The organism is Pontibacter toksunensis (genome assembly GCF_042686245.1).
GTDB lineage: Bacteria > Bacteroidota > Bacteroidia > Cytophagales > Hymenobacteraceae > Pontibacter > Pontibacter toksunensis.
This window is the reverse complement of record NZ_JBHUOX010000015.1, coordinates 115,343-163,963: the sequence shown is the minus strand read 5'-3', so window position 1 is coordinate 163,963 and position 48,621 is coordinate 115,343. Positions and strand designations below refer to the sequence as shown.

General features: G+C 48.2%; 27 protein-coding genes and 1 pseudogene (1 of these 28 running past the window's edge). 7 read left to right on the top strand and 21 right to left on the bottom strand.

Going from position 1 to position 48,621, the window contains the following annotated elements; all coding sequences use genetic code 11:
• The 4 genes from ACFS7Z_RS18535 to ACFS7Z_RS18520 all read right to left on the bottom strand — a co-directional run.
• A partial coding sequence (locus ACFS7Z_RS18535; protein ID WP_449301461.1) for a transposase-like zinc-binding domain-containing protein occupies nucleotides 1-227 on the bottom strand: 227 nt, incomplete at its 3' end.
• Nucleotides 228-357: 130 nt separating this feature from the next.
• The gene (gene dnaK / locus ACFS7Z_RS18530; protein ID WP_377487727.1) at nucleotides 358-2,301 is read right to left on the bottom strand and encodes a molecular chaperone DnaK; all 1,944 of its coding nucleotides are present in this window, start codon (nucleotides 2,299-2,301) and stop codon (nucleotides 358-360) included.
• A gap of 329 nt (nucleotides 2,302-2,630) precedes the next feature.
• Nucleotides 2,631-3,572 (bottom strand): leucine-rich repeat domain-containing protein, encoded by a 942-nt coding sequence (locus tag ACFS7Z_RS18525; RefSeq protein WP_377487725.1) that lies wholly within the window; start codon nucleotides 3,570-3,572, stop codon nucleotides 2,631-2,633.
• Between the two features lie 190 nt (nucleotides 3,573-3,762).
• Complete coding sequence (locus ACFS7Z_RS18520) at nucleotides 3,763-5,427, bottom strand: alkaline phosphatase PhoX (RefSeq protein WP_377487723.1); 1,665 nt, start codon at nucleotides 5,425-5,427, stop codon at nucleotides 3,763-3,765.
• Between the two features lie 293 nt (nucleotides 5,428-5,720).
• On the opposite strand from ACFS7Z_RS18520, the gene ACFS7Z_RS18515 reads away from it, so the two are divergent.
• Nucleotides 5,721-7,676, top strand: a complete 1,956-nt coding sequence (locus ACFS7Z_RS18515; protein ID WP_377487721.1) for a cytochrome-c peroxidase — start codon at nucleotides 5,721-5,723, stop codon at nucleotides 7,674-7,676.
• A gap of 603 nt (nucleotides 7,677-8,279) precedes the next feature.
• Here the strand turns inward: ACFS7Z_RS18515 and ACFS7Z_RS18510 are convergent.
• The 16 genes and pseudogenes from ACFS7Z_RS18510 to ACFS7Z_RS18435 all read right to left on the bottom strand — a co-directional run bounded on the left by ACFS7Z_RS18510 (nucleotide 8,280) and on the right by ACFS7Z_RS18435 (nucleotide 38,576).
• Nucleotides 8,280-10,025, bottom strand: coding sequence for a glycoside hydrolase family 43 protein (locus ACFS7Z_RS18510; protein WP_377487719.1), 1,746 nt, complete (start codon nucleotides 10,023-10,025; stop codon nucleotides 8,280-8,282).
• A gap of 248 nt (nucleotides 10,026-10,273) precedes the next feature.
• Entirely contained in the window at nucleotides 10,274-13,228 is a 2,955-nt protein-coding gene (locus tag ACFS7Z_RS18505; protein ID WP_377487717.1) for a glycosyl hydrolase 115 family protein, read from the bottom strand.
• A 52-nt stretch (nucleotides 13,229-13,280) separates the two neighbouring features.
• Nucleotides 13,281-14,600 carry an MFS transporter gene (locus tag ACFS7Z_RS18500; RefSeq protein WP_377487715.1) on the bottom strand — a complete coding sequence of 440 codons (1,320 nt, stop codon included), beginning with the start codon at nucleotides 14,598-14,600 and terminating at the stop codon, nucleotides 13,281-13,283.
• A 99-nt stretch (nucleotides 14,601-14,699) separates the two neighbouring features.
• Nucleotides 14,700-15,869 (bottom strand): mannonate dehydratase, encoded by a 1,170-nt coding sequence (gene uxuA, locus ACFS7Z_RS18495; RefSeq protein WP_377487713.1) that lies wholly within the window; start codon nucleotides 15,867-15,869, stop codon nucleotides 14,700-14,702.
• Between the two features lie 121 nt (nucleotides 15,870-15,990).
• Nucleotides 15,991-17,391: a glycoside hydrolase family 30 beta sandwich domain-containing protein gene (locus ACFS7Z_RS18490; protein ID WP_377487711.1), complete on the bottom strand. Its 1,401-nt coding sequence runs from the start codon at nucleotides 17,389-17,391 to the stop codon at nucleotides 15,991-15,993.
• A gap of 153 nt (nucleotides 17,392-17,544) precedes the next feature.
• The gene (locus ACFS7Z_RS18485) at nucleotides 17,545-18,018 is read right to left on the bottom strand and encodes a VOC family protein (protein WP_377487733.1); all 474 of its coding nucleotides are present in this window, start codon (nucleotides 18,016-18,018) and stop codon (nucleotides 17,545-17,547) included.
• Nucleotides 18,019-18,045: 27 nt separating this feature from the next.
• A pseudogene (locus ACFS7Z_RS18480) lies at nucleotides 18,046-18,210 on the bottom strand (mannonate dehydratase); the annotation flags it as partial.
• 209 nt (nucleotides 18,211-18,419) lie between these two features.
• A complete protein-coding gene (locus ACFS7Z_RS18475; protein WP_377487709.1) occupies nucleotides 18,420-21,296 on the bottom strand; it encodes a glycosyl hydrolase 115 family protein in 2,877 nt (958 codons plus the stop codon).
• A gap of 245 nt (nucleotides 21,297-21,541) precedes the next feature.
• Entirely contained in the window at nucleotides 21,542-23,485 is a 1,944-nt protein-coding gene (locus ACFS7Z_RS18470; protein ID WP_377487707.1) for a RagB/SusD family nutrient uptake outer membrane protein, read from the bottom strand.
• A gap of 11 nt (nucleotides 23,486-23,496) precedes the next feature.
• Nucleotides 23,497-26,616: a SusC/RagA family TonB-linked outer membrane protein gene (locus ACFS7Z_RS18465; protein WP_377487705.1), complete on the bottom strand. Its 3,120-nt coding sequence runs from the start codon at nucleotides 26,614-26,616 to the stop codon at nucleotides 23,497-23,499.
• A 1,203-nt stretch (nucleotides 26,617-27,819) separates the two neighbouring features.
• Nucleotides 27,820-29,487, bottom strand: coding sequence for a RagB/SusD family nutrient uptake outer membrane protein (locus ACFS7Z_RS18460; protein ID WP_377487703.1), 1,668 nt, complete (start codon nucleotides 29,485-29,487; stop codon nucleotides 27,820-27,822).
• Nucleotides 29,488-29,508: 21 nt separating this feature from the next.
• On the bottom strand, nucleotides 29,509-32,568 hold the full coding sequence (locus ACFS7Z_RS18455) for a SusC/RagA family TonB-linked outer membrane protein (protein WP_377487701.1): 3,060 nt from the start codon (nucleotides 32,566-32,568) through the stop codon (nucleotides 29,509-29,511).
• A 1,027-nt stretch (nucleotides 32,569-33,595) separates the two neighbouring features.
• A complete protein-coding gene (locus ACFS7Z_RS18450) occupies nucleotides 33,596-34,774 on the bottom strand; it encodes a Gfo/Idh/MocA family protein (protein WP_377487699.1) in 1,179 nt (392 codons plus the stop codon).
• Nucleotides 34,775-34,833: 59 nt separating this feature from the next.
• Nucleotides 34,834-36,231 carry a putative oxidoreductase C-terminal domain-containing protein gene (locus ACFS7Z_RS18445; RefSeq protein ID WP_377487697.1) on the bottom strand — a complete coding sequence of 466 codons (1,398 nt, stop codon included), beginning with the start codon at nucleotides 36,229-36,231 and terminating at the stop codon, nucleotides 34,834-34,836.
• Between the two features lie 72 nt (nucleotides 36,232-36,303).
• Complete coding sequence (locus ACFS7Z_RS18440) at nucleotides 36,304-37,143, bottom strand: ThuA domain-containing protein (RefSeq protein ID WP_377487695.1); 840 nt, start codon at nucleotides 37,141-37,143, stop codon at nucleotides 36,304-36,306.
• 35 nt (nucleotides 37,144-37,178) lie between these two features.
• Nucleotides 37,179-38,576 carry a Gfo/Idh/MocA family protein gene (locus ACFS7Z_RS18435; RefSeq protein WP_377487693.1) on the bottom strand — a complete coding sequence of 466 codons (1,398 nt, stop codon included), beginning with the start codon at nucleotides 38,574-38,576 and terminating at the stop codon, nucleotides 37,179-37,181.
• A 523-nt stretch (nucleotides 38,577-39,099) separates the two neighbouring features.
• Here ACFS7Z_RS18435 and ACFS7Z_RS18430 point away from each other — a divergent pair.
• The 4 genes from ACFS7Z_RS18430 (at nucleotide 39,100) to ACFS7Z_RS18415 (ending at nucleotide 44,407) form a co-directional block, all read left to right on the top strand.
• Complete coding sequence (locus ACFS7Z_RS18430; protein ID WP_377487691.1) at nucleotides 39,100-40,128, top strand: LacI family DNA-binding transcriptional regulator; 1,029 nt, start codon at nucleotides 39,100-39,102, stop codon at nucleotides 40,126-40,128.
• Between the two features lie 91 nt (nucleotides 40,129-40,219).
• Nucleotides 40,220-42,382 carry an alpha-glucuronidase family glycosyl hydrolase gene (locus tag ACFS7Z_RS18425; protein ID WP_377487689.1) on the top strand — a complete coding sequence of 721 codons (2,163 nt, stop codon included), beginning with the start codon at nucleotides 40,220-40,222 and terminating at the stop codon, nucleotides 42,380-42,382.
• Nucleotides 42,383-42,431: 49 nt separating this feature from the next.
• Nucleotides 42,432-43,190 (top strand): SDR family NAD(P)-dependent oxidoreductase, encoded by a 759-nt coding sequence (locus tag ACFS7Z_RS18420; protein ID WP_377487686.1) that lies wholly within the window; start codon nucleotides 42,432-42,434, stop codon nucleotides 43,188-43,190.
• A 47-nt stretch (nucleotides 43,191-43,237) separates the two neighbouring features.
• Nucleotides 43,238-44,407, top strand: coding sequence for an endo-1,4-beta-xylanase (locus ACFS7Z_RS18415; protein ID WP_377487684.1), 1,170 nt, complete (start codon nucleotides 43,238-43,240; stop codon nucleotides 44,405-44,407).
• Between the two features lie 66 nt (nucleotides 44,408-44,473).
• On the opposite strand, the gene ACFS7Z_RS18410 is transcribed toward ACFS7Z_RS18415, so the two are convergent.
• Complete coding sequence (locus ACFS7Z_RS18410) at nucleotides 44,474-45,550, bottom strand: LacI family DNA-binding transcriptional regulator (protein WP_377487682.1); 1,077 nt, start codon at nucleotides 45,548-45,550, stop codon at nucleotides 44,474-44,476.
• Nucleotides 45,551-45,779: 229 nt separating this feature from the next.
• Between ACFS7Z_RS18410 and ACFS7Z_RS18405 the strand changes: the two genes are divergently transcribed.
• Together ACFS7Z_RS18405 and xylA are read left to right on the top strand one after the other, a co-directional pair.
• A complete protein-coding gene (locus ACFS7Z_RS18405; RefSeq protein ID WP_377487680.1) occupies nucleotides 45,780-47,264 on the top strand; it encodes a xylulokinase in 1,485 nt (494 codons plus the stop codon).
• A gap of 28 nt (nucleotides 47,265-47,292) precedes the next feature.
• Nucleotides 47,293-48,621, top strand: the 5' portion of a protein-coding gene (xylA, locus tag ACFS7Z_RS18400; RefSeq protein ID WP_377487678.1) for a xylose isomerase. It continues 3 nt past the right edge of the window; only the first 1,329 of its 1,332 coding nucleotides appear in the window; the start codon lies at nucleotides 47,293-47,295; the stop codon falls past the right edge of the window.

Here is a 48,621-nt window from a genome sequence, read left to right as displayed (position 1 = left end):
ACGCCCGTTACCATTTCGATGTCGCGGATGCCGGAGTTTCTGACCAGCATGCCCAGCACCAGCTGTTTAACCGCAGGCCTGCAGCCGGCCCTGGCATACTCAAACTGGAACTGCTTGCCGCAGGCACGGCACAGAAAATTCTGCCTGCCAGTGCGCTTTACACCGTTTTTGACTACCTTCATACTGTGGCAGTAGGGGCAGTTGACCTGGATAGTTATCTCGCACATAACTTCCAACAAACACCCTTGCTGCCATACTTATTCCCAAATCATACACTGAAGACCACAACCAAAAATTTAAGCATAAAAAAAACCCCGCTGAAACCAGCGAGGCTTTTTTATAATATCAGATTATAGTTTACTTATTACCGTCTACTTCTTCGTAGTCTACATCGGTTACACCACCATCGTTGGCAGCAGCACCTTGCGGACCACCCGCCTGGCCGTTGCCCTGGCTGTCACCGCCTGGGGCACCACCCGGCTGTCCACCACCCTGCGTAGCGGCATACATCTCCTGAGAGGCTGCACTCCACGCATTGTTCAGGTTCTCCAGGGCTCTGTCGATACCGGCTACGTCTTTTGAACCGTGTGCTGTTTTCAGTTCACTTAACGCATTCTCGATGTTCGACTTGTTACCAGCAGACAGCTTGTCGCCATACTCCTTCAGCTGCTTTTCAGTTTGGAAAATCATGGAGTCGGCTGAGTTCAGCTTCTCGATCTCCTCCTTCGCCTTCTTGTCGGCTTCGGCGTTGGCCTCTGCTTCCTGGCGCATCTTCTCAATTTCCTGCTCGCTCAGACCAGAAGAAGCCTCAATGCGGATTTTCTGCTCTTTGCCAGTCGCCTTATCCTTTGCCGTTACGTGCAGGATACCGTTGGCATCGATATCAAACGTTACTTCAATCTGAGGAACACCACGTGGCGCTGGCGGTATATCTGCCAGGTGGAAGCGGCCGATGGTGCGGTTGTCGCGGGCCATTGGGCGCTCACCCTGCAGTACGTGAATCTCCACAGACGGCTGGTTATCGGAAGCAGTTGAGAAGGTCTCAGACTTCTTCGTAGGAATGGTTGTGTTAGACTCAATCAATTTGGTCATTACGCCACCCATTGTTTCGATACCCAGAGAAAGCGGCGTTACGTCCAGCAGGAGTACGTCTTTTACTTCACCGGTTAATACACCACCCTGTATGGCAGCACCAATGGCAACTACCTCATCCGGGTTCACACCTTTAGAAGGCTTCTTGCCGAAGAACTTCTCCACTTCTTCCTGTACTTTCGGGATACGTGTAGAACCACCTACCAGAATCACTTCGTCGATATCAGAAGTTGACAGGCCAGCGTCCTGGAGTGCCTTCTTGCAAGGGTCCATAGAGCGACGGATCAAGTCATCAGACAGCTGCTCGAACTTCGCGCGGGTCAGCTTGCGTACCAGGTGTTTCGGCACACCGTCTACCGGCATAATGTATGGCAGGTTGATTTCTGTCTCGTTAGAAGATGAAAGTTCAATCTTCGCTTTTTCTGCAGCTTCTTTCAGGCGCTGCAGTGCCATAGGGTCTTTGCGCAGGTCAAGGCCTTCGTCTTTCTTAAATTCATCAGCCAGCCAGTTGATGATTACCTGGTCAAAGTCATCACCACCAAGGTGTGTGTCACCGTTGGTAGAAAGTACTTCAAACACACCATCACCTAACTCAAGTATGGAGATATCAAAAGTACCACCACCTAAGTCGAACACGGCAATTTTCTGGTCGATGCTTTTCTTGTCTAGTCCGTAAGCAAGCGCTGCTGCTGTTGGCTCGTTAATGATTCGCTTCACTTCAAGACCCGCAATCTGGCCGGCCTCTTTCGTGGCCTGGCGCTGTGCATCGTTAAAGTAAGCAGGCACCGTAATAACGGCCTCGGTTACAGTGGTACCCAGGTAATCTTCTGCAGTAGCCTTCATCTTCTGAAGCACCATGGCAGAAATCTCCTGTGGTGTATACTGTCTGTCTCCAATCTCCACACGCACGGTGTTGTTACCGCCCTGTACTACTTTGTAAGACACCTGTTTTGCCTCTTCGCTTACCTCATTGTAGCTGTGGCCCATGAAGCGCTTGATAGAAGCAATAGTGTTTTGCGGGTTCGTGATTGCCTGGCGTTTTGCAGGGTCACCTACCTTACGCTCGCCGTTTCCGTTGTCTAAAAAAGCAACGATAGACGGAGTTGTTCTGCGGCCTTCGCTGTTAGGAATAACCACCGGCTCGTTACCTTCCATTACGGCAACGCAGGAGTTGGTTGTACCTAAGTCAATACCAATTATCTTTCCCATTCTATAGTTTTATTATATTTTCTAAATTCTTATTTCTGAATTAAATTTTTCCTGTTGTCTTTCTTATAACAACCCTTGTGCCAAGGGGGAAATAGTACTTTGTTTCTGTCAATCTGTCACTTTCTGTGCAATGGTCTTCGCTTTTGTCCGAATCATGCCAAGTGCATACCTTAAGGACCGACAGAATTTCCTGTGCTATACTATTTAGCTGCTCCACAAGGTGGTAACAAGGTGTGGAGTGGTGCAAGCGAGAGCCTTTGCCAGCATCGGGAGGTGGCAAACAAAAAGGCCCGGCGTAAACCGGGCCTTTTGCAGTCTGTTTTCAAACTTTAGAAGATGATGCTGGCTGAAGGCAGGGCCTTCAGGATTCTCTCTTTTTCTGTTTCCGGAATCTTATTTCCAACTAATATCAAGGTTTGCAGGTTTTTCAGCTTTTCGATCGCTTCGGGCATTTGCGTCAGCTGGTTGTAGCTCAGGTCCAGCAGTTCCAGGTTCTCCAGCCGTGTTAGTTCCTCCGGCACTTTTTTTAGCAGGTTGTGCCCCAGCAAAAGCGTTTGCAGTGAATTTGCCTTGCCCACCTGGTCGGGCAGTGACGTGAGCTGATTAAAGTCCAGGGCCAGAATTTTCAGCTCCTTCAGGTTAAACAGCGCCGGAGGCACCTCCCGCAACTGGTTCTGCGACAGTGACAAATTCTTTAGCTTCCGGACCTTCCCAATGTCAGGTGGTAATGTTTCCATGTGGTTGTAGCTTAGGTTTAACGTATGGAGCGAACGCATGCGCCTCACCTGCGGCGACAGAGTTCTGATTTTGTTCTCGTTGAGGTGCAGCACCTGTAGCTGGCGCAGGTTGGCAAACCCCGCAGGCAGTTCCGTGAAATGGTTGTGGCTGAAGTCTATGTTCTGCAGTGCCTTGAGGGTATAAAAAGAAGCCGGTAGCGCGGTCAGTTCGTTTTCGCTGAAGTTTATTTCCTGCAGCAGCTGCAGGTTGCCTATCTCCGGGGCCAGAAAGCTGATTTTGTTTTTCATGGCGTTGATGAACTGCAGGTTCACCAGCCCACAAAGGTCCGGCGGGAAGCTGTAATAACTTTGCTGCCGGATGTTTAGGCGGTATACTTCTTCTTTCTGCCGCAGCGCCTCCGGAACATCATAGTATACTTTTGCGGAGGCCAGCTCCTGTGGAGGCAGCAACTTTGCCTGTGCATGGGTTTTGTGCGGTTGCCAAGCGGCCAGAAGTATAAGTCCTGTAAGTATGAATCGCTCTGTCTTCTGCATTGATTTTTGTTATGAAAGGATAAGATCTATAGGAGTAAATGTTTCTCCAGTAACCCTGGCTTCATCCTGTGTATTTTTTGCAACAACTTTTATAAAGTGATTTGCCAAGCCTGTATTTGTGGGAGCAAATGTTAAACACAGGCTATGGGTACTGAACCCATAGCCTGTGTTTAACATTTGCTCCATTCAACTATTGATTCACCTGCAGGATTCTTGTTGTTGACTTTTGGTCGTTCACCTGCGTTCTTACTAGGTAAATAGTGCTGCCTGATGTTGGAGAAGGGCTGAAGTCATAGGTATACTCTCCGGCATTGAGGTTGCCGTTGAATAAAGTTGCTACCTTGTTGCCTTGCATATCCAGTACTTCCACGCTTACGTAGCCTTGCTTCGGAACTTCTACCTTTACTTTAGTAGTGGCCTGGAAGGGGTTAGGGTAAACTCCAATCAGGTTCTCAGAGACCGAAGTAACTGCAGGTTGGTTCTCCTTACCCAGAAACTGCTTGCGTGCAAAAACAAACGTTACATCCCTGTCAAACTGTACTTCATTTCCTGCAGCATCTGTAAAGGTAGCGGTGTTGGCTCTGCTTGGGTGCTGAATCGAAATGAAGCCATACTTAAAGTCAGGGGAGAAGGTGAGGCCGGTAGATTCAGAGCCAAAAGGTGTGGTCATGAACAGCTCCAGCTTTGGGTTTTCCGGCGTGTGGTCGGGGCGTACTACCCATAGGTTGTTGCGGCCACCATCCTGCAGCGCCCACAGGTTGCCTTCTCCATCAAAAGTCAGGTTATCGATACCCGTTCCCCAGTTTTCCATCTGGCTACCTCCGTTATACTTTACCTCATACAAGTTCGGAGTTACCCATGCCTCAATTCCAGATACCGTCATACCATCGTCTTTAAAGCGCCAGATGGTTCCTGTCCCTTTAGAGGTAAAGTACATTTTGCCGTCTGGGCCAAACTCGACATCCTCCGGATTTCTCCAGTTTGTTCCACCTACCGCAGAAGCCAGGTGCCGGGTGTTGTTCCGGTCAGCTTGAGTTTTGTTTGGTACTGCAACCCATGTACCCGTAGTTGCTGTTTCGCTATCGCGCTTCAGTACATATAAGGTTCCTTCTGAAAGATTCTCCGGTTCATTGGCTACAAATTTATACACACAGCTGGAACCGCCATCTTCTGCCTGGTAAGTAGTAACCCTGTCGGTGCTTATGGCTATGTTCTCAGTGTTCTTGCGGCCCATAGCCCAAAGCTTGTCTGGTTTCCCGTCGCCGTCATAGTCACGGATTTTAGCTGTAACCGGGTCTATTTCTACCTGCCAGCCTACGTCCTGGTATCCATCGTTGTTAGCGTCACCCAAGTTGAAAGATTCTTCTGTTGTAATCACTGTTCCCCAAGGTGTGATACCACCTGAACAGTTTCTTGTTGTCTGTACTAGTGGAGAGAAATCAACTTTTCTGACTCCTTCTACTTGCCAAAGGTTCGTTGCCTCATTCAGGAGCAGGTCCAGTATAGATACGCCGCCAGGGGTGGTTTCGTGGTTAATGGAAAGATATCCTTTCTTGCTGCTGCCTGCCACCGGGATAAACGCTGTGAAGTCGTTATTGCCTGGCATGGTTCCGGTGGTACCATCTGTATAAGTGGTAAAACCTGTCTTGGCCAGCTGCTGAATAGTGTGCGTTTCTGAAGGATAAGTTATTGTCTCAGACTGCCCGTCTGGCTTTACGGAAGTAAAACTGCCAATCTTGTTTTTGTTTGGTGAGCCGCTTCCTGCAGCGGTTACTGATTGTGCAGTTGCTTGCTCAGCCGTAACAGCAGCAGAGAAGATGGCAGCAAAGAGCAGTCTTTTGTAGAACTTGTTCATAGTTGTTTAACTGGTTTATGAGATAAAATTTCCAATGCCCAAAACAACTGCATTAAGTTTACTCTAGCGTTAGTGAATGTTTAACCAATCATTATGAATGCAGGGCTGGTGTTACCCTGCTGTTATGTTTGCTCCCGTAAACACACAGGTATACAGAACAGGACCTTTTGTTAACCATAGGATAACCCTTGCATAAAGTACAGGTAACAGCAGACTGGTTACTTTGTCATCATCCTTAACTCTGTTATCTCTCCATGGCATATAAAGGCTTACCAACTGATAAAGTTAAACTGATGCCCGTGTTACTGCTGATGAGCATGTGTCTGTTTGCAAGTATTGTGCTGACTTCATTTAAAGCAGAGACCTTAAGAACGGATCAGGTGGCCGTCACCGTCAGGCAAAGCCTGGTAGAAGAGATGGCTGCATTAAAGCAGCAGTCGCAACTACTGGCGGAGACGCTGGAGTTACTGTCGCAGGAACAGGTTTCGCCTGAGCAGGCGCAGGAAGCATTTTACAGAGTGAAGCAGGCTTATAAAAGAGTCGAGTTCATGGCGGAGTACCTGGACCCGGAACTGGCTAAGAAAATCAATGGGGCGCCACTGCCGAAAGTACTGGTAGAGGAGGCAAACTACCAGACGCTCCACTTTCAGAAGCCCAGTGTCAGGACATTTCCGCCGGAGGGGCTGCAGGTACTGGAAGAGCTGCTGTTTGCGGAGGAAGTAGAGCCAGGTATGGCGAAGAAGGCAGTGGTGTTGGCGCATGGCCTGCAGGATGCGGTGTCGCTCATGGCCGGCTCCCTGTACCAGCAGCCATTGTCTGACAAGCAAGTCCTGGAGAGCCTGCGTGAGCAACTGGTGCGGGTAATGGCAATGGGTATAACAGGTTTTGACGCCCCTGCGGCCGGAAGAGAAATCGCCCATGCAGCCGTGGCCCTGCAGCCGGTATTGATTGCTGCGCAACAGTATGAGCGTGCTACAGGTGGCAAGGCCAGGACTTATAGCAGCAAAGCGGCACAACACCTGCAGCAGGCTGTTTTATACCTGCAGCAGCATCCTACATTTGGTACCTTCGACAGGCTATACTTTACAAGAGAACTGGCTGACCCCGCGTATGCGGCACTAACGGCGCTGCAGCAGGAACTGCTACCAACAGCTGCTTCCGTACACAAACCAGTAAATGACCATGCAAGCAGCCTTTTCAGTGCTGATTATCTGCAGGCGGCCTATTTTGCTAAGCAGGACCGGAAAGAACAGAAACCCGAGCTGGTAGAACTGGGCAAAGTGCTTTTCTTTGACCCGGTGCTGTCGGCTAACAACGAGCGTTCCTGTGCTAGCTGCCACGTTCCTTCCAAAGCCTTTACCGACGGGCAGGCCCGCAGCATAGCCTTTGATTTTAAAGGAACGGTACAGCGCAACTCGCCCACGCTGCTGAATTCCGTTTTCAGTAATGCCTACTTCTGGGACAGCCGTGCCGTATACCTGCAGGACCAGGTGCCGGATGTCGTGGTGAAATCAGATGAGCTGCATGGCAACTACGAGGAAGTGGTGCAGAAGCTACAGCAGAGCCCGGAATATAGGAAACTCTTTAAGCGTGCTTTCTCCAGCCCTGCAGATAACGGATTAAACACAAACACTATCAACCGGGCCATTGCGGCCTACGTGCAAAGTCTAGTAGCACTCAACTCTCCCTTTGACCAATACATGCGCCGTGAAACAGAGCAATTGGGTGCATCTGCGAAGCGTGGCTACAACCTGTTTATGGGAAAGGCTGCCTGTGGTACCTGCCATTTTGCCCCCACTTTCAACGGCACTGTACCACCACGCTACCTGGAAAGCGAAACAGAAGTATTGGGTGTAACAGCCTCAGCGGATTTCGCGCATCCTCAATTAGACGAAGACTTGGGACGTGCCGGTATTATTCCGGCGGATGCTTGGAAGCACTCCTTCAAAACACCTACTGTACGGAACGCAGCCCTTACAGCACCTTACATGCACAACGGCGCTTTTACAAGCTTAGCAGAAGTGGTAGATTTCTATGATGCAGGCGGCGGAGCCGGCCTTGGACTGGACGTTCCGAACCAGACCTTGCCCGATAGTCCGCTCAAACTGACAACGCAGGAAAAGCAGGACCTCATCGCCTTTATGGAGTCTTTGACCGATACAGCTACTGTTTTTGAGGTTCCTAAGCGGCTCCCAAGGTTTTCAAAGAATACTGGTTTGAACGGTAGGCCTGTTGGTGGCCGTTATTGAGGGGAAGATATAAGCTGACTAATATTAATATAATTCTCTAATAGAGCCTAGCCTATTCTGAAGTACCGGGTCCAACCACCCCTGCCCCTCCTTGTCCAAGGAGGGGAGCCTGCATCTGTAGGTGTTCAGGGCTTTTCCATAGTTGGTAGAATACAGCTAAAATTAGTCAGCACGAAGTGAAACTGTTTCCAGTCTTTGGATTGGGCGCCTTGTAAATGTTGCGGTGCCGAACGCAGTGAGGCAGCCTGAGCAGAGCGATGCCCAAAGACGAGGCCTCTCGGCCTAGAGAGCAAAGACAGGTAAGATGTAAAAGGTTGGCTATGAGTCGCTGGATAAGGTTATGCTACGGCAGCTTAGCAAGGAAATTTAGGAGAAGTATTATACTTTTACCAACTGAATGCTGTGCATGAAGTTATATTGTATTTTGTATACAGGTTTAACCCACCCCTAGCCCCTCCGAGGAGGGGAATCATGCTGCAGCTATACGAAATTGTATTGCGCACGAACCAGCAAAGCATTGTATCAATACTGCCTCTATTCACGGTGCATGTAAAGCAGAAGGGCTCAGCTGAATACTGAGCCCTTCCATGGTCCTTGTACTACTTACTTCTTAGTTGACAATGTGTCGTAAATAGGATCCTTCCCCTCATATTTGAACCAGTCGAAAGTCGCTTTGCTTTTCGAAGGTTTACCCTGTGAGGTGGCGTACATACCCAGTGTGGTACCCACGAAGCCGCCGGATACGCGCGTACTTAAGAAGGTGCCGTCCACGTTGTCCTGCAGTAGTTTCCAGTCACCTTCTTTGGTGCTATAATAAAAGCTGATATTGCCTTTGTCAAATTCCGTTTTCAGGTAAAGCGGTTTGCCTCTTTCACTTCTGCTGAGTACTTTCTCTGCCAGTACGGTGGTGGTGCCATTTGCAGAGCCACCTGCTGGTTTTTCTGACTTTAGCAGCTGTACTACTTCTTTGCCGTTAGACATGGTTTTGCCTAGTGCATAGTAGTTGTTCTCGCTCTGGAAAGCGGCTATTCCTGCAAACTCATTGGCCGATGTCGGTTTAAAGCTAATTTTGGTACTGGCACTGCCCGTAACATGCTGCTGTCTTCTGGCAACAAAGGAAAGGTTCTTTTTATCTGATAAGGTGGCCGACTGCAGGTTCAGGGTGAGGCTTCCGGCAGGCTCACTCAGGCTGTACCATTGGGCGCGGGGCGTGCGTAGGAGCAGCCAATAGAAGGGTAATTTTCCCTCCTTGAAATCTTCCTGTTGCACGAAGTTGCCGCTCAACGGAAACTTAGGCTTTTCTGCTGCTGGCAAGTTTGGGCGCTTGTAGGAATATTGTACCTCCTCGAAATCAGCATTGATGATTGGCCAACCATCTTTCCAGGTTACAGGCGCCAGAAAAGTTTCGCGGCCTATGTTGTAGTGGTCTTCTTTGTCGTAGGGGCGAGTGGCTAAAAAGATAGCCCACCACTCGCCGTTTTGTGTTTCCACCAAGTCGGCATGGCCTGTGGCAGATATAGGATTCTTTCTGTCGTTCGGTAAATGTCGCTGCGTGAGGATGGGGTTGTTCTCGTACGGCACGTATTCCCCCATCACATCTCTGCTCCTCAAAATCACTTCAGAATGGTTCACGCTGGTGCCGCCTTCTGCCGCCATGAGGTAATAATAGCCGTCCTTCTTATAAATGTGCGGCCCTTCAATCCAGACTGGTTTTTTCGAAATGTCCACACCACCGTTCACCAGGATCTTCGGAGAGCCCACTGTTTTCATGTTCTTGTAGTCGAATTCAATGATGCGGATGGTGCGGTGGCCATCGTAGAGCGGCTTGTTATCGGGCGCCTCGCTGTTGTATGTGATGTATGCTTTTCCGTCCTCATCAAAGAAGATGGAAGGGTCAATGCCGCTGACCTCCCGAAGCCAGGTGGGGTTAGACCATGGACCAGCCGGGTCGGTGGCTGTCACCACAAAATTTCCACCGTTGTCTATGAGGGTGGAAATCATGTAGAAGGTGCCGTCATGGTGGGAGATAGCAGGGGCAAATATTCCTCTGCTTGCGCCCAGGCCATCTAGGTCCAGTTGCTCAGGCCGGTCCAGAATGTTGCCTATCTGGGTCCAGTTTACTAGGTCTTTGCTATGGAAAATAGGCACACCCGGAAAGAAGGAAAAGGAGGAGTGAATCATGTAGTAGTCGTCTCCTACACGCGTAATGCTGGGGTCAGGGTAAAAGCCTGGCAGGATAGGGTTCTGGAAAGTATCCCCGTTCTGCGCAAAAGCAGGTGAGTTGCACAGATAAAAAAGGCAGCAAACCAATAATAAGGCTTTTTGAAGTATGTTAGTTCGTAGGTTCATATTTTAAAATAATTAGATGCCACAAGAGTTTTAACAAATAATCTGTTTTGCCCTTGTTGGTGTTTTTACCAACAAGTACCAGGTCGGCAGAAGGAAAAGCTGATATAAACGTAGAAGAACTCCTGCTGCTAAAAACCCACCCCTACCCCCTCCGAGGAGGGGAATTCCTGCAGGAGTAGAGAGACAGGAGTGGGTTCAGTTTCAACACCTACACTCCATATTAGTAGGATATAGATGCTTCAATAAATTTATTGATTTGCCTTTTCAGGCTGATAATAGCTTTCCGGTGGTCCCAGGTAGGATGGCTTTAGACCGCCTGTATCTACCACTATCTTTTGCAGCACCACACCCGGGTCTACCATCCAGAACTTAAGCACATGCTCTCCTGGTTTGTCCACTTTATGGGTGGATGTCTGGATGTTAATGTTATCGGCTACCCACTTATTCCAGGCACCTTCCGAGTTTTCCTTGTGCATGTTGATGATTTGCGGCTCCGCATCATCAATGGACACGGCGAATTTTAAGCCGTCGGAGGCGTTGAAGTTAAGGGTAGGAGACAAGTAGGCATATACCTTCACCTCACCTGTGTTTAGTAGGTGCATACGGTACTCCAGGCGCGGGCTGTCACCGCCTGGCTTTTGGGTTTCGGCTGTTACAGGAAAAGGTGTCATCGCTGACATCGTCTTACCCAGGTCCGGGATAAGCTGCCACTCGATGGTACCGCCATCTACGGCACGGGTATAATGTTCTGCTTCCATGGACACATAGCCGTTGCTTTCCACAAAACCTTTTACCATGCCCGGCTTCAAATCAGCAGGGTTATTCACGACAGCCTGTACTTTTACCGTTGTATTGTTTGGCCCGGAAATCGTGATTGGAACGCGATGAAAGCCTGTTGGCGCTTTCTGCCAGTCTACGCTTACCAGCAGCCGTTGCTCTTTTTCTACAGTGCCTTGCACGGAGGAAATATTCAGCCACGGTGCACCCGTCTGCACTTTATACGTGAAAGGCTCCTTGCCCTGATTAAACAGCTCGATGTAATGCGTTTGCTGGCCGAAAGGCGTGAATGCAGGCAGTTCTGCCTGCTGCTTCTCCAGTGGCCACCAGGTATTAGAGCCTTCTACGGCCACGCCCATTTTGGCTCCGGATGCCACATTCACAAGCTTTACAGTTGGCATCACGTCTTTCTCCGGTTGCTGCCAATAGGTATAGCTGATGTGTGTCTGGTCCATCATGTGGCTCCACTTGCCACCTGCTAGTTCCTCATTATAGTACTTCATCAGCTCCTGGTCTTTCTCGAACAGCTCACGCACCTTAGCGGCTATGTCGTTGGCGGCGGCACGGTTTTGTTTGGCATAGAGGTAGTTCTTGCCTGTGGTAATGTGCAGTTCGTTGAGGTTAGCAGAGGCTTTTACCGGGAAAAGCACCAGCTGATAATAGGCGTCTTTATACTCGGAAGGTAGCTTCTCATAAATTTGCTCTGCTTTCTCTACCAGTTGATTGTACTCCTCCACCACGCGCTCCGCTTCACGGTAGTTCGTCAGGCTGTACGTTTCTTGGGATATCAGTTCAGGCTTACGGCGGCCATTAAACTTGGAATACTTAGCCAGGATTTCCGCAATAGGTTGGGCGTACTGGCTTCCAAACTGCTCCTCTGCCCATTGTATGGTATATTCCTGCAGACGCTCTGCCGGCCACTTATCCGGGTTCCAGGCATAGTCGAGGAAGAACTCCAGCGGGAACTCCACCGGCTTGATGTCGCCCACGTTTACAATCCAGATGCGGTCGGCGCCGTACTTGTGCGCCATGTGCATCTGCTCCCATACCCTTGGAATCGGGTTTGTGTTCAGCCATTTGTAGTTTCTCGGGCCGCCTACATAATCAAAGTGGTAGTAAATGCCGTAGCCACCGGAATGCTGCTTTTCGCCCGGCTTCGGTAGCTTCCTGATATTGCCCCAGTTGTCGTCTGCCAGCAGCAGGGTCACATCATCCGGCACGCGCATGCCTTTGTCGTAGTAGTCCTGCACCTCTTTGTAAAGCGCCCATATCTGGGGCGTTTCAGATGCTGGTTTTCCGGTTACATCGGCTATGATTTGGCGCTGGTCGGCTACAATCTGCTCCAGCAGGGCAATGTTACTGCTTTCAGACATCGGCTCGTCGCCGTCACCGCGCATGCCTATGGTCACGATGCTTTCCTTGGTGCCCATGCGCTCCATGCCTTTCCGCCAGAACGCCTGCAGGTTTTCTTTGTTCGTGTTGTAGTTCCAGGCCCCTTTGCCATAGCGTCTCCACTCATCATGGGCGCGTGTTAAAGGCTCATGGTGTGAGGTGCCGAGCACCACGCCATACTCGTCTGCCAGAGGGGCACTTAGGGAATCATCGTCATAGATGGCATTTCCCCACATGGCTGGCCAGAGGTAGTTGCCTTTCATGCGCAGCAGCAGCTCAAATACTTTATCATAGAATTTATGGTTGAATCCACCAAACTTCTCCTTAGACCATCCGGATAGCGCCGGCGCTTCGTCATTAATAAAGAAGCCCCGGTATTTAATAGTCGGCTCTCCCTGCGTGTGGCGGCCCGGCAATACATATACATTCTGCTTTTTCTTTACCGGCACATCTGCCCACCAATACCAGGGCGAAACCCCTATCTCGTCTGACAAATCATACATGCCGTAGATGGTGCCGCGCTTGTCGCTGCCTGCAATCACCAGGGCCCTGTCTACCCCGCGCATCGGCTTTTCCACTACCTGAATCAGGGAGGCTTCCCAACGGCCGGCTATACCGGCTACGTCCAATTTCCTGTCACGCACGAGCTTGTCGATGAGAGGGCTTTTCCCCAGCGTTCCTACCAGCACAATTTCCTTCGCCTTTGGGGCCTTCTTTCCTACTGTGAGTTGAGGTTCTGCATTCGTTACCTGCATGATGTCTGCCTGCAGGTGCTTTGCTACCCGGGCAACGCCAGGATAATCATCAGCGCTAACATAGATAGGCGCAGACTTACCACCGGCTGAAAGCGCAAAGCGGTTCAAACCTTTTTCTGTGGCAATGTAAGAAGGAGGGACATCGGTAGCGAAAGCTGCCTGTGGACCAGCCAAAGTAAAGAAGAACAGCAGCACCAGGCAAAGAGGCTTACGCCACCAGTCTGCTGTTGCTTTGCCTCGCTGGTTTTGCGAGCGGTAAAAGGGGTATGCTATTGTCATAATATTAATGTGTTAGCGAGCCGCTTTACGCTTTAAATAGCGACTCCTGTTACTAAAGTTCTACCTGTTTCATTTTAGGTGACAGGAAGTGCATGATGAGCCACGCTACGACATAGGCGCTGCCGCAAACGGTGAAGATGATGTTATAACCGGCAAGAATGTTGCCAATGCCTTTGTAGTAGTCCAGTATAAAACCGATGAACAGCGGGAACAGTGCGCCTCCCACAGAGCCAGCCATGCCACCGATACCTACCACCGAACTCACTGCCTTTTTCGGGAACATGTCAGATACCGTTGTGAAGATGTTGGCGCTCCAGGCCTGGTGTGCTGCCGCAGCTAAGCTAATCAACCCTACTGCAATCCAGATGTCGGAGGTATAGCGGGCAGCCATAATCGGCACTACCAGTAGCGCGATAATCAACATGGCTGTTTTACGCGCTTTGTAGACTGCCCAGCCCTTCCGGATAAAATAGGAGGAGAGGTAACCGCCACCAATACTGCCAATAGTGGTAGCGGAGTACACTATCACAAGGGGCAGGCTGGGCTTGCTCAGGTCCAGATCGAAGGTGGTGCTGAAGTAGGAGGGAAGCCAGAACAGGAAGAAATACCAGATAGGATCTGTGAAAAACTTGCCAGCGATGAACACCCACGTCTGTCTTACAAACAACAGCTTGCCCCATTTTACAGGTGTCTTGTCGGCTTCAGCCCCGGCATCTTCATTGTCGCTGTGAATGTATGCATATTCGGGCTGGCTCAGACGCTTTTGCCTGGAGGGGATTTCATAAAATATCAGCCAGAAGATCAGCCACACAAAACCAATGGCTCCGGTAGCGATAAAGGCTTCCTGCCAACCATAAGCGCCCAGCATCCAGGGCACCAGGATAGGAGCCACTACAGCGCCAACGTTGGCACCGGAGTTAAACAAGCCTGTTGCCAGCGCCCGCTCCTTTTTGGGGAACCACTCTGCCACCGTTTTGATGGCGGCCGGAAAATTGCCTGCCTCCCCGATACCCAATGCAGCTCTGGCCACTCCAAACCCGAAGGTGGATCTTGCCGCGGCATGAAACATAGCCGCCACGCTCCACACCACAATAGAAATAGAATAGCCCAGCTTGGTGCCTATCTTGTCGATGATTCTACCGAAGATAAGCATGCCCAAAGCATAGGAGGCCGTGAACGCCATCACAATGCTGCCATAGTCACTTTCTGTCCAAGCAAACTCCTGCTCAAGGGCAGGCTTCAGCAAACCGATGATTTGCCTGTCGAGGTAGTTGATGGTGGTGGCAAAGAATAGCAGAGCACATATCGTCCAGCGGTACGACCCGATTTTCTCCCTCCTGGTAGTTTTTTCTGTCATCAAAGGTGCATTCATGGCAGTGGTTATTCTTCTGATTGATGAATAGTGTTGGCAAATTTCTGCAGCAGGCTTCCTGTGTTTCCCATGCAGGAAGACTGCAGCAGAAGATTCCGCTTACTTGCTGTTTAATGATCTTTCAATACCCATTTCCAGTCCGCGCAGCTCTGCCAATCCGCGCAGGCGACCGATGGCGGAGTAGCCGGGGTTTGTCACCTTGTGCAGGTCGTCGAGCATCTGGTGTCCGTGGTCCGGGCGGAACGGAATAGGTTGCTCCCGCTCTCTGTTGATGGCGACAAGTTCTTTCATCACGCCATACATGTCTACATCCCCTGTCAGGTGGTCTGACTCATAGAAGTTTCCGATGCGGTCTTTTTTTACATTGCGCAGGTGGGCGAAATAGACACGGTGGCCTACTGCCTTCAGGATCTCCACCGGGTTGTTATGCGGACCTGCGCCCAAAGATCCGGTGCAGAAGCAAATACCATTAGGAGCCCGGTCTACCCTTTCCAGAATGTACAACAGGTCTTCTTTGTTGGAGGCAATACGGGGTAACCCTAAGATGGGGTAAGGCGGATCATCCGGGTGAATCGTCATTTTGATGCCGGTCTCTTCACAAACATCCATAATGGATTCTAGGAAGTAAGCCAGGTTCTCGCGTAAACCAGCATGACCTATGTTCTTATAGATTTCGATGCTCTCCGTTAAGTGTTCCAGCGTGATAAATCCTTCCATCGGAACACCCATCCGGATGATTTCGCTTAGTTCATCTAACTGCTGCTGTGAAAAAGAAGCATATCGCTCTTTTGCCTGTTGCACTACCTCTTCTGCGTAATCCTGCTCCGCACCTTTTCTCTTCAAAATGAACAGGTCAAATACTGCCAGATCTGCCCAGTCAAAATACAAAGCTTTGGCGCCATTCCACATTTCTAATGCCAGATTGGTGCGGGTCCAGTCGAGCACGGGCATAAAGTTATAGCACACGGTGCTGATGCCGCACGCTGCCAGGTTGCGCAGCGTCTGGCGGTAATTGTCGAGGTACATTTCGCAGTCTGCGCTGCGGGTTTTGATAGCCTCGTGCACCGGCACACTCTCCACCACTACCCACTCCAGGCCAGCAGCCTCTATGATGCGCTTGCGCTCCTGTATTTCTTCCAGAGGCCACAGGGCGCCATGCGGTATATGATGCAGAGCAGAAACAATACCTGTGGCACCTGCCTGCTTTACATCCTGTAGTGTAACGGGATCGTTGGGCCCGTACCATCTCCAACTTTGAGTTAATGACATGCTTTTTATGATAGTTTTAGTTTGTCTGAATGTGCTTATAATTTAAAGGAAGCCTTCAGCAAAATATATTTCCCGAAAATAGTTTAAGTGGTTCTTTTAAGATTGTATTGAGGTGCAATTCCTAAAGATTTAAAACCAGCGTTGTGATGGAAGAAGCGGGTATGCTTACCTCATCAGATGGGGAAACATTCCCCAAGTCTTTAAAGAAATTGCCTTCCATACTTTGGTATCCTTTGAGGGTCTTCACTACCCTGTTTTCTACTTCAACCTGGTACTTCAGATCCCTGCTTTCAGGGTTGATGATAACCAATGTCAGCTGGTTCTGGTCTGGGTGCATATAACCGGTAACCTCCAGCGCAGTTGTGGTGGAGGTTACTTCCACCCGCTGATAACCTTCATCTATGAACTTAGAGAAATGCTTGATCACGTAGTAGAATGGATTAATGGTATAGTTGCCGGAGCCATCTACATAGATCATCGCCTGATCTTTTGAGTTCGGGTCTCCCCATACCAATTCCCAATAGATGTAGCCGGATGAGTGGGCGTACTTCATCGTCTGATGGATGAAGCGGGCTGTTTTAAACCACGGCATGGTGGAATACTCCGTCATGATATTGGGCTTATCTCCAAATCGGGTATGCAGTTCGGTTAACGGGGCAGTGGTCTGGCTAATTTGTGTGCTGCTATTGAAATTGTAGGGATGGTAACCATAAATAGGAGCATGCGCCTTTGTTTTTACTACAGGTGCAAAGTTCAGAAAGGCTTGAATGTTTTCCGTTTCCCCTCCAATCATGATCGGAACATCCGGCCTGTCTTTTATCTTGTCATACACTGCATCAAAAGCCTCGCTGTAGCCTGCCAGCGTGCTGGTTTCTGTTGGAGCCCATTTTGCAGTTGTCCAGCCTGGGTTTGTGTATCCTGGTTCGTTCTGAATGCTGATGTAATCGGGGGCGAAGGCTATGTTATCCAGGACGTCAGACCAATAAGTGGCAAACTCATCATACATGAAGCCGTCCGCATCTTTTTTTAAGGTTCCTTCTCTTAAGTGGTTGTTGCTTTTTAAGGCCGGGGGCGGACCCCAGGAACTGAGCAGGATGTCAATGTCGGGGTTATACTGCTTTGCCTTCTGATAAAAGGTATTGGTGGCATTGAACATGGTCTTGTCACCGGCTGTCAGCATAGTCTCCGGTGATTTGTTTTCCGGGTAGTTCAGCGGGTAGTACCAGTTCTTGAGCCGCAGGATATCCATGCCCAGATCCTCGAACATCAGCTTGTAAAGCTCGTTGCTCTTGCTGCTGCTCACTACCCGGTCGCTGTACCAGGTTAAGGCTCCCCCAAAACCAATCATCTCCTGATAGGTAGTAGCAGGGTCTACAGTAATTTTGGAAGCGGTCTTTGCAGGGACCGGCATTGGAGTAGGAGTGTCTGTCTCTTTGTCGTCGCCACAGGCAAACATAAAAGTGGTGCTTAACAGTATGAGGGACAGGACGACTTTTTTTACGCTAGCTATACTGTTGTACATAAAAGTTTTTTGAGAAAGATGCGGACAAATGCTCTCCTGCTCTCCAGAAAGAGGTATTTGCTACTGTGACCTAAGAAGATAACATTTGTATATGATGGCGAGTAACATCATATACAAATAAGAACTCAAAGTGCCTGATGGCCTTGACGTCATCTATTCCATCGGGCCTATCAGTTCGACAAAGGTTCCGTCAGGATCCTGCACCAACACAAAATGAGTATTCTGGTTTAAAGGTGTAGGAGAATTTCCTAGCAACGGCACATTTTGTTGCTTCAGCCTTTCAATCACCGGCTTTAGTGCTTTTACATTGATTGTAATGTACTGCACCCCTGTGTCATCCTGGATGAAATTTTGTTTAGGATGCGTTGCTTTTTTCCCAAAGCTCATGAGCTTCCATTCATTGGCTTCCGGACTATTCTCTAGTTTTAGGACGGTTACAGCAGTAGGAACACCGTTCGAAAGACCAGAGCGCTTTGAAAATTCTTCATTGATGGTAAAACTATAGGCTTTCACCATGCCAATTCCATTTACATAAAAATCCAGTGAGCGATCCAGATCAGACACCACCACTCCTAAGCCAATCAACTTACTGCTAAAGTTCGATTGCGCATAGGAAGCAAAAGTCATCAGCAATGCAGCAATCAGGAAAGAAAATTTTATAATGTTTTTGCGTTCCTGTATTTCCTCCAGCGGCCAGACAGCTCCATGGGGAATATGGGGAAGCGCAGACACAATGTCTGTGGCGCCAGCCTGTTTTACATCCTGTAATGTAACGGGGTCGTTTGGGCCGTACCAACGCCAGCTTTGAGTTAATGACATATGGGTAGTTTTATTGCTTAAAAAATCAACTGATAATTTCATGGTAATTTTTGGTTTAAAGAAATTCTGGGAGGTAAAGTACTATGCTTATTTGTATTTGTACAGCTTCAGGATTCCATACTCCCCTACTGGAAAGCGCAAGTGTCTTCCCTAGTGACTTAGCTCTTTCGGCGCAATGTTTTTTACCGCTTGTTGTGGAAAACTTTAAATTAGGGCTTCAAATAAACGCTTTCCGGAGGCCCTAAATAGCTAGGCCTTATTCCCCCAGCATCAATTACAAATTTTTGGAAAACAACACCTGGATCTACCATCCATACTTTCAATATGTGTTTACCTGGTTTGACATTCCTGTGAACAGAGGTTTTTTTCTTTATATGGTCAGCTACAGACTTTGTCCACCACTCGGCATATTCGTAATCTGGTTTGATTTCGCCTTCGTTAATGTTAATGATTTGCGGCTCTTCATCGTCAATGGCAACGGCATATTTCAGCCCCTCATTCTTTTTATAATTCTGAATTGGCGAGAGGTAAGTCTCTACTTTTAAATCACCCCCTTCAAAAACAGTAAATTCGTACTCAACACGTGGTGCGTTGTTACCTGGCTTTTGTCTCTCGGCATTTGCCGGCGCTACTGTAATGGAGGAATTAGTACGGCCAAGGTTAGGAACTACAATCCAGCTAATGTTTTTAGAGTTGAATCTGTTGGTAAAATTTGCTGCTTCAATGGATACAACACCATTGTTTTCGATAAAACCCGCTGCCTTGGGAAGATTATTCCGGATAGGGACATTTACGGTATATTCTTTCCCGGCCCCCTTGATTACAATTGCACCGGTAGCTTTCCCCTTGGGGGCTTTGTTCCAGTCGATGTTGACATAAACCTTTTCATCGTACCTAATATTGCCTTCCTTCTTAGACAGTTGGATCCAATCGTTTTTAGCCTCGATTGAGTAGTTTAAGATACCACCCCCTCTGTTGAATAATTCCACATAATAGCTTTGCTTGTTGATCGGGTCATACTCACTGAACCCAGGGCTAAAAAGCCCATGTCCTTCTACGCTAAATCCGCCCCATGCAGGGTTTAGGCCATGTTCCACCATGAAGCCGAGCAGGGCCGAACTATCAGCTTGAATGTAGGATATCGCAGGCATCATATTTGCGCGGGGGTGATTCCAGCTAGTGTATCCAATATGGGTTTGCGACATCATGTGGTTCCATTTGCCATCTTCTAAATCCTCATGAAACTGACGGGTAAGTTCAGCGTCTTTAAAAAACAACTCTTTTACTTTTTCGGCATAAACGTTTGCCGAGGCCCTTCCCTGTTCTCCGTAAAGTTTGTTTTTACCGGCAGCTACGTACATCTCGTTTAGATTAGCGCTCATTTCAATGGGAAAATGAACTAGCTGATAATATGTCGATTTATGACTTTTAGGAAGCTTATCAGAAATGGTCTTGCTTTTATTGAGCAACTGATCGAACTCTTCAATGATCCTATCCGCCTCCCGGTAGTTTTCATGGCTATAAGTATTCGGGCTCAACATTTCTGGAATCCGTCTCGCATTGTATTTGTTATAGAGAGACATGATTTCGGCGATTTCCCGGGCATAATCCTCCCCAAACTGCTGCTCTGCCCAGCTTACATAATAGTTCGGCAAATCGGAGGCTTTCATGTCGGTATCCCATGCATAGTCAAGGAAAAAACTGATGGGGAATTCCATTGGCTTGATATCGCCCACATTTACTAACCAAAGGTCTCTTACACCCCATTCATAGGTTAAGTTCATCTGTTCCCACACGCGTTCTATCTGAGTAACGTTTTGCCACCTATAGGATACTGGTGCGCCAACGTAGTCAAAGTGATAATACATACCATATTTCCTATTGGCGTTCTGGTCTTCTTTCTTAGGGAGAAAACGAATATTACCCCAATTATCATCGGAAAAAAGAGTAATTATGTCATCATCCACTCGCATTCCTTTGTCATAATAATCCTGTACCTCTTTATAAATGGCCCACACTTGCGGGGTTTCTTTCGCTGGTTTCCCGGTCACATCCGCAATAATATGGCGCTGGTCGGCAATGATGGTTTTCATCAGGTCAACGGCTGTCTCTTCTGACATGCCCTCATCGCCATCGCCACGCATGCCCACCGTAACGACGCTCTCGTAGTTACCCATACGCTTGATGCCACCGCGCCAAAACTCCTGCAGTTTTTCTTTATTCGTTTCATAGTTCCAAGCACCTCCATTGAATCGGGTCCATTCGTGGTGGGCTCGCATCATGGGTTCATGGTGGCTTGTAGATATAACAATGCCGTATTCATCAGCCAAGCGTGGATTTTCAGGATCGTCGGCGGAAAAGGCATTGGGGAGCCACATTGCCGGCCACAGGTAGTTGGCTTTATTCCTTAATAGAAGTTCAAACACTTTTTCGTAGAATACATGATTGAAACCTCCGAATTTCTCTTTGGCCCAATTAGTAAGAGCAGGAGCTTCGTCGTTAATAAAAATTCCACGGTATTTTATAGACGGACTATCCGAAACATACCGCCCTTTTTGGAGGTATATCTTATCGTTTTTTTTAACCGGAACATCAGCCCACCAATACCAGGGTGAAACACCCATCTTTTCTGAAAGTGTAAACACCCCATAAGCGGCTCCGCGCCTATCGCTTCCGACAATAACGAGTGCTTGTTTCACTCCTGGAAAAGGATTTTTGATAGTTTGAACGATATATCGTTCCCATTGACCTCTTATAGCATCAACATTTAGTTTCTTTTCAGCAATCAGCTTATCAACCAGGCGATTGTTTCCAATAGTAGCAACAATAATAATATTGCCCTTCAAAGAATTGTCAGAATATGCAATGTTTGGCCTCTTACCAGAAACTTTTTCAATATCGCTAGCAAGAAATTCAGCCGATCTTTTAACCAGTACATTATCTAATGTGTCGTACAAAATCGTTGCTGATGCAGTCTCATTAACTATTGTAAAGTATTTATTCTGGTTTTCACTTTTGTTACTTACCCTTATTTGCGAAAATGATACATAGGGCATTAACATTAGTAATATTAAAAAATTTCTCATGTTTTAATATTTCTTCTTAATTCTTTTTTATAGTCAATGTAACCAATGAATTTGCTTAAAAAGCCATATAATTAACAAAGATTAGTTGCTCTTACGTGCTGCGGAAAATTTCCCACAAGCAAGGGCGAACATGTATTGTAATGGTGTGTTACATCAAATACCACTAATCATAAATCATAAAGTTTAAAAGAAATGGCTGCTCAGTATGAGCAGCCATTTCTTTTAAATATAACTCATCAGGCTAATTAATATCCAGGGTTCTGGTAGAGGTCCGTGTCACCTTCCATAGCGTCTAACTGACCTTGCGGAATAGGGCGCAGGTAGTGATATGGCTGAATGTCGCGCGTAACCGTTTGAGGCGTGTGGTCTCCGTAGGTGTTTCCGGCAATTTGATATGTGCCAGCAAGTTCTTCCCATTTTTGCGTACGTGTCAAATCGAACCAGCGATAACCTTCGCCATAATATTCACGCGAACGCTCTTCCAAGATATAGTCAATGTCTATTACCTCCGGTGTAGCAGCGACTAACTCTGCGCTACGGTCTTCCACTTTGGCCTGGTTTCCGTTGTTGTCCCAGCGCCAGTTACCGGCGCGTGCACGAATAACATTAATCAATTCTCTAGCTGTGTAACCAGCCTGCGTGTTTGCGCCCATCACAGCTGCTTCGGCCGCTACAAAGTAGAGCTCCGAGAATTTGGCAATGTTGAAAGGACGGGTACTGGCGGCATTCGGTTGTCCTAATCCGTCGCCGTTGTCAGTGCGGTGAGGACCAAGCTTCCAAAGCCCCGGGTATACAATCCTGCTGATGTCGTTCGGACCTATTACAAAATCAGATCTTCCGGGTAATTCTCCTGCACCTACACCGCTTTTACCTGCTCCACTAGGGTAGTTGATGGGTGTCGCTGGTTGCTCGTCCAGGAAAGTCAGGATGGCTCCACCCGGTTCAACTGGCAAGCCGTTTGCGTTGTACACTACCGGTGCATTGATGCCTGCTTTAGGCCAATTGCCACGGTAAACGGTTGTAAAGGTACCGTCGTAGCGGGAGTCATTTGTTTTGTCGGCAAAGGTGTTTGTAATTACGCCAATTGTAGGTGCCATACGTGTCCAAGGGCGACCCAGTGCCTGCGCCGCTTCACGCTGCACAGAACTTACAGGATTAGTCCAGTTTGGATCAAGAGCGCTTCTGATGTTGGTATAGTTCCACGTCATCATCCACCCGGCAAAGTTTTCGGGCGCGCCACCACCCGAATAAGTAAGGCTTGCAGCATTATAAAATTCGCTTGTCTCCGTGCGGTCGGCATACAGCAGAATTTCTTTGTTGCGGTCATTTGTCGCTACGTTCACGTCATAGAATGTTTCTTCTAAGCCGAAAGGCCCCGGATTCTGAATGGCGTTGATGGCCACATCGTATGCCTGCTGGAAATACCACTGGGCATCATGACCATCAGGGTCAACTCGGGGAGTCTCCGGAAAAGTAGGAATGTTCTCTGGGTTTAGAAGCCACCATCCGTAGGTGAGGTAGGCTTTAGCCAGGTAAAGGCGCGCAAGCGTCTGCGTTGCACCGCCGGTTACACGTGGGTTTACAGGCAACTCTTCTACCGCTTGCCGCAGATCCGGGAATATAGCTTTGGTATAGACTTCAGGTACCGTGTTGCGCACAGAGGTTCTTGCGGTACTTGTATTGAACGCCAGTTCTCCTGCGCCTAAGTCTAGCGGCACACCGCCAAAAGTTTTTACTAATAAAAAGTAATCGAATGCGCGGAAGAACCTTGCTTCGGCAACCAGCGCATCCGGTATAGTGCCTACTGCGGCCGCATTTTCAATAACACCGTTGGCGGTGTTGATATTAGAGAATGCAGCACCCCACAATACATCGGCACGACTGTCCTGGGGAGTAATTTCTCCCCGGCCAGAAAGGTCCATTACCAGGAAGTTTTGGTCTGCACTCTGCCCGTAGGTTGCTTCGTCGGTACCGGTTTCGGTGGTGTTGTAGTAGTAGGCCTGTCCGTAGATGTAGCGCAAGTGGGCATACATCGAAGTTATTCCTCCCCGAACGCCTCGCTCGGTTTGGAAAAATTCGGGTGTATAAGTAGCGCGTGGCTGTTCATCCAGAATATCCTCGCAGGAACTCAGGGACAGCGCCACCATTAAGGCTGTTCCTATAAAAGCTTTATTTTTTATAAATTTCATCTTTATCCTATTTAAAATGTGACATTAAGACCAACCAGGTAATTGCGCGTGGAGGGTGCATTCGTGCCAATCGTCAGCAGGCGGCTCGGGGTGCCACTACTTACCACCACGTTTTGGTCGGCGTATGAGTTGGTTTCGGGGTCCATGCCTGATTCTCTGTGGTAGGGCGAGAACAGCACAAATGGGTTCTGAGTTGTGGCGTAAAGTCGCAGATTGTTAATGCCCACTTTCTCCAGCCAGTTGCTGCTTGTGAAGTTATAACCAAGTGTGATGGTGCGTATCTTCAGGTAACCTGCATCAAAGTAACCGAGTGTGCTGCCATATTTAGGGTTATCGCCACTTCTGATGCCTGCCGGATTTGGATATTTAGCGTCGGTGTTTTCCGGTGTCCAGTAGTCCACATCCACGTTATTTCTGCGTCCGTTCATCAAATTGAGGTAGCCTGCCGAACTGTAGAGCGTGCTGTTGAGAATTCCACCACGCTGAAAGGCTGCCACAGCAGTCAGGTCAAATCCTTTGAATCCTACGCGGGTATTAAAGCCTCCCTGGAAGTCAGGGTTTGCGTTCAGGATTTGCCGATCATCAGGTCCAATTTGTCTTGCTGGCGTACCATCGGCATTATAATCGCCGGTGTATCTTACTTTGATCATACCCACATTGCCGCCCGGCTCCAGGATGTCCCGGTATGGGTCTTCCTCCTGCCAAAGACCAATTCGCTCATAGTCGTAGATGACATTGACAGGGTGGCCTACAAACAACCAGTTGGACCTATCTTCCTCTGCTCCCGAAGCAAGCGATGTAATTTGGTTGCGGTTGCCGTATATGTTGACACCGGCTTCCCATGTCCAGCCGTTGAGGTCTTCCAGAATCACACCGTTGAGAGAAAGCTCTAAACCTTTATTTTGTATGGATCCTATGTTTCCCGTGTAACTGTTCACACCTGTTGAAGAAGGCAGAGCTAAGCTCAACAGAACATCTTCGGTATTTGTATTATAATACTCTATTGTACCAGACAGGCGGTTGTTCAGGATAGCGAAGTCCAATCCGTAATTCCATGTCTTAGAATACTCCCACCCTAATGCAGGGTTAGGCAGTTCTGTTACATAGTAGCCGGTTTCGTAAACATCGGGGCCAAAGTTGTAAGGCCTGGTGCTCAAGCGGCCAAGAGTAGAGTAGGGAGGAATGCCTTGGTTGGAGGTTTGTCCGTAGCCTACACGCAGTTTCAGCATGTTTATAAGGCTAACATCCTGCATAAACGATTCTCTGGCGATGTTCCATCCGGCAGACACGGCAGGATAGGTATTCCATTGATACCCAGGAGCTAGCCTGGAGGAGCCATCGGAACGTACAGTAGCGCTCAGCATATAGCGGTCGTCATAAGAATACATGGCACGTCCCATCCACGACAAGAGGCCGAATCTAGAATACCACTGGTCATTAGGGTTAACCGTGATCTCTCCGGCAGCCTGCCCTATGTTATAAAATTGGAAGGCGTCGGAGGGTATATCTCTTCCCGCCATGCGTGAGCGGTTCATGTTATTTTGTGAGGCAGAGTACAAGCCTACTACATTCACATTGTGCTTTCCTGCAAAGGTGCGGTCGTAAGTCAGCAGGTTTTCAATGGTCCAGTCGGTTGTAACCTGGTTGCTGACAGAAGCAGTGGAAGGGGTTGACTCCACGATACTGTTTATTCCTGCTGCAGTGTAAGCGCCTCCCTGGCTCTGGCGATAATTCAGGCCAAGGTTGGCACGATACTTTAAGCCCTCCACTCCCGGAATTTCTACTTCGCCGTAGAGGGTGTTGTATGTGGCAAAAGCCCTGGTTTGGCTTAGCCACAGATCGTCTAAACCACCATCTTCTAACATGTCTCTTGTATAGATCCACGTTTCATCTAACGGCATACGAACAGTTCTTTTCAAAGTACCGTCTGCATTGTACGGGTTGGCAAGAGGCGACAAGGCTAAAAGATTGTACAAGCCCACGTTGTTGCCTTCCGTCATGCTGTAGTTATTGTATGTCGTGAAGCCGACACGGAAACGCTTCCCAATTTCCTGATCAACACCGCCGCGCATAGAGTAACGGGTGTACTGCTGTGTAGGAATCACACCTTGATCCTGAAAGTAGCCTACACTAAAGTTGTAGCGGCCTTGTTCTGTGCCAGCCGAAACGCCCACATCGTGGCTTGTTGTGATACCCGTTCTGTATAACAGGTCCTGCCAATCTGTGTCTACATCCTCGGCTTCATCTTGCCCCATTTGGCCAGCAAACTGTCCGGGACCGGCTGCCTGACGCAGCGCAAAAAGCTCCGGGCCGCTCATCATGTCGTATCTGGCAAAAACATTTTTCACGCCATGGAAACCATTGTAGCTTACCTGTGGCTTTTGCCCTGCTTTCCCTGTTTTGGTTGTTACTAATATAACGCCGTTGGCGCCGCGCGATCCGTAAATGGCAGTCGCAGAGGCATCCTTCAGGATATCAATGCTCTTAATGTCGTTCGGGTTGATATCGGAAATAGCCCCGGGAAAGGGTATACCATCCAGCACCACCAGCGGGTCGTTTCCGCCGGAGATGGAGCGCGTACCGCGAATCCGGATTTGCATGGAGGCACCCGGCTGCGAGGATGATTGCGCAAACTCCACACCTGGCAAGCGGCCTTGCAAAGCCTGCGTGATGTTTCCTGATGGCACCTGCGTAATCTCTTCTGCACTAATGGAAGCAACGGAACCTGTCACAGCTTCTGCCCGCTGCGTACCATAACCTACTACCACTACCTCTTCCAGGGCCTCGGCATCTGTGCCAAGCGCCACGTCAATGGTAGAACGGTTATTGATGGGCACCTCCTGGTTCTTATAACCAATGTAGGAGAAAATAAGTGTGCCGGTACCATCCGGTACATTTATGCTGTAAGTACCGTCCGCGCCTGTTGGAGCAGCAATGTTTGTTCCTTTCAGGAGAACGGTTACCCCTGGCAGACCTATTCCTGCTTCTGCGTCTGTCACACGGCCGGTAACCGTTGTAGTCTGTGCCATGGCCTGTACACTCACCAGCAGGTAAGCAAAAAGCAGGGTGGCGGCTCGAATGACCCTTGGTACATGTACCAGCGAAGTCAATGATGTAAAATCACATTTCATAATGGAGTTTTTGAGTTGAGTAAGTAATGCGGTTCAATAGAAAAAATCATTATGCTAAGGAAGAGAAATCCACAACTAAGAAAGCCTGGCCTTCTGTCAGAAACTTCTAAATAGCAGGTAATCTAGGTTGCCTTCGTGGAGGTTTAAGAGTTGGTATTACTTTCCAAGGCTCCGGGATCTCTACCAGGACATATTTTCCTTCGTCCATATCAAAACATTCAAGTGGAACATGATAAAGTGTTTGATTTATGACATCGGTTTCAGTAATTTTTAGTGCTTTTGTACTTATATACTTCCTGTATCTTCTTCTTCTTTGATTTTTTTATTGCACTGTTGCGAAGTGTTGGACACATTGACGCATGTCTGGCCTGCTGTTTATATATGCTTATATTGTTTATTACAAGCATTTTATATTTGTTTGTCAAGCTAAATAAGTTGCACTGAACTTGTTTTGTTTCCAATAATATTAGTAAGTAACTGCTCACTGCTTTTGTAAACTTGATTAATTAAATTTAAAAATGCAACCGATTTCATAAATAGTTTCTTACAAGCCTTGTTTTGTGAGCTTAAAGAAGTGAAGAGTAGTAGTAGTGATGGCTATATGTTGAAGCAGAGCATCTTTTATTATTCCAGCGTCTGAACAATAGCTGCAAATTGTAGCTTTACATTATTTCAGGAGATGTGAGATGGGTGTTGAGGAGCAAAAGAGAGCGCTTCTGGTATCAAAGGTGTATATTGACATAATTGAAACCGATTTCAAATTGCGGATTCAATACGTTATCAAGTCAGAAGGAATTTGGTTTCGTGATTCAAAAAAGAGTAGACGCACAGATATTAATGCTGAAATTGTGAACAGACTGTTCAAAATTACCTGCTAAGAAAAGGGAACTCACATGCACCTATACATGAAGCCAAAGGAAACGGTGCCAGGTATAAACTTTGGCTTTGATGGCAGCGGAACGGTGCCATCAGAGTGCCTGGAATGAACGGTTAACTTCAGTTTGGAATGAGCCGGTATGCGGAGGGCAGAAAGGCAGATGATGAGCAAATTGGTAAGGTGGTGCAAAGTCTATATACTTAGAAGGCTGTATATCAGCAAGGTAAAAGCGGGCTTGCATATTCTTAAGCTTTCCTGGTACCTCAAAAAAAAAACACCGCCCTCTCCAAAGAAAAGGCGGTGTAGGAAGTGTATGATATCTCTGTTTAGTACCCTGGGTTCTGACCAAATGGAGTGGCACTACGGTCAATCTGCGTTTGAGGAATTGGTCTCAGCACGTGGTGAGGCTGGATGTTAGGAGCTGCCTGTGGGTTGTGTGCCTTCACCCTGTCAACTAGTATTCCCCAGCGTTTCAGATCCAGCCATCGCATCTGCTCACCAATCAGTTCTCTTTCCCGCTCCTTAATGAGGAACTCCATATCCAGTTCATCAGCGGTAATTTCCATTTCGCTTTCTTTACCAGGCCAAGCAGCCCTGCGGCGTACCATGTTGATGTTTTCAACCGCTTCAGCAATTTGGCCGGTTTTTAGCTGCGCTTCGGCTAGCATCAGGTAAGTGTCCGCCAGCCGGTAAGCAATGTAATCACGGCCTCCTTCAAACTGGGTCCGGTCCACGCGGCCAGCATCCAGGTGCTTGGTAAGCGCAGGGAATAAGCGCTCATCATACCGGCTGGGCACCAGTACCTGGTACGGCTTCTTCGCTCGTTCCTCCGCTGACATCTCATACCCCGGCAGGTATATGGCTGTGTCCCCCTGCGCAAAGGTTACTGAAGGTTTTGTCGTGTCGAAGGAGGTATTGTAAGTTCCCGGTTTGTTGCTATAATACACATCCTTAAAGGATTTCTTGTAGCGGCTGTCAATATCCCGGTTTACGAAGACTTCATTGAGCGTGTACTCAGTAGGCATATAGCGCTTGAACGGTCGGCCATTCACTACATCACGCTGCATACCAGGTTGCACATCATACTCCATCAGGAAAAACACGTGGGAGTTATTGCCCCCTGCGTTCGTTAGTGGATCGCGGGTGTACTGTATAGACCAGATGACTTCATCGTTCATCTCGTTGCCTTGCTGGTGCACCGAAGCAAAATCCGGCAAAAGTCTGAAGCTATAGTTGTTGATCACGCTTTGAAATAACGGAATGGCGTTAGCATAGTCATCGGCAGCCGCAGCCTCTGAAGTGGCTTTGGTCAGGTACACTTTCCCCAGCAAATGCTCTGCGGCAGGGCGTGTGGCGCGGCCGAACTGAGATGACTTCGACTTTGCCTCCAGGTCCGGAATAGCTTCTGTCAGGTCCTGTATGATGGCTGCGTATTGTTCTTGTACCGTAGATCTGGTGACTTCCTTAGTGGGCAGTAAGGTTTCGGTCAGGCGCAGGTCCACTCCGCCAAATAGCTGCGTCATGAGAAAGTAATGGTGCGCCCTGATAAACTTGGCTTCAGCTATCCGCTGTTTTTTAATCTCTTCCGTCATACCCGTCACACCGGGAGCACGCTCGATAATAGCGTTTGTAGTATTGATGCCCCTGTAAAACTCATCCCAGAGCTCTCTCACGTGCCCGTTTTGGGTGTCAAACTGGGTCGTATAGGTATTCATAAACTTCCATCCTCCATCTGCTCCGTTGGTATAGGTGTCTGTGCCGAAAATGGTAAAGTTGTTGCCCCGCTCCGTGCCGTACCAAGCCCGCATGGAAGCATATGCGGCGTTTACCGCGTCATCAATGCCTTTAGGCGTATTCATGTAATTGTTGCCAATCTGAGAAATTACTTCCTCGTCCAGGGTATCGTGGCAAGCCGGTGAACCTACCAGGAGAACACCCAAAAGCCCGATTCTGGCCAAGCCCAAAGCTTTGTTTTTATTTATCTTTACATTCATGGTTTCTTAGGTTTAGTCTCTTTAAAATCTTGCATTTATTCCGAAGGTCAGCACTTTGGTGGCAGGGCTTACGTTGGAGTTTACTTCTCCTCCACCTACACCCTGGTCTCCATCCACGTAAGTTTCCGGGTCAATGCCCTGGTACTTAGACCGGTATGATGCAAAGATAAAAGGCTGCTGAATGCTGGAATATACCCGAAGGCCTTTCATCTTTAATTTATTAGCAAAAGCCTCCGGTACATTATAGCCGAAGTTGATGTTCCGTACTTTCAGGAAAGAACCGTCAAAGTATGTCAGGGAGCTGCCATACTTAGGGAATTCCTGAGTTACAACCGGCTGCGGGAAATTATTCGTAGGGTTGTTTGCTGTCCAGTAATCTACCGCCAGGTTGTTGTAGCGTCCTGCCAGGAGGTTAACATCATCATGGAAGCGGCTTCTGATCATTTGCCCGTAGCGGCCAAACACAAAGAAGGAGAGGTCGAAGTTTTTATACGTAAAGCGGTTGGTGATACCCCCGGCAAACTCCGGAACGGCAGAACCCAGTATCTGGCGGTCATCCGCATTAATCTTACCGTCGTTGTTTAAGTCTTCCACTCTCACCTGACCTACTTTATCCTGGTATATAGCAGCCTCATCAGCTTGATCAGCCTGCCATATACCTATCTTTTTGTAATCGTAAAAAACTGAAAGAGGCTCTCCGATGAAACGTCTGGCGGCTACATCATCTACTTTCCCGTTGGCCAGTTCAATGATGGCTTCGCGGTTACGGTTGAAGATAAAGTCGGTGGACCAGGTGAAGCCTCCTTTGTCAACGTTAATCGTTGAAAGCGTCATCTCAATTCCTTTGTTCCGTGTATGGCCGATATTAGTGAAGTATCCACCAAAACCAATAGAGGTTGGCAGCGGCTGTGGAGCTAGCAAGTCAGTGGTGTTTGTCACGTAGTATTCTAAGCTACCGGAAACTCTGCCACTAAATAGGCTGAAGTCCATACCAGCGTTGGCCGTTTTGGATGTTTCCCACTTCAGGTCAGGGTTACCGATAGTATTGGGACGATAGCCATATGCAGGGGTATTATCCCATGCGTAAGATGTGCGTCCCAACAATGCCTGTGTTCTGTAAGGATCAATTGCTGTGTTTCCGATAGCTCCGTAGCTCACGCGCAGTTTGGCGTTATCAATCCAGCTAACCCCTGACATGAAAGGCTCCTCCGAAAGGTTCCAGCCCAGGGCTACAGAGGGGAAATAGCCAAACTTCGTGTTTTCTCCGAAACGGGAAGAACCGTCTGCCCGCATAGTCGCGGTTATCAGGTACCTGTTTTTGAAGTCGTAGTTTACCCGGCCCATGTATGATAACAGCGTCCAGGTGCGGAGGTCGGTGTTGGCACCGGTAATCTGGCTGGCATCACCTAACGCATAGTATTGCTGGTTTTCATCAGGTATTCCCAATACATTAATAGATGAGTTTTCAAAACGGTCTCTCTGAATGGACTGAAGTCCGGTTAAGCTCAGGTTATGGACCTCGTTGAACTGCTTGTTGTAGGTAAGTATATTTTCTAAAGTGTAGTTGAGTATAAACTCCTCATACACGTTTCCTGTAGCAGCACCCCCCCGGCGGGCGTTGGTTTGCGAACCTTGGAAGCGGCCACTTCTTCTAACTGTCAGGTCTGGACCAAAATTCAATCTGTACTTCAACCCGTTGGCTATGTCCCATTCACCGTAGATGCTGTTGAAAATCCGGTACCGCTTAGTTTCGTCTACCTGCGCACCATCTACAATCTCAGCCAGCGGGTTGGTTCGTAAACCATCATTCGTTGGTAAGAAGTTAAGGGTACCATCATCATTGTAAGGCTTGCCCAGCGGGTTTTCAGCAAATGCTCCCCCTAGTGGGTTAAAGTTCTCCCCATTTCGGATACTGTACACAAACAGGGAGGAGGTGCCCACTCTTAATTTATCATTGATCTTGTGGTCCAGGTTTACGCGGAAGGTATAGCGGGAGAAATCCTGCTTCTTAATCACCCCTATGTCTTCAAAGAAGTTACCGGAAATATTAAAAGTTGTTTTTTCGCTACCTCCCGATACCCCCAGCTGGTGGCTCTGAATCATGCCGGTACGTAGCATGGCATCTACGTAATCAGTGCTCCGGCCTGTACGGATACTCTCAAGTTCTACAGGTTCGAATATTTTCTCATCAGCCTCGTCTGTGGCAGGTCCGAGCGGGTACTGGCCAATTGCTCTTCTTGACTCCCTCTTATACTCTGCAAAGCCAGGGCCATCAAGCACTTCGATTCTTCCTAATATTTTATTTATCCCCACAAAAGTGTCATAGGTTACTGACGTTTGGCCTGCGACACCTCTTTTAGTGGTGATGAGCACAACACCGTTGGCCCCTCTCGAACCATAAATAGCTGTGGCAGATGCATCCTTCAGCACCTCCATAGAAGCAATATCCTGTGGGTTAATATCATCAATTCCACCGGATAGCGGAATGCCATCTACTACATAAAGCGGGTCGTTGGAAGCATTAAAAGATCTGCGACCCCTGATTCTGATTTGAGGGCCGGCTCCTGGCTTGCTCCCTGCCTGCACCACATCTACCCCGGCCGCACGTCCCTGTATGGCCTGGCGGGCGTTAGTGATAGGCATTTCACTAATCTCTTTTGATGACACCGAGGAGATTGCTCCAGTGACCTGGCTTTTCTTTTGTGTACCATAACCCACTACCTGCACTTCCTGCAGCGCTTTAGCGTCTTCGCTCAAGGACACGTTGATGGTACCTGGACCTTTGAAAGACACTTCTTTGTTAGTGGTACCAATAAAGGAAAATACTAAGGTGCCAGGAGCTTCGGGCACAGAGAGAGTATAGTTTCCGTTTGCATCAGTTGAAGCACCTACTGTTGTTCCTTTCAGTACAACGGAAACACCAGGAAGAGCTTCTCCATTTAGTGTAACCTTACCTGAAATCTGCCACGCAAAAGGAGTAGCTTCGGTGGCAAATGCTGCCGGTGAGAACATGCTCCCCGTCACGATGCAGGTTAGCAAGAGGCAAAGCCGGACTTGCCAAAAGAGTATAGAATTTTTCATGCACGGTTTGTTTAAGATGAATAATGAATTGAGAAACAGAGATAAATTTTGAATATTAAAGCGGTACTGGTAAACAAAAAAGCTCGAGTTAATGATATTTCCTCTGTTTATAATTAAAGAGTAATTATTCTGGAATCGATTGCAGTTGTAACAGCAATATTAATTTGCCTGTGCATCATGAAACTATTATTGAAGTAAATGGAATGATTGGATATGTTTCTACCTCTTTATTTTTGACTCCAACAAATTCTGTCCTTACTACTATATCTTGCTGATACATTTAAAATTATGTTGCTTTTGGCTTTTTGCTTCATCTAAGTATAAGCCTTTACAATGGCTGTTCATCTTATTGCTCTTTCAAGGGAATTAAGCTGACTATACTTTAAACTGTGAATGATATAACAGAATCACTTTTTTTCTAATCTTCCTTATGGATAATTCTTCTTTGGAATCGATTGTATAGGGTTAGGATAGTGTATATTTCTTATTTCCGTTTTACATCTCCTTAAGGTTTAAAATGAAGTTGAATCTCGGTGTGATACTTAAAGTGAGTAATCAATTATTATTTATGCACTTGAAATATAGGTAATTAATTTAAATCTCCAAAAAAAATTTCTAGTTCTTATATGTGTACCGACAATGGTGTTAAGACATGAAATTGATGTTTACGTTGCACAGAATCAGTTAATTGCAGCGAAACAGGTGAAAAGCCATATTAAAAACAGCAGAAAGCCATAAAATACAAGAACGTACTATGGTCCCGGCTTTTTTATATTGATACATTTCATATAGGATATGGTGTAGTAAGCAGCCGAATTAGGATTTTCTGATCTCCTTGCAGAAGTGGGTGGAAGAAAAACTAAACATTTCTTTTGGTGTGGACAGGGCGCATTGTGGCGTGGCTGAGATGTATAAGCCATGCAGAAGCAGGAGTTGTAATACATCCTGCTTCTATCTTTTCTTTCTTTCTTGAATAATCCTTCAGTTGCTAGTAGCTTGCTCGGCGGCACGAAAAATTGCCGGAGTGCTATGCCTTAAGAGTGATTTCCTGTGCCTGTTGCTGCGCTTTTAGTGCCAGTTCTGTAGCCAGAAAGCAATGCTCCTGCGTCATGGCTGTCTCGGTGCGGTTTATGACGTCATTCACCAACTGCTCGCCATAGGGAAGATCTACCTGGCTGCAGTCGATGTAGCGCGTCTCTTTCTGATCCGTGAGAAACAGGTGATTTCCTCCGTCGCGCCCCGCAATGTCTATGTTCTTGCGGATCTCTATAAAGCCGTCTGTGCCAAGGATCGTCAGGCGCCCATCTCCCCATGACTTCAGGCCGTCAGGTGTGAACCAATCTACCCGAATATAACCTGTTCCTCCATCGCCACGCACCATCACGTCGCCAAAGTCCTCGAACTTTGGGTACTGAGGGTGGTTGATGTTGCCTACCTGCGAGGCCACTATATCGGCTTTTGTAGTACCCGTAAAGTATAGATACTGATCGAACTGGTGTGAGCCAATATCAGTGATGATGCCACCGAAGTACTTGCGGTCAAAGAACCACTCAGGGCGCGCGTTAGCGTTCATGCGGTGTGGCCCAAGGCCAATAGTCTGAACCACTTTACCAATAGCTCCAGCCTTAACCAGTTCACCTGCTTTCACAGTAGCCCTGTTCTCAAAGCGCTCGCTGTACATAATGGAGTAGATGCGTTTTGTTTCCTTCTGCACGCGCCGTACCTCAGCCAGTTGCTCCAGCGAAGTAATACCCGGCTTATCGGCCATATAGTCTTTACCATGGCGCATCACCCGTATACCGAGCGGGGCGCGCTCGTTAGGTATAATAGAGCTGAGGACAAGGTGAACAGACTTGTCTTCCAGTATCTCTTTTTCGCTGCGGGCGAGCTTTGCATCGGGAAATCGTTTGGCAAAGGCTTCTAAAAGTTCAGGCTCCTTCGCATAATAGGACACAAGCTCCCCGCCGCCTCGCTTAACGGCCTCTACCTGGCCATAGATATGGCCGTGGTTCATCCCGATAACGGAGAAGCGAATACGAGGGGCTGTTATGTTCTCCCTGTACTTCTCCTGACTACCTGTAAAAGGCTTAGCAGACATAGCTGGTAAGGCCATCGCTTGAGGCACGGTTGAAAACATGGCCAGGCCGGCTGCTGTTGTAACAGTATCCCTGATAAACTTGCGCCGTTCAAATGGAGAGCTTTTCATGTTGCTTATGAGGTGTAGTGGACGATTTTTCAAATAAGTTTTGGTTCTTCAATAGCATTTTATCTCCTTGAAGAAGTGCTGCTTTTCTGCTTTGCTATTTCCAGCGCCTTGGTTGTGGTGTAGTATTTGGCGATCATATTCGGTACTTCCCATTCCGGCATTTTGCCAGCAGCCAAGTACTGAAGAAACTTTTCTGCTACCTGCGCAAAGTGGGCTTCATGGCCATTGTGGTACTTTTCAGGTGCAGTAACTATCCAGGCATCTCCAGCCTTTTTTACTTCTACCCCGGGATACTTCTGCTGTACTGTGGCCATGTTTGCTTTCAGCGTTTTCTCGAATGCAACTAAATCAGTGTCCTTGGCAGGCTCAATAGAGAGCTGTGGTTTGTAGCCTTGTTCCTGCCCCTGCCGAATCACCAGGTTTGCTTTCGTGCCTTTCATCACAGAGAAGTGCGTATCGCCCGCCCCCTCCGGTGCCTTGTAATTCCAGATAACAGATACCTTCGCGTTGACACCTTTTATCCGGTAGTTGATTTCACCGTTAGAATATACCGCCAATAAACTGTCCTTCCCAACGTCTCTCGTCAGGTAGGCCGGGTAGGTAGCCATGGCAGTTACCTGTTTGAACTGGGCAGGGGTTAAGTTAGTAGCCCAACGGCGGGCGGCTGTAATCTTGATGTCTTTTTCATAGTCGATGGCCTGCTCCGGGAAACATTCCCATTGTACCAGGTCTACCAGGTGCGTGGTCACGTCTACAATGCCTTCTCCTTCCTGCATAACATCAAAAAACCAGGCAGGTCGTTTCAGCGGCATACCTGACACATACTTAAAGAAATGGTGAACGCTTTCCTTTGTAATGGCCGGGTCAGTGGGAGTACCTTTCTGCAGGGTGCCGAATACCTCTGGCAGCATTGAAAACTCCTTCTGCAGCATGGTGGTAATCTCATAGCGCTCTGTCATGATGTCGTAGAGCAGCACATCATTCTTTGCGGCAGAAGCAAAAGCCTCTTTCAGCAACAGGAAGCTTTCAGTGTCTATGGCCATTGGCTTGTCGGCCAGCACATGCAACCCAGTGTCTACTGCCGTTTTAATGTACTCCGTCTTTTTCTGATTATTGCCAGCCAGTACAACTACATTTCCGGCTTTTTCAGCCAGCATTTTCTGCAGGTAATCCTCACCAGTATAAACTTCTTCTTTCCAGTGTGTCGGATCTTCCTGTCGGGTATTATAGGCTTCAATCTTTTTCAGGTGTTCCTGCACATCGTCTCCTTCCGGCGCATATACATGTACTACCGGATCTACATTGGCATACATGCTCTTTTGCAGCAACGCAGCATGAAAATGGCCCGGATCCAGGGTGATGAGTTTTATCTTGTCTGAAGAAGTCACTTCTGTCTCCGTGTTAGCTGCAATAGCTTCTTTGTTTGCCTCCTGTGTTTTAGTGGAACAGGATGCCATAGAGAGTAAAGCTGTTGCTGTAAATGTTAAAGTAGAGATTCCTTTTAGCATAGGTGAAGAAAAATGGCTGGATTATGGAAGTGGAGTGTCTCTGGCAGTGGCATAAGATTTCGTGAAATCAAGCTTTTTGCTCTGGCTCGCTACAAACTGCATTCCTTGCAGCACATGCTTCATGAACATGGGGTCTTCATAGGATTCCTTGGCATGGCCCAGTGTGGTTATCCAGACCGTACCACCGTCAAAGTTCTGATGCCATACGGCGGGATAGTAATCTGCAAATGGGACGGAGGCAGGTTTTATTTTGTCTTCTTCCTCTTTGTTCAGAGAACTCAAATCATGCGCCATCACTACCTTTATTCCCGGATACAGTTCTTTCAAAAAATAACATTCATCGGCTCTTTCCCACACTTCCGGCAAACCCTGTACCGTCGGGTGGTCCTTGTCAATCACTTTTACTTTGAGAGGCTGGAATTTGGGATGCCATAAAAAAGTGCCTCCAACCAATGCTTTAAACCACTTCCAGTTTCGCTCGGTGCCGGTAACAGAATGAAGGCCTACAAAGCCGCCTCCCGCCTCTATGTACCTGCGAAAAGCCACCCGCTGCTCGTCTGTGTCAAACACATCGTTGTTGGTGCTGGGAAATAAGAGGAAAGTATACTTGGCTAAATTCTTTTCTGTAAAGGCTGCCGGGTCATCGGTCACATCTACTTTAAATCCTTTCTCCTGGCTGAGCTTCTGTATTGCTTTTACAGCGTGCGGGATGTTGTCGTGCACATACCCTTTCCCGTTTTTGGTATACACCAGCACGTTTACCTTTTTCCAGTCAACCTGCGTGCTGGGCTGTGCCTGGGCAAAGGCTGTTGTAGAGAAAAGTAAGAAGCAAAAGAGGGCAAAGTAGGAGAGTAGCTTCATATAGTTCGTTGAATCTGAAAACTGAAAACGAACCGCTACCCGATAGCCCACGGCGAACGCTGCGGGCGTGACAGCATAGCGTTTGCTTCGTCGTCGTTTCTGAAGCGTTCTTTAATAGGATCCCAGTATACTTTTCGCTTCAGTTTCATGGCTATTTGATGGATAAGGCAGGCAGAGCAGGAGCGGTGCCCAACTTCCACTGGGGCAATGGGAGGTTGGCGGCTCTTGATGGACTCCAGCCAGTTGCCGTGGTGTTCCTTGCTCTCCATCAGGTGGATTTCATTCGGGCCGATAACAGAAGTTATTAGCTTTGGATTGCTGGCCGTAAGCGCTTTGCTGCCTTTTTTCTTAGACACCGGGTCACTGGCTGTAGCGGCATAATCCCCGCGGGTAACGAAAATCCAACCGTCTGTGCCTTCAAACTTAATCCCGTTGTCGAACTCATTATTCACAATCATCTTTACCCCGTTCGCATACAAGGCTTCTGTCTGGAACTTACCATGCACATCCCAAAGTCCCGATTCCGGATATTCTGCCCATCCTGAAACCTCAATCGGACCGGTATATTCGGTGTCCATTGCCCAATGCGCACTGTCAATATGGTGGGAGCCCCAGCCCGTGATCATGCCGGCACCAAACTGCTCACAACGCAACCAACCTGGCCTGGCCTCAATGCTGTCTTGGGGGTGTACCCTCTTTTCAGTATAATATACATAGGGCGTAGTGCCCAGCCACATGTCGTAATTCAGGTTCTCGGGGATTGGCATCGGTGGCTCCTCGTTTCCGCCCGGGTCACCTGGTAAACCAATAGATACAGTTTTAAGCTGGCCAATCCTTCCGTTCCGAACCAGCTCAGCCGCATAGCGGAACTGCGGCGAAGATCGCTGCTGGCTTCCTATCTGCAGAATCCGGCCAGTCCGGTGAACAGCATTGCTCATCTCCCTGCCTTCACTGATGGTGAGAGAAGCCGGCTTTTGCATGTAGATGTCTTTTCCTGCCTCGGCTGCTAAAATGGCAATAGGAGCATGCCAATGGTCGGGCGTGCTGATGATGACGGCATCAATGTCTTTGTTTTGCAGGAGCTCCCGGAAATCGGTGTAAAGCGATACGCCATCATACCCCTTCCCGTTCTTCTTTGTGTAATAATCGTTTACAAACTTCTTGCCGGCCTCGGCACGCTTGCTGTCAACATCACAAACTGCCATTACTCTGGCTGTGTCATATTGCATCACTCCCGGCATATCATGGCCAAAGGAAATACGGCCCGTGCCTATAGCACCCACATTGATGCGGTTACTCGGCGCATTTTTACCTAATACAGATGCCGGCACAATGGTCGGGAAGCCACTGATGCCCAGAGAAGTGGTTAGTGCTCCTGTTGCAGTAGCTTTGAGGAAGTTCCTCCTGTTGATGGCGTTTTCCATATGCTGCATTCCTTTTCTATTTAAATAACTTTAAACTTAATTAATTCTGGAAAAATTGCAAGAGAATTGTGATGTCTTTGTGTCTCAGGTAACTACTTTGTGGTTTCAACATGTTGCAACCAATCTTTCAGTTGGCCTTATGCTTTGGCTGCGGTAGCGTTTACTTTTGTTGTTTTATGAGCGCTTGCAGACAATATGCGTGTAATAATATGCTTATAAAATATTCTTTGTCAAAGGGATGAGACAGTAAGTAATTGCTTACTATTGTAAACATGAATATATTTTTTGGTTATTGCAACCGATTTCATAAATTTGTTTGTACGCGGCAGAGATACTATAGAGGAGAAAGTAACACAAGCAGATTTATTTTTTGTGGTTCATGCCGCTACTGTTGCTCCTGAATATAGATAAATACACCTTACATGCTAAGTTGAAAGGCTTCTGAGGAAGGAACAAACTTAGCAATGGGGTTAAAGCTTATATGCAGGAGAAAGTGAAACCGATTCAGAGCCCTGCTCAACATGCGCATACGATGGATAAAGACATAACTATTTATGATATAGCGAAAGGAGTAGGGGTATCGCCTACTACAGTTAGCAGAGCATTGAACGATCATCCGGCAGTCAACAAAAAGACCAAGCAGCTGATCTTCGATAAGGCGACGCAACTTGGGTATCGCTCCAACATGTTCGCCAGTAACCTGCGACGGCAGCGCACCAATACCATCGGCGTGATTGTGCCTATCCTGAACAGTAACTTTCAGTCGTCTGTGATGGCCGGTATGGAAAAGGTGGCGAATGAGGCCGGTTATAACCTGATTATCAGCCAGTCGATGGGGACGGCACAGAAAGAGATAGCCAATGCCAAAACCATGTTCAACAGCCGGGTAGATGGCTTGCTGGTTTCCCTGGCGCACGACACAGAAAACATTAACCATTTCGAGCCTTTCTTTAAAAAAGGTATTCCTGTGCTGTTTTATGACAGGGTGGCGGAGCACAAGCAAAGCACCAGTATTGTGATAGACAATGTGCAGGCTGCCTATAAATCCACTACCCATTTAATTGAGCAGGGCTGCAAGCGTATTGTGCACATCAGCGGAAACCTTAAAATCAACGTGTATGCCAACCGCCTGAAAGGATACAAGTATGCGTTGATAGACAACAGCCTGCCTTTTGACGAGTCCCTGATTATTACGAATGACCTGACAGAAGAAGCGGGAGTGAAAGCAGCTGAGCAGATCCTGGAAATGTCTCCCAGGCCGGATGGCGTTTTTGTTGCCAATGACTTCTGTGCCGTCAACTGCATGAAAGCACTGAAGCAGGCTGGAGTAGCCGTGCCGGAGGAAATTGCTCTTGTCGGCTTCAACAACGATCCAATCACGCGGGTGGTGGAGCCTGCCCTCACCACCATCAATTACCCGGGTTATGAGATGGGCGAGGTGGCCGTGAGAAGCCTTATTAACTACCTCGACGCCTTGTCTGACATCAGCATAACGAATACAGTCACGCTACGATCTGATTTGATTGTAAGGGGCTCTTCTCTTCGCAACCCAAAGGCATAGCTGCAATAGCATGTAGCCTTATCCTGATACAAGTTTATACCTAAATGCAATAGCTGAAAAGCATCAGGCTGTCAGCCATCAATTATTTGATATGAGAAATAAGTTTGCCTTTATTCTTCCCTTTCTGTTGCTCCTGTTGGTAACCAATAGCCTGTATGCAGAAGACGGATACCGCCTGTGGTTACGGTACGACCAGCTAAATGACGCCGCGAGGCTGAAAGATTATAGGAAAGCCATATCTGGGATTCTGGTAGACGGTGATTCCCCGACCTTGCTGGCCGCCGAAAAAGAACTGAAAATGGGGCTTGATGGCCTGTTGGGGAAAGCTGTTCCACTTACGGAGAAGCTAACCCGTAAAGGAGCCATTGTGGCAGGAACACCAGAAAGCTCTCCTCTGATTCGCTCCCTGAACATCAATGATAAACTGCAGGAAGTAGGGGAGGAAGGTTACCTGATCCTATCCACTACTATAAACGGTAAGAAAGTAACGGCCATTGCCGCCAACACCGCTGTGGGGGTGCTGTATGGTTCCTTTCATTTCTTAAGGCTCCTTCAGACGACCCAGGACATAAGCCGCCTTTCCATCAGCAGCAGCCCCAAGACAGAGCACCGGGTGCTGAACCACTGGGATAATCTTGATAGAACGGTAGAGCGGGGCTATGCCGGTTTCTCGCTCTGGGACTGGCATAAGTTGCCCGACTACATTGACCAGCGGTACATCGATTATGCCCGGGCAAATGCCTCTATCGGCATCAACGGCACTGTACTGACGAATGTAAATGCCAATGCCCTGGTGCTCACAGAAGAATACTTAATTAAAGTAAAGGCCCTGGCTGATGCGTTTCGCCCTTACGGCCTGAAGGTTTACCTCACCGCCCGGTTTAGTGCCCCAATAGAGATTGGCGGCCTTAAAACAGCTGATCCGGTTGACCCGCAGGTGCAGCAGTGGTGGAAAGATAAAGCCAGTGAGATATACAGCCATATTCCTGATTTTGGCGGTTTTCTGGTGAAAGCCGATTCTGAAGGGCAGCCCGGCCCTCACAATTACAAAAGAACACATGCAGAGGGCGCTAACATGCTGGCAGATGCCGTAGCGCCACATAAGGGTATTGTGATGTGGCGAGCCTTTGTATATAGCCACGAAGCGCCTGATGACAGGGCAAAACAGGCTTATAATGAGTTCAAGCCACTGGATGGTAAGTTCAGGGACAATGTACTGGTGCAGGTGAAGAACGGCGCTATCGACTTTCAGCCAAGGGAGCCTTTCCACCCGCTTTTCGGGGCTATGCCGGAAACACCGCTGATGATGGAATTCCAGATAACGCAGGAATACCTGGGGCAGGGGACGCACCTCGCCTACCTGGCCCCTATGTGGGAAGAAGTGCTTGATGCCGATACTTATGCAAAAGGCAAAGGTTCTACCGTTGCAAAAGTTGTTGACGGAAGCCTGGATAACCATTCTCTGTCTGCTATGGCTGGAGTCGCCAACATCGGAACGGACCGCAACTGGACCGGGCACCAGTTCGGGCAGGCTAACTGGTATGCGTTTGGCCGGCTGGCGTGGAATCCTTACCTCTCCTCTGAGGAAATAGCCGAAGAATGGATCAAGATGACCTTTTCAAATAAGGAAGAGGTGGTGTCGGCTATTAAAACCATGATGCTCAATTCGCATGAGGCAGTGGTGAATTATATGACCCCACTGGGCTTACACCACATTATGGGCTGGTCGCATCATTACGGGCCCGGAGCCTGGATAAAGGACAAGCACCGCGCCGACTGGACCTCTGTGTACTACCATAAGGCAGATGAAAACGGTGTGGGATTTGACCGTACCAAAACCGGGAGCAATGCGGTAGCCCAGTATTTCCCTCCTGTGGAAGAAGAGTTCAGCAACCCGGAGAAGACCCCGGAGAAATACCTGCTTTGGTTCCACCACCTGCCATGGGATTACAAAGTAGAATCCGGCAGAACGCTATGGGATGAACTGGCGCTCAGGTACCAGAGCGGGGTGGATACTGTCCGGCAAATGCAGCGCACTTGGGATGCATTGGAAGGAAAGGTAGATCCGGAACGGTTCAGGCACGTAAAGACTTTCCTGGAGATTCAGGAGAAGGACGCTGAATGGTGGCGCGATGCTACACTGCTTTACTTCCAGACTTTCTCCAAAAGACCATTGCCAGAAGGAGTGGAGAAACCGACAAAGTCTTTGGACTACTTCATGAAGCTGGATCCTAAATTTGTGCCCGGCATATAGCATTATAGAGATTCAGCTTTCAAAGGGAAGACATATAATACAAGAGAACATGAACGAAAACACCACATCAGGACAAAAGGTAGCCATTGTAACCGGGGGAGCCTCGGGGCTTGGCTATGCTGTTGTTGAAAAGTTTGTACAGAACGGCATCCGCACCATTGTTATTGGCCGCAATCAGGAAAAGCTGGATGCTGCCAAAGAGGCCTTCGGAGACTTATGCTCTACCATTTCATTTGATTTAAGTAACCTGCAGGGGATACCGGAACTGGTGCGAAGTATAGCCAATGAATTTGGCCGGATTGACATATTGGTGAACAATGCCGGCATCAACATGAAAAAGCCTTTCACAGAGGTAACGGACGAAGACTTCCAGAAGATAATTCTCACCAACGTGACTGCTATTTTTTCACTGAGCAGGGAAGTAGTGAATGTAATGCTGCCGCAGAAGCAAGGAGCTATCGTGAACATCAGCTCGATGGCCTCGCAGTACGGTATTCCGAAGGTGATTGCCTACACCGCCTCCAAGTCGGCTATTGAAGGCATGACGAGAGCTATGGCAGTAGAGCTTTCTCCGGAAGGTATCCGGGTAAACTGCGTGGCGCCTGGTTTTATTGCGACTGACATGTCGGCGAAAGCACTGAACAATGACCCGGAGCGCAAGAACAAAGTGCTTTCCCGGACACCAATGGGCAAACTGGGCGTGCCGGCAGATGTGGCGGACGCTGTTTATTTTTACGCCACAGAAGGAGCAAAATATGTCACCGGCACTGTGCTGCCAGTAGATGGCGGTAACTCCATCGGATTTTAATCAACAGAAAGCGACCTTAAAAACAGAACATTATAAAACATCGAACTATGAAATCTTCCAGAGCCTTACTTGCTCCTTCCCTCATAGCTGCCTGCCTGGCAACTTCCTGCGCTGATTCTAACCAGGCAACCACCGACATGGCCACCGCAGAACAGGCTGCAACCGCTGCACCTGTTACTTTGAAAGAGGCGTTTAAGGATGACTTTTATGTTGGCGCTGCTTTAAATGGCAGGCAGGTAAATAATATGGATGCACAGGGTGTCGCGCTTATAGAGAAGGAGTTTAACACCATCAGCCCGGAGAACCTCCTGAAGTGGGAATCAGTACACCCCCAGCCGGACGCTTACAACTTCGAACCTGCCGACAACTACGTAGCTTTAGGCGAGAAGAACGATATGTTTGTAGTGGGGCATGCGCTGGTGTGGCATAACCAAACGCCAAAGTGGGTGTTCGAGGATGAACAGGGTAACCCGGTGAGCAGGGAAGTGCTGCTGAAGCGCATGGAAGACCACATCAAAACGGTGGCCGGGCGCTATAAAGGCAAGATCGACAGCTGGGATGTGGTGAACGAAGCGCTGAACGACGACGGCACACTGCGGCAGTCTAAGTGGATGCAGATCATCGGGGAAGACTATTTGCAAAAGGCCTTTGAGTTTGCCCGCCAGGCAGACCCGGAAATGGAACTGTATTACAACGACTACAACCTATGGAAACCAGAGAAGCGTGCAGGCGCGGTACGCCTCGTGCGCAGCCTGCAGGAAAAGGGCATCAAAGTGGATGGTATCGGTATGCAGGGGCACTATGGCATAAAGTCTCCTGCTTTAGAGGAAGTTGAGGCCAGCATCAAAGCTTTCTCTGATCTCGGCGTGAAAGTTTCCTTCACCGAAGTAGACATTGATGTGTTGCCTAACCCAAGCGGCAGGGCAGGAGCGGACATCGACGCTACCTTTGACTTTGATGAAAAATTTAACGTGTACACCACAGGCCTGCCGGATTCTGTACAGCAGCAACTGGCACAGCGCTATGCTGATTTGTTTGCGCTGTTCAGAAAGCACAGCGACAAGATAGACAGGGTGACCTTCTGGGGTGTGACCGACAACGACTCCTGGCTGAACAACTGGCCAATCCGTGGGCGCACGAGTTATCCGATGCTGTTCGATCGCCAGTACCAGCCGAAGCCGGCTTATAATGCGGTGCTGGAAACTGCTGCGAAGTAATAAACTTATTTTTATCAAACCTCTGGGGCATCCGAACATGTAGTGGGAGCTCCGGAGGTTTATTTTTTATATAAGCTGTTCCCCCTCGCTTTCCTGCGGGTACTGGCGGGAAAATTTGGAATTATCCCTGCGTGCTGTAGATGCTCTGGCGATTAGGTGTGGCGCCAGCACGATGCGTTCCGGAAGGTTGTTGTATAAATCCTCAGACCGCAGCATTTTTAAAAATAGCTCTGCGGCAGCTTCACCCATATGTACTGTTTGCTGATCAATAGAGGATAAACCGGGAGTAACCAGTGCACCAAAAGATTCATTGGCAAAACCAATCACACCCACTTCCTCTGGCACATGCACTTTGTAATCTAATAACTGCTGCAGCGCACCCATTGCCGTAAAGTCTTCCAGAGCAAAGACAGCATCGAAAGGAATATTATTCTGATAAAGTTCTTTAACACACTGGCGGCCGAAGTCAAGCGAGAAGTCTCCGTATAGGATGAGGTTCTTGTCTACAGGCAGGTCATACAATTTCAGGGCATTCACATAGCCTCTCAGTCGTTCTTTGAAGATACCAATGGTTTGCCCGGCCGTGATATGCACAATGCGTTTGTAGCCCTGCCTTATCAGATGCTCTGTTGCTAAAAAACCGCCTTTATAGTCATCTATTGTAACAGAAGGTACCTGAAGCGCCTCAAGAGCCCGGTCGAAAAACAGGAGAGGGATGCGTCGCCGCTGAATTTCAGCAAAGTGCTCATGTGTTTGTGTCTCTTTCGCAACAGAAGCTATGATGCCTGCCACCCTTGAGTTCAGAAACGTCTCTATACCTTTCTTCTCGCTCTCATAAGACTCATTCGACTGATACAACAGGATGCTGTACCCGTTTTCGTTCATGATTTTTTCTATACCATGCACTACCGAGCTAAAGAAACTGACATCCAGGCTGGGCACCATAATGCCAATTGTGTTACTATGGCCGGAGCGGAGGGAGGAGGCGAGTTTATTTTGGCGGTAATTCAGCCTTTGCGCTGTTTTCCGCACCAGCTTTTTAGTAGCCTCACTAATGGCCGGATGATCATTGAGTGCGCGGGCTACAGTTGAAAAAGAGATGTTCAGTTCCTTGGCAATATCCTGTATGGTAACTTTTTTCAACGGCTTTTACTAAATGTCATAAATGGGAGTAAACAAATGTAAAGAACTTCTTTTATTATTCGCAGGTACAAAAAAGGTGTTTTTTCTACACTTATTCGATATTAAGCATGTAAACACTTGTTAATATAAACAAAAATTTTCAAATTTATGCCAACGTTGGCATAAGAAACCAGCATCTTCCTGATAGGGAGTATAAACAAAAGGATAAGCTGCTCAAACCATAGCAATTATGTTATTACTAGGAATAGACATAGGTACCTCTTCCATTAAGGTGTCGGTAGTAGATGCACAGTCGCAGAAAACAGTTGCGGCAGCGCAGTATCCTGACACAGAAACTGCCATCACTTCTGTTCAGCCAGGTTGGGCGGAGCAGTCGCCGGAAATGTGGTGGGAGCATGCCCAGCAGGCAATCCGCAAAGCAAACGCAACCGGGAAGTATAATCCCGGGGACATCAGTTCCATCGGTATCGCCTACCAGATGCATGGTCTGGTGGTGGTAGACAAAGAGCAGAACGTGCTGCGCGACTCTATTATCTGGTGTGATAGCCGCGCGGTGGAAATAGGCAACAAAGCGTTTGATGCTATAGGTCATGAAAAAAGCCTGTCGCACCTGCTCAACTCACCGGGTAACTTCACGGCCTCTAAACTGGCCTGGGTAAAAGAGAACGAGCCGGAGACTTACAGCAGAATCTATAAAATAATGCTCCCAGGCGATTTCATCGCGATGAAACTGACCGGCGATATCACCACCAGCCCTTCTGCTTTGTCAGAAGGTGTGTTCTGGGACTTTAAGAAAGATGCGTTGTCGGAGGACGTGATCCAGTACTTCAAATTCGACAAGGCTCTTATACCGGAGGTGAAGCCAGTGTTTTCAGAGCACGGCAGGGTAAAGCAGGAATTTACGGATTCTTTAGGTTTGAAAGCGGGTATCCCGGTTACTTATAAGTCTGGGGACCAGCCAAACAACGCGCTGTCGCTGAATGTGCTGAACCCAGGAGAAGTGGCCGCCACAGCGGGTACATCAGGTGTCATCTATGGCGTAAGCGACCAGTTGGTTTATGACCAGCAGTCAAGAGTGAACACCTTTGCGCACGTGAACCATGCTACAAACGAGAAGCGGGTAGGGGTGCTGCTGTGCATCAACGGCACCGGCATCCTGAACAGCTGGGTAAAAAGAAACATCGCTGCCGGTCAGGACTATGTGTCCATGAACGAAGCGGCGGAAAAGATTGCGATTGGTAGCAACGGATTGCGCATCCTTCCTTTCGGTAACGGGGCTGAGCGTGTGCTGAACAATAAAATGGTAGGCGTGCACTTCCACAACATCGACCTGAACCTGCACACGCAGGCCCATATTTTCAGGGCAGTGCAGGAGGGCATCGTCTTCGCTTTCCGCTATGGCCTGGACATTATGCGTGAGAATGGCATGAACCCGCAGGTTATCAGGGCGGGGCAGGCCAATCTTTTCCTGAGCCCGCTGTTTGCGCAGGCTTTTGTGGATGCTACCAACGTGCCGGTAGAGCTTTACCAGAACGATGGTAGTGTGGGTGCTGCTTTAGGTGCAGGTATTGGCTCTACGGTGTTTAGCACTCCGGAAGAGGCCTTCAGCAACTTTAAGCCGGTTAAGCTAATTGAGCCAAAAGCTACTGCTGAATATGAGCCTATCTACCAGGAGTGGAGAGGGTTTCTAATGGATCAACTGAACAAGAAATAATTATTACCAGAACTATAACTTACAAATTATGGCAAATCCACTGATAGGAGAAAAAGAGTATTTTAAAGGAATAGGACAAATAAAGTATGAAGGTCCGGAATCTGATAACCCACTGGCGTACCGTTGGTATGATGAAAACAAAGTAGTAGCCGGAAAAACACTGAAAGATCACCTGCGCTTCGCAGTAGCCTACTGGCACTCTTTCAATGCAAACGGTTCAGACCCATTTGGTGGCGCGACTTTGCAATTTGCCTGGGACGAGAAATCTGACCCGGTTGAAAGAGCAAAAGACAAAATGGATGCTGCCTTCGAATTCATCACGAAGATGAACATGCCATACTACTGCTTCCATGATGTGGACGTGGTGGACTACGGCAACGACATTGCTGAAAACGAAAGACGCCTGCAGGCTATGGTAGAGTATGCCAGGCAGAAGCAGCAGGAGAGTGGTGTGAAATTGCTTTGGGGAACAGCTAACGTTTTCTCGCACCAACGCTACATGAACGGTGCCTCTACTAACCCTGATTTCCATGTACTGTCACATGCAGCTGCACAGGTAAAAGCGGCTCTGGATGCTACCATCGCGCTGGATGGCGAGAACTATGTGTTCTGGGGTGGTCGTGAAGGTTATATGACGTTGCTAAACACAGACATGAAGCGTGAGCAGGACCACCTGGCCCGTTTCCTGCACACAGCAAAAGACTATGCGCGCAAGCAAGGTTTTAAAGGAACGTTCTTTATTGAGCCAAAGCCAATGGAGCCAACCAAGCACCAGTACGACTACGACTCTGCTACTGTTATCGGCTTCCTGCGCAAGTATGACCTGATGGACGATTTTAAAATCAACATAGAAGTAAACCATGCTACATTGGCTGGCCATACGTTCCAGCACGAACTACAGGTGGCTGCTGATGCAGGTTTGCTTGGTTCTATCGATGCAAACCGCGGCGACTACCAGAACGGATGGGACACAGACCAGTTCCCGAACAACCTGAACGAACTGACAGAGGCTATGCTGGTGTTCCTGGAGGCCGGTGGCGTACAGGGCGGCGGTATCAACTTCGACGCGAAGATCAGGAGAAACTCTACTGATCCGGCTGACCTGTTCTACGCCCACATCGGTGGTGCCGACACATTTGCCAGAGCGCTTATTTCTGCTGATAATATCCTACAGAAATCAGATTATAAAAAAGTACGCCAGGATCGCTATGCTTCTTTTGATAGTGGCAAAGGCAAGGCATTTGAGGAAGGCCAGCTGACGCTGGAGGACTTGCGCCAATATGCCGTTGAAAACGGTGAGCCAGAGGTGAAGAGCGGAAGACAGGAGTACCTGGAGAACGTGATCAACCGCTATATC

Bases quoted from the DNA above. Each gene is read 5' to 3' on its own strand.
- dnaK (WP_377487727.1), bottom strand. From the start codon at position 2,301: ATGGGAAAGATAATTGGTATTGACTTAGGTACAACCAACTCCTGCGTT.
- ACFS7Z_RS18525 (WP_377487725.1), bottom strand. From the start codon at position 3,572: ATGCAGAAGACAGAGCGATTCATACTTACAGGACTTATACTTCTGGCC.
- ACFS7Z_RS18520 (WP_377487723.1), bottom strand. From the start codon at position 5,427: ATGAACAAGTTCTACAAAAGACTGCTCTTTGCTGCCATCTTCTCTGCT.
- ACFS7Z_RS18515 (WP_377487721.1), top strand. From the start codon at position 5,721: ATGCCCGTGTTACTGCTGATGAGCATGTGTCTGTTTGCAAGTATTGTG.
- ACFS7Z_RS18510 (WP_377487719.1), bottom strand. From the start codon at position 10,025: ATGAACCTACGAACTAACATACTTCAAAAAGCCTTATTATTGGTTTGC.
- ACFS7Z_RS18505 (WP_377487717.1), bottom strand. From the start codon at position 13,228: ATGACAATAGCATACCCCTTTTACCGCTCGCAAAACCAGCGAGGCAAA.
- ACFS7Z_RS18500 (WP_377487715.1), bottom strand. From the start codon at position 14,600: ATGAATGCACCTTTGATGACAGAAAAAACTACCAGGAGGGAGAAAATC.
- uxuA (WP_377487713.1), bottom strand. From the start codon at position 15,869: ATGTCATTAACTCAAAGTTGGAGATGGTACGGGCCCAACGATCCCGTT.
- ACFS7Z_RS18490 (WP_377487711.1), bottom strand. From the start codon at position 17,391: ATGTACAACAGTATAGCTAGCGTAAAAAAAGTCGTCCTGTCCCTCATA.
- ACFS7Z_RS18485 (WP_377487733.1), bottom strand. From the start codon at position 18,018: ATGACTTTTGCTTCCTATGCGCAATCGAACTTTAGCAGTAAGTTGATT.
- ACFS7Z_RS18475 (WP_377487709.1), bottom strand. From the start codon at position 21,296: ATGAGAAATTTTTTAATATTACTAATGTTAATGCCCTATGTATCATTT.
- ACFS7Z_RS18470 (WP_377487707.1), bottom strand. From the start codon at position 23,485: ATGAAATTTATAAAAAATAAAGCTTTTATAGGAACAGCCTTAATGGTG.
- ACFS7Z_RS18465 (WP_377487705.1), bottom strand. From the start codon at position 26,616: ATGAAATGTGATTTTACATCATTGACTTCGCTGGTACATGTACCAAGG.
- ACFS7Z_RS18460 (WP_377487703.1), bottom strand. From the start codon at position 29,487: ATGAATGTAAAGATAAATAAAAACAAAGCTTTGGGCTTGGCCAGAATC.
- ACFS7Z_RS18455 (WP_377487701.1), bottom strand. From the start codon at position 32,568: ATGAAAAATTCTATACTCTTTTGGCAAGTCCGGCTTTGCCTCTTGCTA.
- ACFS7Z_RS18450 (WP_377487699.1), bottom strand. From the start codon at position 34,774: ATGAAAAGCTCTCCATTTGAACGGCGCAAGTTTATCAGGGATACTGTT.
- ACFS7Z_RS18445 (WP_377487697.1), bottom strand. From the start codon at position 36,231: ATGGCATCCTGTTCCACTAAAACACAGGAGGCAAACAAAGAAGCTATT.
- ACFS7Z_RS18440 (WP_377487695.1), bottom strand. From the start codon at position 37,143: ATGAAGCTACTCTCCTACTTTGCCCTCTTTTGCTTCTTACTTTTCTCT.
- ACFS7Z_RS18435 (WP_377487693.1), bottom strand. From the start codon at position 38,576: ATGCAGCATATGGAAAACGCCATCAACAGGAGGAACTTCCTCAAAGCT.
- ACFS7Z_RS18430 (WP_377487691.1), top strand. From the start codon at position 39,100: ATGGATAAAGACATAACTATTTATGATATAGCGAAAGGAGTAGGGGTA.
- ACFS7Z_RS18425 (WP_377487689.1), top strand. From the start codon at position 40,220: ATGAGAAATAAGTTTGCCTTTATTCTTCCCTTTCTGTTGCTCCTGTTG.
- ACFS7Z_RS18420 (WP_377487686.1), top strand. From the start codon at position 42,432: ATGAACGAAAACACCACATCAGGACAAAAGGTAGCCATTGTAACCGGG.
- ACFS7Z_RS18415 (WP_377487684.1), top strand. From the start codon at position 43,238: ATGAAATCTTCCAGAGCCTTACTTGCTCCTTCCCTCATAGCTGCCTGC.
- ACFS7Z_RS18405 (WP_377487680.1), top strand. From the start codon at position 45,780: ATGTTATTACTAGGAATAGACATAGGTACCTCTTCCATTAAGGTGTCG.